Source organism: Fuscibacter oryzae (assembly GCF_016765795.1).
Classification (GTDB): Bacteria; Pseudomonadota; Alphaproteobacteria; order Rhodobacterales; family Rhodobacteraceae; genus Fuscibacter; species Fuscibacter oryzae.
Genome location: NZ_JAESVP010000007.1, coordinates 1 through 56,731, shown reverse-complemented (window position 1 = coordinate 56,731; position 56,731 = coordinate 1). Strand labels below are relative to the sequence as shown.

The 56,731-nt window shown below is 63.6% G+C and carries 53 protein-coding genes and 1 tRNA gene (1 of these 54 cut by a window edge); 42 read left to right on the top strand and 12 right to left on the bottom strand.

Features of this window, described 5'->3' with window-relative positions:
• The 3 genes in view from JI744_RS14165 to phnN are tightly spaced (each overlapping or abutting the next) and all read left to right on the top strand, a layout consistent with a single transcriptional unit that may run on beyond the window.
• A protein-coding gene (locus JI744_RS14165) for a magnesium transporter CorA family protein (RefSeq protein ID WP_202661791.1) crosses the window boundary here: on the top strand, positions 1-798 show its 3' portion. The gene continues 150 nt to the left of window position 1, outside the view; 798 of the gene's 948 nt are visible here — the last part of the coding sequence; its start codon lies off the left edge, out of view; its stop codon occupies positions 796-798.
• The gene (phnL, locus tag JI744_RS14160) at positions 795-1,478 is read left to right on the top strand and encodes a phosphonate C-P lyase system protein PhnL (protein WP_202661933.1); all 684 of its coding nucleotides are present in this window, start codon (positions 795-797) and stop codon (positions 1,476-1,478) included. The genes JI744_RS14165 and phnL overlap by 4 nt, the downstream gene beginning before the upstream one ends.
• Positions 1,475-2,014: a phosphonate metabolism protein/1,5-bisphosphokinase (PRPP-forming) PhnN gene (phnN, locus tag JI744_RS14155; protein WP_202661790.1), complete on the top strand. Its 540-nt coding sequence runs from the start codon at positions 1,475-1,477 to the stop codon at positions 2,012-2,014. Before phnL ends, phnN begins: the two co-directional genes overlap by 4 nt.
• Here the strand turns inward: phnN and JI744_RS14150 are convergent.
• A complete protein-coding gene (locus JI744_RS14150; RefSeq protein WP_202661789.1) occupies positions 1,996-2,685 on the bottom strand; it encodes a DUF1045 domain-containing protein in 690 nt (229 codons plus the stop codon). The genes phnN and JI744_RS14150 overlap by 19 nt on opposite strands.
• A 95-nt stretch (positions 2,686-2,780) precedes the next feature.
• Between JI744_RS14150 and JI744_RS14145 the strand changes: the two genes are divergently transcribed.
• Together JI744_RS14145 and JI744_RS19270 are read left to right on the top strand one after the other, a co-directional pair.
• Positions 2,781-3,920, top strand: a complete 1,140-nt coding sequence (locus JI744_RS14145; RefSeq protein ID WP_202661788.1) for an alpha-D-ribose 1-methylphosphonate 5-triphosphate diphosphatase — start codon at positions 2,781-2,783, stop codon at positions 3,918-3,920.
• Between the two features lie 102 nt (positions 3,921-4,022).
• Complete coding sequence (locus tag JI744_RS19270; RefSeq protein WP_268885804.1) at positions 4,023-4,151, top strand: hypothetical protein; 129 nt, start codon at positions 4,023-4,025, stop codon at positions 4,149-4,151.
• Here JI744_RS19270 and JI744_RS14140 read toward each other — a convergent pair.
• The gene (locus JI744_RS14140) at positions 4,133-4,828 is read right to left on the bottom strand and encodes a helix-turn-helix transcriptional regulator (protein ID WP_202661787.1); all 696 of its coding nucleotides are present in this window, start codon (positions 4,826-4,828) and stop codon (positions 4,133-4,135) included. The two genes, JI744_RS19270 and JI744_RS14140, sit on opposite strands and share 19 nt — an antisense overlap.
• A 70-nt stretch (positions 4,829-4,898) precedes the next feature.
• Between JI744_RS14140 and JI744_RS14135 the strand changes: the two genes are divergently transcribed.
• Positions 4,899-5,516: a glutathione S-transferase family protein gene (locus JI744_RS14135; protein ID WP_202661786.1), complete on the top strand. Its 618-nt coding sequence runs from the start codon at positions 4,899-4,901 to the stop codon at positions 5,514-5,516.
• Positions 5,517-5,600: 84 nt separating this feature from the next.
• Here the strand turns inward: JI744_RS14135 and JI744_RS19345 are convergent, their stop codons facing one another.
• On the bottom strand, positions 5,601-9,395 hold the full coding sequence (locus tag JI744_RS19345) for a Hint domain-containing protein (RefSeq protein WP_202661785.1): 3,795 nt from the start codon (positions 9,393-9,395) through the stop codon (positions 5,601-5,603).
• Positions 9,396-9,850: 455 nt separating this feature from the next.
• On the opposite strand from JI744_RS19345, the gene acs reads away from it, so the two are divergent.
• The 3 genes from acs to JI744_RS14115 all read left to right on the top strand — a co-directional run bounded on the left by acs (position 9,851) and on the right by JI744_RS14115 (position 14,527).
• Positions 9,851-11,812, top strand: coding sequence for an acetate--CoA ligase (gene acs, locus JI744_RS14125; protein ID WP_202661784.1), 1,962 nt, complete (start codon positions 9,851-9,853; stop codon positions 11,810-11,812).
• A gap of 3 nt (positions 11,813-11,815) precedes the next feature.
• Complete coding sequence (locus JI744_RS14120) at positions 11,816-12,487, top strand: adenylate kinase (protein ID WP_202661783.1); 672 nt, start codon at positions 11,816-11,818, stop codon at positions 12,485-12,487.
• A 168-nt stretch (positions 12,488-12,655) separates the two neighbouring features.
• A complete protein-coding gene (locus tag JI744_RS14115; RefSeq protein WP_202661782.1) occupies positions 12,656-14,527 on the top strand; it encodes an MFS transporter in 1,872 nt (623 codons plus the stop codon).
• Between the two features lie 57 nt (positions 14,528-14,584).
• On the opposite strand, the gene JI744_RS14110 is transcribed toward JI744_RS14115, so the two are convergent.
• A complete protein-coding gene (locus JI744_RS14110; protein WP_202661781.1) occupies positions 14,585-14,881 on the bottom strand; it encodes a hypothetical protein in 297 nt (98 codons plus the stop codon).
• A gap of 137 nt (positions 14,882-15,018) precedes the next feature.
• Here JI744_RS14110 and JI744_RS14105 point away from each other — a divergent pair, with 137 nt between their 5' ends.
• The gene (locus JI744_RS14105) at positions 15,019-15,510 is read left to right on the top strand and encodes a flavin reductase family protein (RefSeq protein WP_202661780.1); all 492 of its coding nucleotides are present in this window, start codon (positions 15,019-15,021) and stop codon (positions 15,508-15,510) included.
• Positions 15,511-15,523: 13 nt separating this feature from the next.
• Here JI744_RS14105 and JI744_RS14100 read toward each other — a convergent pair whose 3' ends face one another.
• On the bottom strand, positions 15,524-16,951 hold the full coding sequence (locus tag JI744_RS14100) for a mannose-1-phosphate guanylyltransferase/mannose-6-phosphate isomerase (RefSeq protein ID WP_202661779.1): 1,428 nt from the start codon (positions 16,949-16,951) through the stop codon (positions 15,524-15,526).
• Between the two features lie 61 nt (positions 16,952-17,012).
• Positions 17,013-18,401 (bottom strand): phosphohexomutase domain-containing protein, encoded by a 1,389-nt coding sequence (locus JI744_RS14095; protein WP_202661778.1) that lies wholly within the window; start codon positions 18,399-18,401, stop codon positions 17,013-17,015.
• Between the two features lie 302 nt (positions 18,402-18,703).
• Between JI744_RS14095 and ytfQ the strand changes: the two genes are divergently transcribed.
• From ytfQ to JI744_RS14070, 5 genes are all read left to right on the top strand, one after another.
• Positions 18,704-19,672: a galactofuranose ABC transporter, galactofuranose-binding protein YtfQ gene (gene ytfQ / locus JI744_RS14090; RefSeq protein WP_202661777.1), complete on the top strand. Its 969-nt coding sequence runs from the start codon at positions 18,704-18,706 to the stop codon at positions 19,670-19,672.
• A 102-nt stretch (positions 19,673-19,774) separates the two neighbouring features.
• Positions 19,775-21,319: a sugar ABC transporter ATP-binding protein gene (locus tag JI744_RS14085; protein ID WP_202661776.1), complete on the top strand. Its 1,545-nt coding sequence runs from the start codon at positions 19,775-19,777 to the stop codon at positions 21,317-21,319.
• Complete coding sequence (locus tag JI744_RS14080; RefSeq protein WP_202661775.1) at positions 21,316-22,383, top strand: ABC transporter permease; 1,068 nt, start codon at positions 21,316-21,318, stop codon at positions 22,381-22,383. The genes JI744_RS14085 and JI744_RS14080 overlap by 4 nt, the downstream gene beginning before the upstream one ends.
• Positions 22,380-23,357: a galactofuranose ABC transporter, permease protein YjfF gene (gene yjfF / locus JI744_RS14075; protein WP_202661774.1), complete on the top strand. Its 978-nt coding sequence runs from the start codon at positions 22,380-22,382 to the stop codon at positions 23,355-23,357. The genes JI744_RS14080 and yjfF overlap by 4 nt, the downstream gene beginning before the upstream one ends.
• 1 nt (position 23,358) lies before the next feature.
• Positions 23,359-24,129 (top strand): FadR/GntR family transcriptional regulator, encoded by a 771-nt coding sequence (locus tag JI744_RS14070; RefSeq protein WP_202661773.1) that lies wholly within the window; start codon positions 23,359-23,361, stop codon positions 24,127-24,129.
• Here the strand turns inward: JI744_RS14070 and JI744_RS14065 are convergent.
• A complete protein-coding gene (locus tag JI744_RS14065; RefSeq protein ID WP_202661772.1) occupies positions 24,102-24,875 on the bottom strand; it encodes a DeoR/GlpR family DNA-binding transcription regulator in 774 nt (257 codons plus the stop codon). The genes JI744_RS14070 and JI744_RS14065 overlap by 28 nt on opposite strands.
• A 273-nt stretch (positions 24,876-25,148) precedes the next feature.
• Here JI744_RS14065 and glpD point away from each other — a divergent pair, with 273 nt between their 5' ends.
• From glpD to glpK, 8 genes are all read left to right on the top strand, one after another.
• A complete protein-coding gene (gene glpD / locus JI744_RS14060) occupies positions 25,149-26,738 on the top strand; it encodes a glycerol-3-phosphate dehydrogenase (protein WP_202661771.1) in 1,590 nt (529 codons plus the stop codon).
• 13 nt (positions 26,739-26,751) lie between these two features.
• Positions 26,752-27,840 (top strand): ABC transporter ATP-binding protein, encoded by a 1,089-nt coding sequence (locus JI744_RS14055; protein ID WP_202661770.1) that lies wholly within the window; start codon positions 26,752-26,754, stop codon positions 27,838-27,840.
• Between the two features lie 9 nt (positions 27,841-27,849).
• Positions 27,850-28,926, top strand: coding sequence for an ABC transporter ATP-binding protein (locus JI744_RS14050; protein WP_202661769.1), 1,077 nt, complete (start codon positions 27,850-27,852; stop codon positions 28,924-28,926).
• Positions 28,926-29,798 (top strand): carbohydrate ABC transporter permease, encoded by an 873-nt coding sequence (locus JI744_RS14045; RefSeq protein ID WP_202661768.1) that lies wholly within the window; start codon positions 28,926-28,928, stop codon positions 29,796-29,798. The genes JI744_RS14050 and JI744_RS14045 overlap by 1 nt, the downstream gene beginning before the upstream one ends.
• The gene (locus JI744_RS14040) at positions 29,799-30,602 is read left to right on the top strand and encodes a carbohydrate ABC transporter permease (protein ID WP_202661767.1); all 804 of its coding nucleotides are present in this window, start codon (positions 29,799-29,801) and stop codon (positions 30,600-30,602) included. It abuts the gene before it with no gap.
• Positions 30,603-30,609: 7 nt separating this feature from the next.
• Positions 30,610-31,035, top strand: a complete 426-nt coding sequence (locus JI744_RS14035; RefSeq protein ID WP_202661766.1) for a DUF2160 domain-containing protein — start codon at positions 30,610-30,612, stop codon at positions 31,033-31,035.
• Positions 31,036-31,118: 83 nt separating this feature from the next.
• Complete coding sequence (locus tag JI744_RS14030; protein WP_202661765.1) at positions 31,119-32,846, top strand: ABC transporter substrate-binding protein; 1,728 nt, start codon at positions 31,119-31,121, stop codon at positions 32,844-32,846.
• A 99-nt stretch (positions 32,847-32,945) separates the two neighbouring features.
• On the top strand, positions 32,946-34,430 hold the full coding sequence (gene glpK / locus JI744_RS14025) for a glycerol kinase GlpK (RefSeq protein WP_202661764.1): 1,485 nt from the start codon (positions 32,946-32,948) through the stop codon (positions 34,428-34,430).
• Positions 34,431-34,556: 126 nt separating this feature from the next.
• On the opposite strand, the gene JI744_RS14020 is transcribed toward glpK, so the two are convergent.
• A tRNA-Tyr gene (locus tag JI744_RS14020) sits at positions 34,557-34,640 on the bottom strand.
• Positions 34,641-34,757: 117 nt separating this feature from the next.
• On the opposite strand from JI744_RS14020, the gene rlmB reads away from it, so the two are divergent.
• The 3 genes from rlmB to JI744_RS14005 all read left to right on the top strand — a co-directional run bounded on the left by rlmB (position 34,758) and on the right by JI744_RS14005 (position 36,853).
• Entirely contained in the window at positions 34,758-35,537 is a 780-nt protein-coding gene (rlmB, locus tag JI744_RS14015; RefSeq protein ID WP_202661763.1) for a 23S rRNA (guanosine(2251)-2'-O)-methyltransferase RlmB, read from the top strand.
• Positions 35,538-35,705: 168 nt separating this feature from the next.
• On the top strand, positions 35,706-36,122 hold the full coding sequence (locus tag JI744_RS14010; RefSeq protein WP_236019464.1) for a CoA-binding protein: 417 nt from the start codon (positions 35,706-35,708) through the stop codon (positions 36,120-36,122).
• Positions 36,123-36,226: 104 nt separating this feature from the next.
• Positions 36,227-36,853, top strand: a complete 627-nt coding sequence (locus tag JI744_RS14005) for a LysE family translocator (protein WP_202661762.1) — start codon at positions 36,227-36,229, stop codon at positions 36,851-36,853.
• Positions 36,854-36,920: 67 nt separating this feature from the next.
• Here the strand turns inward: JI744_RS14005 and JI744_RS14000 are convergent, their stop codons facing one another.
• The 4 genes from JI744_RS14000 to JI744_RS13985 form a co-directional block, all read right to left on the bottom strand.
• The gene (locus JI744_RS14000) at positions 36,921-37,553 is read right to left on the bottom strand and encodes a lytic transglycosylase domain-containing protein (protein WP_202661761.1); all 633 of its coding nucleotides are present in this window, start codon (positions 37,551-37,553) and stop codon (positions 36,921-36,923) included.
• A gap of 89 nt (positions 37,554-37,642) precedes the next feature.
• Complete coding sequence (locus JI744_RS13995) at positions 37,643-38,203, bottom strand: helix-turn-helix transcriptional regulator (RefSeq protein WP_236019463.1); 561 nt, start codon at positions 38,201-38,203, stop codon at positions 37,643-37,645.
• A gap of 15 nt (positions 38,204-38,218) precedes the next feature.
• Entirely contained in the window at positions 38,219-38,743 is a 525-nt protein-coding gene (locus tag JI744_RS13990; protein WP_202661760.1) for a cytochrome b/b6 domain-containing protein, read from the bottom strand.
• 88 nt (positions 38,744-38,831) lie between these two features.
• Positions 38,832-39,113, bottom strand: coding sequence for a PepSY domain-containing protein (locus JI744_RS13985; RefSeq protein WP_202661759.1), 282 nt, complete (start codon positions 39,111-39,113; stop codon positions 38,832-38,834).
• Between the two features lie 260 nt (positions 39,114-39,373).
• On the opposite strand from JI744_RS13985, the gene ssb reads away from it, so the two are divergent.
• The 16 genes from ssb to JI744_RS13905 all read left to right on the top strand — a co-directional run bounded on the left by ssb (position 39,374) and on the right by JI744_RS13905 (position 56,631).
• Complete coding sequence (gene ssb, locus JI744_RS13980) at positions 39,374-39,898, top strand: single-stranded DNA-binding protein (RefSeq protein WP_202661758.1); 525 nt, start codon at positions 39,374-39,376, stop codon at positions 39,896-39,898.
• A 49-nt stretch (positions 39,899-39,947) separates the two neighbouring features.
• On the top strand, positions 39,948-40,892 hold the full coding sequence (locus JI744_RS13975; protein ID WP_202661757.1) for an acyltransferase family protein: 945 nt from the start codon (positions 39,948-39,950) through the stop codon (positions 40,890-40,892).
• Between the two features lie 63 nt (positions 40,893-40,955).
• On the top strand, positions 40,956-41,318 hold the full coding sequence (locus JI744_RS13970) for an SUF system Fe-S cluster assembly protein (protein ID WP_202661756.1): 363 nt from the start codon (positions 40,956-40,958) through the stop codon (positions 41,316-41,318).
• Positions 41,319-41,402: 84 nt separating this feature from the next.
• Positions 41,403-42,071: a hypothetical protein gene (locus tag JI744_RS13965; RefSeq protein WP_202661755.1), complete on the top strand. Its 669-nt coding sequence runs from the start codon at positions 41,403-41,405 to the stop codon at positions 42,069-42,071.
• On the top strand, positions 42,064-42,789 hold the full coding sequence (locus JI744_RS13960; RefSeq protein ID WP_202661754.1) for a DUF3307 domain-containing protein: 726 nt from the start codon (positions 42,064-42,066) through the stop codon (positions 42,787-42,789). The genes JI744_RS13965 and JI744_RS13960 overlap by 8 nt, the downstream gene beginning before the upstream one ends.
• Before the next feature lie 22 nt (positions 42,790-42,811).
• Positions 42,812-43,180 (top strand): HesB/IscA family protein, encoded by a 369-nt coding sequence (locus JI744_RS13955; protein ID WP_202661753.1) that lies wholly within the window; start codon positions 42,812-42,814, stop codon positions 43,178-43,180.
• A 121-nt stretch (positions 43,181-43,301) separates the two neighbouring features.
• Positions 43,302-44,045 (top strand): triose-phosphate isomerase, encoded by a 744-nt coding sequence (gene tpiA, locus JI744_RS13950; protein WP_202661752.1) that lies wholly within the window; start codon positions 43,302-43,304, stop codon positions 44,043-44,045.
• 57 nt (positions 44,046-44,102) lie between these two features.
• Positions 44,103-45,026 (top strand): DMT family transporter, encoded by a 924-nt coding sequence (locus JI744_RS13945; protein ID WP_202661751.1) that lies wholly within the window; start codon positions 44,103-44,105, stop codon positions 45,024-45,026.
• Positions 45,023-46,198 carry a cytochrome P450 gene (locus tag JI744_RS13940; protein ID WP_202661750.1) on the top strand — a complete coding sequence of 392 codons (1,176 nt, stop codon included), beginning with the start codon at positions 45,023-45,025 and terminating at the stop codon, positions 46,196-46,198. Before JI744_RS13945 ends, JI744_RS13940 begins: the two co-directional genes overlap by 4 nt.
• Before the next feature lie 388 nt (positions 46,199-46,586).
• Positions 46,587-49,910: a transglutaminase family protein gene (locus tag JI744_RS13935; RefSeq protein WP_202661749.1), complete on the top strand. Its 3,324-nt coding sequence runs from the start codon at positions 46,587-46,589 to the stop codon at positions 49,908-49,910.
• Between the two features lie 6 nt (positions 49,911-49,916).
• Positions 49,917-52,313 carry a circularly permuted type 2 ATP-grasp protein gene (locus tag JI744_RS13930; RefSeq protein ID WP_236019462.1) on the top strand — a complete coding sequence of 799 codons (2,397 nt, stop codon included), beginning with the start codon at positions 49,917-49,919 and terminating at the stop codon, positions 52,311-52,313.
• On the top strand, positions 52,313-53,197 hold the full coding sequence (locus tag JI744_RS13925; protein ID WP_202661748.1) for a transglutaminase family protein: 885 nt from the start codon (positions 52,313-52,315) through the stop codon (positions 53,195-53,197). The genes JI744_RS13930 and JI744_RS13925 overlap by 1 nt, the downstream gene beginning before the upstream one ends.
• Before the next feature lie 339 nt (positions 53,198-53,536).
• Positions 53,537-54,322 (top strand): 5'/3'-nucleotidase SurE, encoded by a 786-nt coding sequence (gene surE / locus JI744_RS13920; protein WP_202661747.1) that lies wholly within the window; start codon positions 53,537-53,539, stop codon positions 54,320-54,322.
• Positions 54,319-54,984 (top strand): protein-L-isoaspartate(D-aspartate) O-methyltransferase, encoded by a 666-nt coding sequence (locus JI744_RS13915; RefSeq protein ID WP_202661746.1) that lies wholly within the window; start codon positions 54,319-54,321, stop codon positions 54,982-54,984. Before surE ends, JI744_RS13915 begins: the two co-directional genes overlap by 4 nt.
• Positions 54,985-55,025: 41 nt before the next feature.
• Positions 55,026-56,228: a LysM peptidoglycan-binding domain-containing M23 family metallopeptidase gene (locus JI744_RS13910; protein ID WP_202661745.1), complete on the top strand. Its 1,203-nt coding sequence runs from the start codon at positions 55,026-55,028 to the stop codon at positions 56,226-56,228.
• Positions 56,229-56,292: 64 nt separating this feature from the next.
• Positions 56,293-56,631 (top strand): lysoplasmalogenase family protein, encoded by a 339-nt coding sequence (locus JI744_RS13905; RefSeq protein ID WP_202661744.1) that lies wholly within the window; start codon positions 56,293-56,295, stop codon positions 56,629-56,631.
• Positions 56,632-56,731: the final 100 nt, after the last annotated feature.

The window sequence follows — 56,731 nt, the reverse complement described above, 5'->3', positions numbered from 1 at the left end:
GCGGATATGGAAGAGATTGAAATCTCGAACCGGCTTTACCGTGAGGATGGGGCCGATTACCTGACCGTCGTTTTGCCGGGCCTGTCGGAAACCAAAAGCCCGATCTCTGGCCCGGTCTGCTTTGTGCTGATGCCCAATCGGCTGGTCACGATCCGCCACCACGCGCCGCGCCCGTTCGAAACCTATCCGACCCGAGCCGACAAGGTTGGCCCCGGCTGTGGTGACCCCAAGCGGCTGTTCCTGTCGCTGCTGGAAGAGATCATCGGGCGGCTGGCCGACCTTTTGGAAGGCGCGGGCAAGTCGCTGGATGAGATCTCGAAAGAGGTGTTTCACGCCGAAGGCAATGACCGCGACCTTGCGAAATCCTTGCGTGATGTGTCGCGCGAAAGCGATCTGATCGGCAAGGTGCGGCTGTCGCTGCTGACACTGGAGCGCGCGATCAGTTATTTTGGCCAATCGTTGGGCGAAGGGTCAGATATTCTGAAGCCCGTGGTCAAAGGGCTGATGCGCGACATTCAGGCGCTCGAGGTGCACGGCGACTTTCTGACCAACCGCATCGCCATGGCCTCTGACCTGACGCTTGGCATGATTTCGGTGGCGCAGAACACCACAGTGAAAATCGTCTCGGTCGTGGCGGTAATCTTCCTGCCGCCCACGGTGATTGCCTCTGCCTACGGCATGAACTTTGCCAATATGCCCGAACTGAGCTGGGCCTGGGGTTACCCGATGGCCTTGGGCCTGATGGTCGCTTCGGCCGTGGGCACCTTTTTGTTCTTCAAATGGAAACGATGGCTATGATTGCGATCTCCGACCTGTCCAAGACCTTCACGCTGCACAATCAGGGCGGCGCGGTCATTCCGGTGATGCAGGGCGCAGCCCTGAGTGTGGACCGGGGCGAATGCGTGGGGCTGGTCGGGGCATCCGGTGCGGGGAAATCCACGCTGATGCGAATGATCTGGGGGAATTATCTGGCGGCTTCGGGCCAGATCATGGTGGCGGGGGTCGATGTCGCTCGCGCCGAACCGCGCGAGATCATCGCGCTGCGCCGGTCCACCCTTGGCTATGTCAGCCAGTTCCTGCGTGTGGTGCCGCGCGTGCCGACGGTGGAGGTGGTGGCCGAACCGCTGTTGACCCTTGGTGTTCAGGCGGATCAGGCCCGCGACCGGGCCATGGCGCTGCTCGCCCGCCTGAACATTCCCCAACGCCTGTGGTCGCTGTCGCCCACTACCTTTTCAGGGGGCGAGCAACAGCGCGTCAACATCGCACGCGGCTTTATCCATCCCTGGCCCGTGATGCTGCTGGACGAACCCACCGCCAGCCTTGATGCCGCGAACCGAGAGGTGGTGCTGACCCTGATCGAAGAGGCAAAGGCCGGAGGCGCCGCCATTCTGGGAATTTTCCACGACGAAGGCGCGCGCGACCGGGTGTGCGACCGTCTGGTCGATGTGACCGGGTTCCGCCCGGCGGTGGCGGCATGACCGGCACGCTTTATGCCGTGGTCGGGCCTTCGGGCGCGGGCAAGGATACGCTGATGGCCGCCGCCCATGCCGCCCGGCCCGACTTGGCCGTGGTGCGACGGGTGATCACCCGCCCCGAAAGCGCGGGCGGCGAAGGGTTCGAAGGGGTGACCGAGGCCGAATTTGCCCTGCGGCTGGCGGCGGGACAGTTCGCGCTGCACTGGCGCGCCCATGGGCTGAACTATGCGATCCCCGAGGCAGAGCTTGCGGGCATGGCAAAGGGTCCGCTGCTGTTCAACGGCTCTCGTGCCGCCCTGCCCGCTGCGGCGGCGCGGTTCCCTGACCTTACGGTGATCCGCGTCACCGCCCCCTCTGCCGTCCTCATCGAGCGCTTGCTGGCCCGTGGCCGCGAAACGCGCGAAGACATCGAGGCGCGGGTGCAACGTGCCAGCTACGAGGTGCCAGCTGGCCTGCGCGTGGTGGATGTGCGCAACGACGGCCCCCTTGCCGATGGCGTGGCCCGGTTTCTGGCAGCGCTTCAGCCGGTCAGCGCATGACGGCCGATCAGATTAAAGCGGCCCAGCATATCCTCGCCGAACAGGCACAGATCCTCAACCACGAAGGGCTGGGGCAGGACGGGGGCGAACCAGTCCTGCGCCACCTCTGCCACGGGCAATATCTCGTCTTCGGGCAGATCGTCGCTGAGGGTCAGGTGAAAGCGGAACAGCTCCATCACATGCGGATAGCCCCATTGGTCCAGCAACTCGCGCTGGCGCACTGTCAGGCGGTCGGGCTTGCGCCGGGCGCGTTCTTCGGGCGTCAAGGGGGCGCGCAGGCCGTCAAGGCCGCGTACAACCTCGGCGCCAAGAGCGGTCAGCCCCGCCTCGTCCCCGTCGGGGATCAGCGCCAGAAACCCGCCCAGCCAGGCCAGCCGCAGCCCCGGCATCCGCGCCGGTGCCAGCCTGCGCGCAAGGCCAGCGGTGGCGGTTTGCAGATCGCTTTCGCTTGCCCCCTCAGCCAGCCGGAAGGGGGCCTTGATCGTACCGTGAAAGCCGTATTTGCGCGGGGCTACCGTCAGGTCGGCCAAGGCACGCGGCAGGCCCGGCAGATCGGGTTGCAGCCGGGGCTTGCCCGTGGCCACATCCCAGCCCAGCCAGTCGGCTGCCGCTTCGGCAAAATCGCCCCGGCGCGGGGCATAATAAACCGCGTATCGCTTGAAATCTTTCATGCCCCTGCCCCTATATCCGCCCTGTCACACGGGTGTGACGGTTCGGGCGCATCTGACCTGTTCCGGCCCCGTGCCGCAATCCTTTGAAGGCCCAAATGACCACGATCCTTGCCAATGCCCGCCTTGTTCTGACCGATGATGTCATCACCGGAAGCCTTGTGATCCGTGACGGGCTGATCGCCGAGATTGCCCCCGGCGCCCATGTTCCGACCGGGGCCGAGGATTTGGGCGGCGACCTGCTGATGCCTGGTCTGATCGAGCTACATACCGACAACCTGGAACGCCATATCGAGCCAAGGCCCAAGGTCGGCTGGCCCCATGCCCCCGCCATCGTCGCCCATGACGCCGAGCTTGCCGGTTGCGGCATCACCACGGTGTTTGACGCGCTGCGCGTGGGCTCGGTCGTGTCGCGCACCAAATCGAACTATGGCGAATACGCGCGGGCACTGGCGGATGAGATCATCGGCCTGCGCGCAGCGGGGGCGTTGAAGATCAACCATCTGCTGCACCTGCGTGCCGAGATCTGTTCCGAAACCCTGATCGCCGAAATGGCCAAGTTCGGCCCGGCGGATGGTGTGGGCATCGTCAGCCTGATGGACCACACCCCCGGCCAGCGCCAGTTCCGCGACCTGACGCAGCTAAAGCATTACATCTGCGGCAAACACGGCTTTTCCGATGCCGAGTTTGACGATCATGTCGCCAGTCAAAAGGCCCTGTCGGCCCAGATGGGCAGCGCGCATGAAGACACCGCCGTGGCCGAGGCGCGGCGCTATGGCGCGGTGCTGGCCAGCCATGATGATACTACCGCAGGCCATGTCGGCGCTTCGGCCCGCCATGGCGCCAGCTTTGCCGAGTTTCCAACGACGGTCGAGGCGGCGCGGGCCTGCCATTCCCACGGCATTGCGGTGATGATGGGGGCGCCCAACCTGATCCGGGGCGGGTCGCATTCGGGCAATGTGGCGGCCAAGACGCTGGCGGAAGAGGGGCTTTTGGACATCGTGTCGTCGGACTATGTGCCCTCTGCCCTGTTGCTGGCGGGGTTGATGCTGGGCGATCTGTGGGGCGACGTTCCGCGCGGGGTTGCCACCGTCACCTCTGCCCCCGCCCGCGCCGCGCATCTGTACGACCGGGGTGTGATTGCGCCGGGAATGCGGGCCGACCTGTTGCGGGTGGCGCGCATCGGGGGAACCGGGCTGCCGCGCGGCACATGGGTCGCGGGCCGTCGCGTCGCGTAACCTTTTGCAATTAAAGAAACTCTTAGCCGTTTTCTGCTTGAAACACAGGCCTTTCCAGCGGGTTAATGACTTGGCAAGGTCATATGCGGAAAGGGAAAGACGATGTTGAAGACCATCAGGATCGCGGGGCGGATACTGGCGCAGGGGCTGCTGGTGCAGCGGCTTGACGATGGGCGGGTGACGATCTCGACCGGAACCCAGCACTTGACTGGCTATCCTGTCGCCGCCTGATCCTTGATCCGCGCGATGAACTCGCGCAGCAAAGGCACCCGGCGGGGGCGGAAATGCGCGCCCGTCGCCACCACACCGGCCATCTGATCCAGGTGGAACCGGCGAAAGTCCTGGCGCAGGCAGCACCAGGCCAGCACCATCAACGCCCGGTCGAACCAGACGATTGACAGGGGCCAGATCTCGCGCTGCGTTACCTCTCCGCCTTTGTCGGTATAGTGCATCTGCAAAACTTCTTCGTCCCAGCACGCCTGCCGGACCACGGCCAGATGTTCAGGCGCGGGCGGACGGCGGTTCAGCCGGTAGGTCCGGCTGACGGCATGGATGGCCTGCCGCTGCACCCGTTCGGGCAGGGTGGCGATGATCTTGGCCATGGCCGCATCGGCCGCCTTGGCCATAGCGGCATCCCCGGCCTGACGCACCTCTGCCAGCCCCAGAACCAGCGCCTCGACCTCCAGCCGTGTGAACATCTGCGGCGGCAGGGCCGGGTCTTCGGTCAGGGTATAGCCCACGCCCGCCGCGCCATCGATCAGCGCGCCCCCGGCGCGCAACGCGTCAATGTCGCGGTAAAGGGTGCGCGGGCTGACACCGGTTTCTTCGGCCAGCCTTTGCGCAGTCACCGGCTGCGGCAACATCCGCAGCGCAGTCAGCAGGCGAAACAATCGGTCGGCGCGGGCCATGGGATACTGCCGGAAACTGTCAGGAGCCATGCAGCATAGTCCCCCCATGCAGCAACGCAAGGAGAGACAGATGCTGACCCTGTTCCACGCCCCGCAAAGCCGGTCTTCGGCGATCATGCTTTTGATCGAAGAGATGGGCATCGCCGACAAGATCACCGTGCAGATCACCGATATCGTTCGTCAGGACGGTTCCGGCGCCCGCGATCCGGCCAACCCCCATCCCGAAGGCAAGGTGCCCTGCCTTGTGCATGATGGCACCGTCATTACCGAGCGCGGCGCCATCATGCTTTATCTGCTGGAGCTGTTTCCCCAGACCGGCCTTGCCCCCCGCCCCGGCGATGCACAGCGCGGCGCGTTGCTCACCTGGCTGGCCTGGTATGGCAGCGTGATGGAGCCTGTGCTGATCCTCGACTGGTCCAAGGCCGAGGTGCCTGCCGTATGGTCCAGCCTGCGCGGTGTTGCTGAAATCAATGCACGGCTGCACACCGCGCTGGCCAAGGGGCCCTGGCTTTTGGGGGAAGAGTTTTCGGCCGCCGACGTGCTGTGCCACACGCCCTATGCGTTCTTCCCGCCGTCGATGCCCGATGATCCGCTGATCCGCGACTGGGTGGCGCGGTGCCAGTCCCGCGCCTCGGTGCAGCGGGTGAAGGAACAAGACATGGCAAGCATGGCAGCCCGCGCCGCATAAGCGCTGGACCAAACGCGCCCTCCTTCCCGGTTTTGCGGGGCGGGGGGCGTTACCCGTTTTCAGCCCGCCGTTTTCAGCCGCCTGTCAGGCGGCGGCAATCCGGCCCGGCGCGACGGCAGGCACCATCAGCAGCGCCCGCGCCTCATGCGCCTTCAGGGTCAGACGGGCATCGCGGTAACGATCCAGCTTGATATCCTGTGGCATCTGGCCGAACACCGCGAACAGCTCTTCCGCCGCCTCATCCTCCAGCCCGCCGATCGCCCGCTCTCCGGGCTGGAAGCTCTCGCTCCAGGCGTTGTCGGCCAGGATCACCTCATGCCGGTCGAACATCAGGTGGATATAGGTCACATCAGCAACCATCGCGGGCAGCACGCCCGGCAGACCCGCAAGATGCAGGGCGCGGACGAAAACCTCGTCTTCTTCGAACATCAGGCCGACGCGCGGCCCCTCGATCAGCATGCGGTGTTGACGCGATACCATCATGTCGCGGTCGGGCAGGTTCGGGCCAAGCGCATTCTTGCGGATCAGCACCGGCTGAAGCGCCGGGTTGCCGCGCAACTCTGCGCCCGACAATTCCTTGCGCCCGATCCAGCGGATGGGTTGCAAACCGCCGTCGCGGGTATGCACCAGATCACCGACACGCAGCCGTTCTATGGCGCGCAAGCCATAAGCGGTGTCAATCAGCGTGCCGGGGGTAAAGCAGGTGACGATCCCCTCGATATTGCTGAAGGACAGGTTGCCGATCAGGTTGCCCAGCGTGTCGTAATAGTTGACAACACCATTCAGCGGGTTCAGCGGATCACGGACGATGTGATAATTGACCTGACCGCGCAGGTCGAGAATGTCGATACCGCCGCCGCCGTCAATCGTATCGTTGATACTGCCCGAGACAGTATCATTGCCGATGCCACCATTAATATAGTCAAACCCGTCGCCACCCGACAGGACATCGTTGCCATCGCCGCCGTAAAGCTGGTCATTGCCGGCGCCGCCAAAAAGCGAGTCATTGCCAACGCCGCCCGACAGGTTGTCATTTCCCTGCCCACCATCAAGGCTGTCGTCGCCCTCGTCGCCCGACAGACTGTCATTGCCAGCGCCACCAAACAGCGAGTCATTGCCGATCCCGCCGGTGGCCGTATCGTTGCCGTCACCGCCATAGATAAGGTCGTTGCCGTCACCACCCGAGGCGTTGTCATTGCCCGCGCCGCCAGACAGCGTGTCATCGCCGGTTCCGCCCGACAGACTGTCATTGCCGTCACCGCCTGACAGGCTGTCGTTGCCCTCGTCTCCCGACAGACTGTCGTTGCCAAGGCCACCATCCAGCGTGTCGTTGCCGATCCCGCCAGTGGCTGTGTCATCGCCGTCGCCGCCGAAAAGCTGGTCGTTGCCGTCACCGCCATAGGTCAGATCGTTGCCGGCACCACCGTAAAGGGAATCGTCCCCCGTACCGCCCAACAGGCTGTCATTGCCCTCATCGCCCGACAGGCTGTCATTGCCAAGGCCGCCATCAAGCAAGTCATTGCCGATCCCGCCGCTTGCGGTATCGTTGCCATCGCCGCCGAAAAGCTGGTCGTTGCCATCTCCACCATAGGCCAGATCGTTCCCGGTACCGCCGTAAAGGGAATCGTCCCCCGTACCGCCCGACAGGCTGTCATTCCCATCGCCACCCAACAGGCTGTCGTTGCCCTCGTCTCCCGACAGGCTGTCATTGCCAAGGCCACCATCCAACGAGTCATTGCCCGTGCCGCCGAAAAGCTGGTCGTTGCCGTCACCACCATAGGCCAGATCGTTCCCGGTACCGCCGTAAAGGGAATCGTCCCCAGTACCGCCCGACAGGCTGTCATTCCCGTCGCCACCCAACAGGCTGTCGTTGCCCTCGTCTCCCGACAGGCTGTCATTGCCAAGGCCACCATCCAGCGTGTCATTACCTGTACCGCCGCTTGCGGTATCGTTGCCGTCGCCGCCGAAAATCTGGTCGTTGCCCTGATCACCGGTCGCATAGTCATCTCCGCTTCCGGCCAGAATGGTGTCGTTGTCGGCCCCGCCATAGGCGATGTCGTTGCCACCGCCGAGATCCATCGAGTCGTTGCCAGCGCCGCCGTAGAAGATGTTGGTGTAAACGTCGCCCACCAACCCCTGATTATCAAAGCCGATCAGCGTGTCATCAAAAGCCGACCCGATGATGCCATCGACGCCCTGCAACACATCGCCCGTCGCATCGCCACCAGAGGCGGTGTTGGTCGCGAGGTTGACAGATACTGCTGCTGAAGAGGTTGAATAGTCGAGAAAATCCATCCCCTCGCCGCCGGTCAGCGTATCCGCGCCCGCGCCGCCCTGAAGCGTGTCGTCGCCCGCACCAGAGGTGATGGAATCGCGGCCCGCGCCGCCAATGATATAGTTGTTGCCCGCGTCGCCGGTCAGCGTGTCGTTGAAGGCAGAGCCTTCCAGGTTCTCGATCCCGGTCAGCGTATCGCCTGCCGCATCCCCACCCGACCCGCCCCCCCCCAGCGTGACGTTCACGCCAGCGGTCGATCCGGTGTAAAGCGCCCAGTCGGTGCCCGCGCCGCCCGACAGCAGGTCTGCCCCGCTGCCGCCGGTCAGCCGGTCATCACCGTCGCCGCCATAAAGGCTATCGGCCCCCGCGGCACCTGACAGCGTGTCATTGCCTGCACCGCCCGTCAGGGTGTTGGCGTTGGCGTCGCCGGTCAGGCTGTCGTCATAATTGGAGCCGACCAGCGCCTCGACCGCCGACAGCACATCATTGGCCGCCGCCCCGCCTGTGGTGCCTGCGGTCAGGTCAACCGTAACGGCAGCGGTCTCGGCGCTGAAATCAACCGTATCGTTGCCGGTCCCGCCATAGAAACTGTCCGCCCCACCGCCGCCCACGAACGAGTCATTGCCCGCGCCGCCATAAAGCGCGTTTGCAGCACTGTCCCCGATCAGCGTGTCTTGGCTGCCAGAGCCGATGATCCCCTCGAACCCCAGGATCGTATCGCCCGCCGCATCGCCAGAGCTGACGGTGCCTGTCGCCAGATTGACCGAAACCCCGGATGTCGAGGTGGAATAGTCAAGAATGTCGAACCCGTCACCGCCATACAGCAGGTCCGATCCGGCACCGCCCGACAGCGTGTCGTTGCCATCGCCGCCGTCCAACGTATCGGCTCCGGCCCCACCAACCAGCGAGTCGCTTCCGCCGCCGCCTGTCAGCAGGTTGGCGTTGGCATCGCCAGTCAGCGTGTCATTAAAGGCAGAGCCGGTCAGGTTCTCAATCTGGCTGAACGTGTCGCCAGAGGCATCGCCCACCGTGCCGGTGCCAGAGGTAAGGCTGGCCGCGACGCCCGATGTGGCATCGCTATAATCCGCCGTATCGGTGCCCGATCCGCCGAACAGGCTGTCTGCACCCGTGCCGCCGATCAGAACATCGTTGTCATTGCCACCATATAGCCGATCAACGCCCGCGCCGCCCCACAGGGTATCTGCCCCGGCATTGCCGGTCAGGCTGTCATTGCCGGTGCCGCCCCACAGCTCGTTATCGCCGCCGTCGCCGGTCAGCGTGTCATTGTAGATCGAGCCGAGCAGGTTCTCGATTCCGGTCAGGCTGTCACCGGTTGCATCGCCGCCAATGCCGATCACGCCATTGACAGTGACGTTTACCGCAGCCGTAGAGGTCGAATAATCGGCGGTATCGATACCCGCGCCGCCATCAAGCGTATCAATCCCCGCCCCGCCTTGCAGCAGGTCGTTGCCGTCGCCGCCATTCAGCCGGTCGGCCCCGCCGCCGCCATAAAGGCTGTCATCGCCCGCAAGGCCGTTCAGCGTATCCGCCGCACTGCCAGACGTCAGCGAGTCATTGCCGCTGGTCCCATTGATGGTCGCCACGGATCTGCCTGTCTGATGTCGGCCCTGGTCTTTGCCTGGGTCCGATCGTTTCTGCTCAATCTCAGCCTAGCGGGGGAATTGGGGCCAAAACATGGCAAAAGAGGCAAAGACGCCACAATCTGCCCGAAACTGTGCCAATCCGGCATCATCAGGCAAGAGGCGCACCTATCTGCCCCTACGGAAAGGGCATCTGGATTTACAGGTGTAAAGACCGAAAGACCTCACGCACGTCACACGGGAATGTGTTTTACACATAACATATATTTCAATATCTTAACTGAAAATCGATAATTACTTTTCAGAAAAAAATCGGTTTGTAAACGAATTGACAAAGAAACCTCTGGACAGGGCCACCCCCCCTTCGCTTACTGGCGGCAAGATCGCGGCCTTGCCTGTTTGGTGCCACGATTCCGGTTTCCGGGGGAGCGGGGGCCGAAGAATTCAGGGAGGATTGCATGTCAGACGGTTCCGTTTTCGGTGTTTACCCGCCATCACCAGAGTTTGCCGAAAACGCCCATGTTGATGGCGCGCGCTATGCGGTGATGTACAAGGACTCGGTCGAGACACCCGATGCCTTCTGGGGCCGTGAAGGCCAGCGGATCGACTGGATCAAGCCCTATACCAAAGTCAAGAACACCAATTTCAACTTTGGCGAAGTTGACATCAAATGGTTCGAGGATGGCACGCTGAACGTGTCTGCCAACTGCATCGACCGCCATATGATCACCCGCGCCGACCAGACCGCGATCATCTGGGAACCCGATGATCCCAAAACTCCGGCCCGCCACATCACCTATCGCGAATTGCTGGAGCAGACCTGCCGCATGGCCAATGTGCTGAAGGCACAGGGCGTGAAAAAGGGCGACCGGGTTGTTCTGTATCTGCCGATGATCCCGGAAGCGGCCTATGCCATGCTGGCCTGCGCCCGGATCGGGGCGATCCATTCCATCGTGTTCGGCGGCTTTTCCCCTGATGCCTTGGCCAACCGGATCAACGATTCCGAGGCGCAGGTGGTGATCACAGCCGATTTCGCCCCGCGCGGCGGCAAGAAGACGGCGCTGAAGGCCAACACCGATGCCGCCCTTCTGCACTGCAGCGACAAGGTGAAATGTCTGGTGGTCAAGCACACCGGCGATCAGACCACCTGGGTCGATGGCCGCGACATTGACCTGACCGCGGCAATGGCCGATGCCAAACCCTATTGCGCCTATACAGAAGTTGGCGCCGAAGACCCGCTGTTTATCCTTTACACCTCGGGTTCCACCGGCAAGCCGAAGGGGGTGGTGCATACCTCGGGCGGCTATCTGGTCTATGCCGCGATGACCCACCAGATCACCTTCGATTACCATGACGGCGATGTATTCTGGTGTACCGCCGATGTCGGCTGGGTCACTGGCCACAGCTATATCGTCTATGGTCCCTTGGCCAATGGCGCGACCACGATCATGTTCGAAGGCGTGCCGACCTTCCCCGATGCGGGCCGGTTCTGGGAAGTGATCGCCAAGCACAAGGTGACGCAGTTCTACACCGCCCCGACCGCCATTCGCAGCCTGATGGGGCTGGGGCCGGAATGGGTGGAAAAGCACGACCTTTCCAGCCTGAAGCTGCTGGGATCGGTCGGCGAGCCGATCAACCCCGAGGCGTGGAACTGGTACAACACCCATGTCGGCAAAGGGAAATGCCCGATCGTCGATACCTTCTGGCAGACCGAAACCGGCGGCCACATGCTGACACCCCTGCCCGGCGCGATCCCGACCAAGCCCGGTTCGGCCACCAAGCCGTTTTTTGGTGTGAAGCCCGTGGTGCTGGATGCCGCTTCAGCGGCGGTAATGGAAGAGACCGAAACCGAAGGCGTTCTGTGCATCGCCGATAGCTGGCCCGGCCAGATGCGCACCGTCTGGGGCGACCATGAGCGGTTTCAGGAAACCTATTTCCAGCAATACAAGGGTTACTATTTCACGGGCGACGGCTGCCGCCGCGATGCGGACGGCTATTACTGGATCACGGGTCGCGTTGATGACGTGATCAACGTCTCGGGCCACCGGATGGGCACGGCAGAGGTGGAATCCGCGCTGGTCGCGCATCCCAAGGTCGCCGAAAGCGCGGTGGTGGGTTATCCGCACGACATCAAGGGCCAGGGCATCTATGCCTATGTCACCCTGATGAAGGGCGAAGAGCCGACCGACGCCCTGCGCAAAGAACTGGAGGCTTGGGTCCGCACCGAAATCGGCCCCATCGCCAAGCCCGATCTGATCCAATGGGCCCCCGGCCTGCCGAAAACCCGTTCGGGCAAGATCATGCGCCGCATCCTGCGCAAGATCGCCGAGAATGACTTTGGTGCCCTGGGCGACACCTCGACGCTGGCCGATCCTTCGGTGGTCGAAGACCTGATCGCCAACCGCATGAACAGGGTCTGATCCATGGCATCCCCCGCCCCCGTCCTGATCCTTCTTGGCCCACCCGGTGCCGGCAAAGGCACGCAGGCCCGGATGCTGGAAGAGGACTTCGGTCTGATCCAGCTTTCGACCGGCGACATGCTGCGCGCGGCGGTGGCACAGGGCACCGAGGCGGGCAGTGCTGCCAAGGCTGTGATGGCGGCGGGTGGTCTGGTGTCCGATGACATCGTGCTGGCGATCCTGCGCGACCGCATGGCCCAGCCTGATACCGCCAAGGGCATCATCCTTGACGGTTTTCCTCGTACCGCAGGCCAGGCCGCCGCACTGGACAGCCTGCTGGCTGCCAAGGGTCAGAAGGTGACAGCGGCCATCAGCCTTGAGGTTGATGACGAGGCGATGGTGGGCCGGGTTTCGGGCCGCTTTACCTGCGGCACCTGTGGCGAAGGCTATCACGACCAGTTCAAGCAACCTGCCCATGCAGGCACTTGCGACAAATGCGGCGGCTCGGACTTCAAGCGCCGGGCCGACGACAATGCCGAAACGGTGCGCGAAAGGCTCAAGGCCTATCACGCCCAGACGGCACCCCTGATCGCCTATTACGACGGCAAGGGCGTGTTGGAACGGATCGACGCGATGGCAGACATCGGCGCGGTTCGCAGCACGCTTGGCCGCATCGTGATGGGCGTTTCAGCCTGAGGGACGGCTGCGTCCGGCAGGAGGGCCGGGCGTGGAGGAAGGGAGAGAGATCAGCCAGAACGGCACGCTGCCGAACCCGTCCGCTTGGCCGGGAACAGCCGAGGTTTGCCCGCACAGACGCTGATCGTGACAGTCCCGGCGACAAGCCGGAAACATGGAGGAGGCCACATGGCATATACTGCACCCGACGCCAGCACCCGCTCGCGTCCCATGACGGCGGAAGAGAGGAAGGTCATTATCGCCTCCTCTGCCGGCACCGTTTTCGAATGGTATGACTTCTACCTTTACGGCTCGCTTGCCGCGATCATCGGGGCACAGTTCTTCACCCCCTTCCCCGAAGCCACCCGCAACATCTTTGCGCTGCTGGCCTTTGCCGCGGGCTTTCTGGTGCGTCCGTTCGGCGCGCTGGTCTTTGGCTCGCTGGGGGATCTGATCGGTCGCAAGTATACCTTCCTTGCGACCATCCTGATCATGGGTCTGTCCACCTTCCTCGTGGGCCTGCTGCCCGGCTATCAAAGCTGGGGCATTGCTGCCCCGTTTATCCTGATCGGCCTGCGCATGTTGCAGGGTCTTGCCCTTGGTGGCGAATACGGCGGGGCGGCGACCTATGTGGCCGAACACGCGCCGCAAAATCAGCGCGGCTATTTCACTTCGTTCATCCAGACCACGGCGACCCTGGGTCTGCTGCTGTCGCTGGTGATCATTCTGCTGTGCCAAGGCTACATCAACGGCCATTACCCGACCGTGCCGCAATTCGGCCTGGACGGTGCGGCGCTTTTGGATGCCAAGACCGGCGAACAGGTAATGCTGGAGCCGTGGAAAGCCTGGGGCTGGCGCATCCCGTTCCTGGGGTCGATCTTCCTGCTGCTGATCTCGCTCTATATCCGCGTGACGATGAACGAATCCCCCGCCTTCAAGAAGATGAAGGAAGAGGGTGCCGCCTCGAAAGCGCCGCTGCGCGAAGCCTTCGGTCAGTGGAAAAACGCCAAATTCGCCGTCATCGCCCTGCTGGGTCTGACTGCGGGTCAAGCCGTCGTCTGGTATTCGGGCCAATTCTACGCCCTGTTCTTCCTGCAATCCGTCGTCAAGGTTGACAGCTTTTCGGCCAACGTCTTCGTGGCGTGGTCGCTGATCCTGGGCACCTATGGCTTCATCTTCTTCGGCCGCCTGTCGGACCGCATCGGCCGCAAGCCGATCATCCTGGCCGGTTGCCTGATTGCGGCAATCACCTACTTCCCGGTCTTCCACTTCCTGACCAAGACCGCGAACCCGGCCCTTTATGCCGCGCAACAGACCCAGATCGTCGTGACCGCCGATCCGGCCGACTGCTCGTTCCAGTTCAACCCGGTGGGCACCGCGAAGTTCACGCACAGCTGCGACGTGCTGAAGGCCGCGCTGAACAAGGCTTCGGCCAATTCCGAAACCGTGGCCGCCCCAGCTGGCACCATCGCCAGCGTCAAGGTCGGTGAAACGGTTGTGTCGTCTTATGACGCAGGTGCCAATGCCAAGGCGATTGCCGAAGCCAAGGCCGCGCTGGAAACCGCCAAGGCGGGCACCGATCAGGCTGCCACCGATGCGGCGCAAGCCGCGCTTGACAGCGCCAATGGCGTGAAGACCGGCTTTGAAAAAGGCTTGGCCGACGCGCTGGCCGCTGCGGGTTACCCGGTTGCAGTGGACAAGGCCGAAGGCATTGCCAAGGCTGCGAACTTCCTTGACATCTTCTCCGGCCAGAAGCTGACGATCATCGCGATCCTCACCTATCTGATCATCCTGGTGACGATGGTATACGGCCCGATTGCGGCCATGCTGGTTGAGCTGTTCCCGACCCGCATCCGCTATTCCGGCATGTCGCTGCCCTACCACATCGGCAACGGCTGGTTCGGGGGCCTGCTGCCCGCGACGGCGCTGGCGATCTCTGCCCAGACCGGCAACATCTATTCCGGTCTGTGGTATGCCATCGTCATCGCCATGATGACCGTTGTGATCGGCACGATCTTTGTGCCGGGCGACACCCACAAGAAAAACATCTTCGCCGAATAAGGCCGAAGACACGCACAGGATCGGGCCGGGGTGGCGACACCCCGGCCCGTTTCATTTTCAGCGGCGCAGGCGCTGCCACAGCGTCCAGACGCCCAGCACAACCGCCAGCAACACGATGTTGGCCAGAATGCCCACGCCGATCTCGGTCGGCATCGGGGCCTTGGGGGCGCCCGATACCCGCGTGACCGGGATGACCACGGCCACGAACACCGCCCCGATGGCCAGCGGCGTCCAGATGCCGGTGTTGGCGCGGGTGCGCAGCATGGTGATGAACAGGGCGATCAACAGGCCGATGCGAAACGGCTCGGTCAGTTGTGATTGAAACAGCGCGATCAGATCGGTTGGCTGGGGCATTGGTCCTCCGGGTTTGCCTATCTGATAGCGGTTGCCGCCATTTCGGTCCACCATCGCCACGATTTTCCGGCAAGGGGGTGGTGACGATTGCCGCCGATTGCCCTATTTGCAGGGCGATGCGACCCGATGGAGACAGCATGAAGGATCTGACCCCCGACACATTCCGCGCGGCCATGCGGGCCATTGTCGGGAATTGCGCCATTCTGACGGTAGGTCAGGGGGATGAGGCGAATGGTCTTGTGGTCACCTCTGCCGTATCGCTGTCGGCCGAACCGCCGATGGTGCTGGTCTGCATCAATCGCAGTTCCTCGGCCCATCCGTTGCTGACGCGCTATCCGTTCTTTGGCCTGTCGTCGCTGGGTGCCGCACAACAGGCGGTGGCAGAGCGGTTTTCTGGCCGCACCGGCGCGCAGGGACCGGCGCGCTATGACGGGGCCGAATGGGAAACCGCCGTTACCGGGGCGCGCCTGCTGAACGGGGCCGCCGCCGCCTTTGACTGCGAGGTGGAAGACATGATCGACAAGGCCACCCATACCATCGTTGTGGGCCATGTCCGCGCCACCCGCATCACCGCAGGCGTCGGCGCGCTGACCTATTGGCACGGCGGCTATCGGCCCGTGCAGGACTGATCCACGGCTGGGATCAGCCCTTGGCCCCCTGCCCGCGCGCATAGATGTCATCATAGCGCACGATGTCATCTTCGCCCAGGTAACTGCCGGTCTGCACCTCGATCAGAACCATCGGCACGCGGCCGGGGTTTTCCATCCGATGCTTGGCCCCCAGCGGAATATAGACCGACTGGTTTTCACCCAGCACCTGCACCGTGTCATCAATCGTCACCCGCGCAGTGCCGGATACCACGATCCAGTGTTCGGAGCGGTGGAAATGGCTTTGCAGCGACAAAGATGCGCCGGGATGCACCACGATGCGCTTGACCTGAAAGCGGTCGGCAAGGGCCAGCGTTTCAAACCAGCCCCAGGGACGGTGATCGCGCGGAAAAGCCTCGGCCTGTTTGGCACCCTTGGCGCGCAGCACCTCGACCGCACGTTTTACATCCTGCGCGCGGCTGCGGTCGGCGACCAGAACCGCGTCATTCATCGCCACGGCGACGATGTTCTTCAGCCCGATGCCAACCAGCTCTACCCCGTCGCTGTCCGACCGCAGCAGCGTATCGGCGCAATCGATCGCCGTCACCGCGCCAGAAGTGCTGACGCCATTGGCATCCGCCCCCATTTCACGCGCCACCGCATCCCAGCCGCCCAGATCATTCCAGCCCTCGGCAAAGGCCACGACCGACAGGTTCGCTGCCCGCTCCATCACCGCATAATCGACCGAGATTGACGGTGCCTTGGCCCAGGCCCCGGCGTCCAGCCGCAAAAAGCCAAGGTCGGCACGGGCCAGTTCAATCGATTGCTTAATTGGTATCAGCATCTCGGGCGCATGGGCCTGAAACGCCGCCAGCATGGTTTTCGCGCTGAACAGGAAGATCCCGGCGTTCCACAAATAGGTTCCGGCCTGCAACATGTCCTGCGCGCGCGCAGCATCGGGCTTTTCGACAAAGCGGCGCAGCGCCACCGGGTCTGCCGCCGCCGGGCTGGCCAGTTCCAGCCAGCCATAGCCGGTTTCGGCATGGGTCGGCGCGATGCCAAAGGTGACAATCTGCCCCGCCTGCGCCGCGGGCACGCCGCGCTGCACAGCGGCGCAAAAGGCATCCGGGTTGTCGATGGCATGATCCGACGGCGCAACAAGGATCAGCGCATCGGGGTCGCTTGCGGCGATGCGCAGGGTGGCGGCCAGCACGGCGGGGGCGGTGTTGCGCCCCTCCGGCTCGATCAGGATGGCACCGGGATCTACCCCGGCCTCCAGCAATTGCTCGGTCACGATAAAGCGGAAATCAGAGCCGGTGACGACGACCGGCGGCGCAAAGCCCGCGCCCGAAAGCCTGCGGGCAGAGGCGACAAACAGGCTGTCCGCGCCCGTCAGATGCACGAACTGCTTGGGATAGCTTTTCCGCGACAGAGGCCACAGCCGGGTGCCCGAACCACCACACAACAGAACCGGAGTAATCATTATTCTCATCCCAAAATGTCGGGGCCAGCTTGTGCCAGATTTGCCCGTCGGGGCAAGAGGTTCAGGCAGGGTCTGGCGGAAACTCTGCCGCCAAAAGCGCAAAGGCCCGCCCCATCAGGCCCTGCGCGGCGGCGGAGGTTTCAGCCTCGGCATAGATGCGGAACTCTGGCGCATTGCCCGACGGGCGCAGATGCAACACCCGGCCAGAGGCCAGCGTAACCCGCAAACCATCGGTCAGGTCGGTCGCCACCGCGCGTTCCTCCAGCCAGGCCAGCAGGGCGGCAAGGTCGGGCGGGCTGCCGATCAACCGCGCCAGCAGGGCCGCCGCCGCTTCGGTCGGGGTGTTTTCCAGCCGGTCGGCGGCGGTAAAACGTGCCGGTTCCTGTGCCACGCGGGCCGCAACACCGCCCGCGCGGCGCGCTTCGGTCAGGGTGGCGATCAGGGGCAGCAGGCTGTCGCGTGTGGCAAGGGGCGGCAGCAGACCGGCTGGCCCCTGCGCGGCAAAGCCCAGCAAAAAGCCGCCGTTCGCCTCGTATCCGACCACGCGCCCCCCCGCCGCCGCCATTCCGGCAATCACGAAAGGAGAGCCGATTTTCGTGCGATCAACGCGGGCAAAATGCCTCGACGCCTCGGCCCCGCTGTTCGAGCTGACCGGGGTCACCACCACCCCTGCCCCCAGCGCCGCCGCCGTGATCTGGCCCAGCACATCGCCCGGCACCACCTGCCCCGCCGCATCGGCCAGCAAAGGCCGGTCGCCATCGCCATCGGTCGAGATCAGCGCATCCAGCCGGTGTTCAGCAACCCAAGCCGCAATCGCGGTCCGCGCCTCGGGGGCGACAGCCTCGGTATCGACGGGGATGAAATGGTCCGACCTGCCCACTTCTATCGCCTTGGCCCCAAGGGCCGTCAGCACCTGACCCAGCAGATCGCGGCTGACGGCGCTATGCGCCCAGACGCCGATGCGCAACCCGCGCAGGGCATCGGGGCCAAAGGCAGTGACATAGCGCGCGACCCACACGGCCCCTGCCGTGGTGTCGGTGGCCATCCCTGCCGCTTTGCCTGCGGCGGGGCGGCCAAGGTTTGCCAGAATCGCCGCCTCATCGCTTTTGGCAATTTCGCCGCTGGGCAGGTAGAATTTCAGCCCGTTGCGATCTGCCGGAATGTGGCTGCCCGTCACCATCACCGCCGCCGCCCCCGCCTGCATGGCGGCAAGGGCCAGCGCGGGTGTGGGCACAGCACCGCAATCGGTGACCGCGACACCTTCGGCCCGCGCCGCCTTGGCCACCGCAGCCGCCAGCGCGGGGGATGAGGGGCGCAGATCGCGCCCGATCCACAGCCCCGTTCCCACCGGACATGCCGCCATAAAGGCGCGGACATGATCGGCCACCAGATCATCCGTCAGCTCCACCACCAGACCGCGCAGGCCGCTTGTTCCAAATTTCGGGGCCATGGCTTCTCCTTTGTTGTTACGGGCGACATTGCCAGCGTGCTGGACAAGAGACAACCACACCCCGACGAATCGGGCGAACCTTGACGTCCTTAGCACCCGCCTGGCGCATTCCACTGATACGGACGCTGCGCTGCGGCGGTCAGATCTGCTCACGCCTCCGACGCAACCCATTGCTTTTGCATATCTCGGCCAAGGCTTTTCTCGCCGCAGTGCGGCTGGAAAGCCATCTTGCATATAATACTACTTTTGCTAGCCTGACCTCGCCACGTTGAGGAGCGTGGCCAATTTCCACGGGAGGAAACATGGCTATCATCACGAAACTCGCGCTTGGCGCGGGGCTGGCAGCACTTTTGTCCACGGCTGCCCATGCCGACCTGACCGGCAAAGTCATCGGCTTTTCGCAGATCGGATCGGAATCGGGCTGGCGCGCGGCGGAAACCTCGGTCACGAAATCCGAGGCGGAAAAGCGCGGCATCGACCTGAAATTCGCCGATGCCCAGCAAAAACAGGAAAACCAGATCAAGGCCATTCGCGGCTTTATCGCCCAGGGCGTCGATGCCATTCTGGTCGCCCCCGTCGTTTCGACCGGCTGGGATGAGGTGCTGGGCGAGGCCAAGGAAGCCAATATCCCCGTCGTTCTGCTGGACCGGGGCGTTGATGCCAGCGCCGATCTGTACCTGACGGGCGTCGCCTCGGATCAGGTCAAGGAAGGGGCTGTTGCGGGCAAGTGGCTGATTGATACCGTGGCTGGCAAGGATTGCAGCGTGGTCGAACTGGAGGGCACTGTCGGTTCCTCTCCCGCGATCAACCGCAAGAAGGGCTTTGATGATGCGGTGGGGGCCACGGCGAATATCAAGGTCATCCGCAGCCAGACCGGCGATTTTACCCGCGCCAAGGGCAAAGAGGTGATGGAAGGCTTCCTGAAAGCTGAAGGCGGCGGCAAGGGCATTTGCGCGGTTTACGCCCATAACGACGATATGGCCGTGGGGGCCATTCAGGCCATCAAGGATGCGGGCCTGAAACCGGGCAGCGACATTCTGGTGGTATCGATCGACGGCGTGCCGGACATCTTCTCGGCCATGGTCGCGGGCGAGGCGAATGCGACGGTTGAACTGACGCCCAACATGGCAGGCCCGGCCTTTGATGCGCTGGATGCCTATCTGAACGGCGGCACCGCGCCGGAAAAGGCCATCATCACGGAATCGAAGCTGTTCACCCAGGCCGACGATCCGCAGGGCGAATATGACCGCCGCAAGGGTCTGGGCTACTGATACCCATCGCCGGGGCCGGACCACCGGCCCCGGATTGCTTTTTGAACCGCCCCGGCGTGAACTGATGGGCGGAGGAAACCGGAAGATCGGGGGGATCGGGCGATGACGGCACAAGACGCAGAGGCGCTGCTGGAGGCGCGGGGCATCGTCAAGATCTTTGGCCAGCACCGCGCGCTGGACGATGTGAGCTTTGCCCTGCGCGCGGGCGAGGTGCATGCCTTGCTGGGCGAAAACGGCGCGGGCAAATCGACCCTGATCAAGATATTGACCGGCGCCTATCGCCCGGATGGCGGCGAGGTGCGGCTGCAAGGCGCGCCGGTTTCGTTCCGCGACCCGCTGCACGCCCAAAGCCACGGCATCGGCACGGTTTACCAAGAGGTCAACCTGCTGCCAAACCGCTCGGTCGCGGAAAACCTGTTTCTGGGCCATCAGCCCACCCGCTGGGGGCTGGTGCGCCGCAAGGAAATCGAGGCGCGGGCGCGGAATATTCTGGTGACCTATGGGCTGGATATCGATGTGCGCGAGGAGCTGTCCTCGTTCTCGGTCGCGGTCCAGCAGATCGTCGCGATTGCCCGCGCGGTCGAACTGTCGGGCAAGGTGCTGGTGCTGGACGAACCCACCGCCAGCCTTGACCGCAACGAGGTGGACCGCCTGTTCGACGTGATCCGCAGCCTCAAGGCGCGGGGGCTGGGCATCATCTTCATCACCCATTTTCTGGATCAGGTCTTTGCGCTGGCCGACCGGGTGACGATCTTGCGCAATGGCCGCAAGATCGCGACCCACGCGCTGACCGAGGTCAACACCACCGATGTTGTCCGCATGATGCTGGGCAAGGATGTGGCGTTCGATCATCACCTGACCGGGCTTGCCGGGGCCACCCATGGCGCGCCTTGCGTCCGCTTTGCCGGTCTGGGCCGCAAGGGCAGCGTCGCCCCCTTTACGCTGGATGTGCATGAGGGCGAGGTGGTGGGCGTGGCCGGCTTGTTGGGGTCTGGCCGGACCGAGATGGCGCGGCTGATGTTCGGCATCGATCTCGCAGACAGCGGCCAGATCACGGTCGATGGCAAGCCCGCAACCATCCGCAACCCGGCGCAGGCCGTGGCGGCCGGTTTCGGCTTTTGCCCCGAGGACCGCAAGCTTGACGGTATTTTCGGCGAATTGTCGGTGCGCGAGAATATCATCATCGCGTTGCAGGCCAAGCTGGGCTGGTTCCGCGCCCTGAACCGCGAAGACCAGATCGACCTTGCCGGGCGCTATGCAGATGCGCTGGATATCCGTGCCGCCAACCATGACATGCCGGTGAAATTGCTGTCGGGCGGCAATCAGCAAAAGGTCATTCTGGCGCGCTGGCTGGCGATTGACCCCAGTTTTCTGATCCTCGACGAACCCACGCGCGGCATCGATGTGGGGGCCCATGCCGAAATTGTACGCACCATCAACCGTTTGCGAGAGGAGGGGCTGGGCCTGTTCGTCATCTCCTCCGAACTGGATGAGGTGGTGGCCTATTCCAACCGCGTCGTCGTCATGCGCGACCGCCAGATGGTGGCAGAACTGACCGGGGCCGATGTGGCGCCCGACCGCATCGTGCAGGCCATCGCCGGAACGCCTGTATTGCCGGTTTCCGCAGTGGCAGAGGTGGCCCCATGACCCGCCCCACCGCCCAGATCCACCCCGCCCCGCAGCCCCCTGCCCTGCGTCACCGCAGCGTGACGGCGGCGCTGTTGCGGCCACAATTCCTGGCGCTGTTGGTACTTCTGGCGATCAACTGGCTGCTGTTTCCCGGCTTTTTCACCACCACCTGGCAGGATGGCCGCCTGTTCGGCAGCCTGATCGACGTGCTGAACCGCGGCACACCTGTGGCGATTCTGGCCATCGGCATGACGGCGGTCATCGCCACCAAGGGCGTTGACCTGTCGGTTGGCGCGGTGATGGCGATTGCCGGGGCCACGGCAGCGGTGATGGTGACCGGCGGCCATTCCGCCGTGCTGGCGGTTGCCGCGGCTTTGGCCACGGGCCTTTTGTGCGGGCTGTGGAATGGCCTTTTGGTGACCACATTGTCCATTCAGCCGATCATCGCCACCCTTGTGCTGATGGTGGCGGGGCGGGGCCTTGCGCAACTGATCACCGAGGGCAGCATTGTCACCTTTACCGACCCGGTGCTGATTTTCATCGGCACGGGCGCGGTTGCAGGTCTGCCGACGCCAGTGGTGGTGTTGATCGCGCTGACGATCCTGACCACGCTGGCGGTGCGGCGCACCGCGCTGGGATTGTTGATCGAGGCGGTGGGCATCAACCGCTCTGCCGCGCGGTTCGCGGGCATCAAGGCCAGCGCGCTTTTGCTGGTGGTTTATGCCTTTGCCGGCCTGTGCGCGGCGCTGGCCGGGCTGATCGTGGCGGGTGACATTCGCGGGGCCGACGCCAACAACGCGGGCCTGTGGCTGGAGCTGGATGCGATTCTGGCGGTGGTGGTGGGGGGCACCTCGCTGTTGGGCGGGCGGTTTTCCATTCCGATGTCGGTGGTGGGGGCGATGATCATTCAGGCGATGAACACCGGCATCCTGATTTCCGGCTTTTCGCCCCAGTTCAATCTGGTGGTCAAATCTGCCGTCATCATCCTGATTCTGGTGCTGCAATCGCCCTTTGCCGCCAACCTTTTGCAGCGCCGCCACCTGAAGGCCCCACCCAAAGCCCAAGAAGGAGACCGCGCATGAACCGCTCGCTTCGTCCGCTGGTGGCAACGGCCGCGATTTTCCTGCTGGCCTATATGGTTGCGGTGGCCCAATTCCCGGCCATGGCCTCAACCCGCGTTCTGGGGAACTTTCTGACCGACAATGCCTTTTTGGGCATCGCGGCGGTGGGGATGACCTTTGTCATCCTGTCGGGCGGAATTGACCTGTCGGTCGGTGCTGTGATCGGCTTCACCACCGTGCTGATCGCGGTTCTGGTCATGTGGGCAGGGCTGCACCCCCTGCTGGCCTTTGCCATAGCCCTGATCGTGGCGGCGCTGTTCGGCGCGGGCATGGGGGCGGCGATCTATTATCTGCGGGTGCCCAGCTTTATCGTCACGCTGGCCGGGATGTTCCTTGCACGGGGTGCTGCCTCGGTGCTGTCGCCCGACAGCATTGGCATCAAGCACAGCTTTTATACTACCGTATCCAAGTCTTACCTGCTGATGCCGGGTGGGGGGCGGCTGTCTGTGGTGGGCATCATGATGCTGCTGGTCTTCCTCGCCGGGATCGTCATTGCCCACCGCACCCGGTTCGGGTCGTATGTCTATGCGCTGGGCGGGTCGGAAACCTCTGCCGCGCTGATGGGGGTGCCGGTGGCGCGGACCACGATCCTGATCTACACGCTGTCCTCAACGCTTGCGGGCCTCGCCGGGGTGGTGTTTTCGCTTTACACCTCGGCCGGGTATTCGCTGAACGCGCTGGGGGTGGAACTGGATGCGATTGCCGCCGTGGTGATCGGCGGCACGCTGCTGACGGGGGGCTACGGGCTGGTTGCGGGCACCTTCATTGGCGTGATGCTGCAAGGGCTGGTGCAGACCTACATCGTCTTTGACGGCACCTTGTCCAGTTGGTGGACCAAGATTGTCATCGGGGCGCTTTTGTTTATGTTCATTCTGCTTCAGCGGCTTTTGCACTCTGCCGCCCCCCGCCGCAGAAAGAGACTTTGGACCGCATGAGATGAGCGAACCCGGAAGCCTTATCCGAACGCTCTCCGGGCGGCAGGCGGCAAGAAACTACCATTCTTACGTCATAAACGAGGTCGGCGCGGCCATCGTCGGCGGGGCCATGGCGGTGGGGTCGATCCTGCCCGGCGATGCCGAGATGATGGAGCGGTTCGGCGTGTCGCGCACCGTGCTGCGCGAGGCGCTGAAGACGCTGGAGGCGAAGGGGCTGGTCGAGGCGCGGGCCAAGGTGGGCACCCGCGTTCTGCCGCAGGCGCGCTGGAACCTGTTTGACCGTCAGGTGCTGCTGTGGGTGCTGGAAAGTGGCCCCTCGCCCGCCTTTCTGGACAGCTTTGGCATCGTGCGCCGCAGTTTGCAGTTAGAGGCGGCAGGGCTGGCGGCCCGGCACCGAGAGGCCGAACACATCCGACTTTTGCGCTATTGGCAGACCCAGCGGCAGGTGATGAGCCACCAGCCCGAACCCTTTGCCATGGCCGAGTTCGAGCTGTTCCGCGTGATCTGCGAGGCGTCGGCCAATCCTTTCATCCGCGCCGCCTCTGGTCTGGTTGAATTTGGCGTGGCGATCGACATCGGCGCGCGGCTGACGGCGGGCCTTGCGCCGGCCCAGGGGCTCGCGCCCCGCGATGCCACCGAACATCTGGCCCTGATGACCGCATTGGAGGCGGGCGAACCGCAGGCCGCGCGCGCCGCGATGCAGGCGTTGCTGGATCGGGCGTTGCTGGATCGGGCAGCGGAAGATCAGCCCCCCGCGACCGGCGCAATCTGAACCCGCGTGCCCCATTCGGCGCATTTCAGCGCCAGTTCGGGCGGCAAGGGCAGATCGGTATAAAGCGCCGTCAGTTCGGACAGCGAGGCAAGGCGCGCGGGCGCGGGCCGGTCCAACTTGGAATGATCGCACACCAGAAAGCTTTTGCGCGCCTGCCGCAGAATGGCCTTTGACACCCGCACTTCCTGCAAATCATAGTCCAACAAATCGCCGTCCCGGTCCAAAGCAGAGGCGCCGATGATCGCGTAATCCACCTTGAACTGTTCAAAGAACTGGGTGGTCAACTCGCCCACCAACCCGCCATCAGACCGGCGCAGCGCGCCCCCGGCCACCATCACCTCGCACCCCGGATTGTCGGCCAGAATGTTCGCCACGTTCATGTTGTTGGTGATGACAGTGATGTTCCTGTGGTGCAAAAGCTCTCGGGCGACCGCCTCGGTCGTGGTGCCAAGGTTCAGAATCAACGAACAGTTTTCGGGAATATCCGCGGCACAGGCGCGGGCGATGGCGGATTTGGCATCCTCGTTCATCCGGCGGCGCTGTTCATAGCCAAGGTTCGTGGCCCCCGTGCGCGGCACCGCCCCGCCATGCACCCGGTCCACCAACCCCAGATCGGCCAATTCGGTCAGATCGCGGCGGATGGTCTGCAAGGTCACGTCAAAGCGCCCGGCCAGATCCTCGACCACAACGCGGCCTTCCTTGCGCGTGATCTCCAGAATCTCGCTTTGACGGAAGCTGAGCGCCATGCCCCGTTCCTTTCGTTTCGTATCATGTTCGTATCACTTTCGCGGATGCGCCCGCTTCGCGCAAGCGGGCTGCCTTGCAGATGCAGCACGATCACAAAGCAGCCGCAGCACATACAAGAACATATCCGCATATTGTTACCGCTATCTCTTTGACAACACAGCCAATATTTCACGCTGTAGGTGCGAAATGGAAAAACTCGCGCAAAAAGGAAAAACTATATTGCCAAAACGAACATCACGAAGCATTGTTTTGGCGTCAGGGGAGGACATCGCGTGGAAGAGAAGGCACGGCCATCAACCGTCGATCTTTTCATCATCGGCGGCGGCATCAACGGCTGTGGGATTGCCCGCGATGCCGTGGGCCGGGGGCTATCGGTCGCGTTGGCCGAACAGGGCGATCTGGCACAGGCGACCTCTTCCGCTTCGACGAAACTGTTCCACGGCGGGCTGCGCTATCTGGAATATTTCGAATTCCGTCTGGTGCGCGAGGCGCTGGAGGAACGCGAAACCCTGTTGGCCGCCATGCCGCATATCAGTTGGCCGATGCGCTTTGTGCTGCCCTATCACCCCGACATGCGGTTCGAAGGCGAAACGCCAACCGGCAAGCTGCTGGCACGAACGATGCCATGGATGAAGGGCCGCCGCCCGGCCTGGCTGATCCGGCTTGGCCTGTTCCTGTACGACACGCTGGGGGGCCGCAAGATCCTGCCTGCCACCCGGTCGCTGGACCTTGCAACCGATCCGGCGGGCAAGGCGCTGCAAAGCCGGTTCCGCAAGGCCTATGAATATTCCGACTGCTGGGTGCAGGATTCGCGGCTGGTCGCGCTGAACGCCCGCGACGCCGCCGAACGCGGCGCGCGGGTGATGACGCGCACCCGTGTCATACATGCCGAGCGGCAGGGCGATGGCTGGCTGGTGCAATGCGAAGGCCCCGATGGCCTGCGGAGCTACCACGCCCGCGCGCTGGTGAATGCAGGGGGGCCGTGGGTCGAGGATGTGATCCGCAACGTCGCCCGCATCAATTCAACCGAAGGTGTACGGCTGGTGCGTGGCAGCCATATCGTGACCCGCAAACTTTATGACCACGACCGCTGCTATTTCTTCCAAGGAGAAGATGGCCGCATCATCTTTGCCATTCCGTACGAGCAGGATTTCACCCTGATCGGCACCACCGACAAAGACCATCAGGGCGCGCCGGGCACGCCCATCTGCACTGATGAGGAACGCGATTACCTGCTGGCCTTTGCCAGCCGCTATTTCGCCAAACCCGTCACCAAGGATGATGTGGTCTGGACCTATTCGGGTGTCCGCCCGCTTTATAATGACGGGGCGAAATCGGCCACGGCGGCGACGCGCGATTATGTGCTGTCGCTGGATCAGGGCGGCGCGCCCCTGCTGAACGTGTTCGGCGGCAAGATCACCACCTATCGCCGTCTGGCCGAACATGCGCTGGAAAAACTGGCGCCCTTCTTTCCGCAGGCGCGCAAGGCCTGGACGGCGCGCGCGCCCCTGCCCGGCGGGAATTTCCCGCATGATGGCGTGGCCGCGCTGATTTCGGGGCTGCAACAGGGCCGGCCATGGCTGGATGGTTCGTGGGCGCAGCGCCTTGTGCGCACCTATGGAACCGAGGCCGAAACCATTCTGGGCGTGGCAAAATCGCCAGCCGATCTGGGTCAGGCCTTTGGCGCGACACTGACAGAGGCCGAGGTGCGCTGGTTGATGACCCATGAATTCGCGCAGACCGCGCAGGATGTGGCGTGGCGCCGCACAAAGCTGGGCCTGCGGATGACAGCAGACGAGATTGCCGCCCTTGACCGCTTCATGGCGGATCAGGGCGCAAAGGCCGCCACGGCGGCAGAGTGAAACGGGGGGAAATGTGGCACTTGAACTGAGGGGGGTCAGCCGGGTCATCAAGGGGCAGGAGCATATCCGCCCCACCGACCTGCGGCTGGAAAAGGGGACGATGAATGTCCTTCTGGGCCCCACATCGTCGGGCAAGACATCGCTGATGCGGCTGATGGCGGGGCTGGATGTGCCGACCACCGGGCGCATCTTTTGGGACGGCAAGGATGTTACCGGAATGCGGGTGCAAGACCGCAAGGTGGCGATGGTCTATCAGCAGTTCATCAACTATCCGGCGATGACGGTTTATGACAACATCGCTTCCCCTCTGCGGCTGGACGGGCGCAGCGCAGCCGAAATCGACCGCGCGGTCATGGAGACCGCCGAGATGCTGAAGCTGACGCCGATGCTAAAGCGCAAGCCGCTGGAGCTGTCGGGCGGCCAGCAACAGCGGTGCGCCCTGGCCCGCGCGCTGGTGAAGGGCGCGGGGCTGGTGTTGCTGGATGAGCCGCTGGCCAACCTTGACTATAAACTGCGCGAGGAATTGCGCGCCGAGATTCCCCGGATTTTCGAGGAATCGGGTGCGATTTTTGTCTATGCCACGACCGAGCCGGAAGAGGCGCTGCTGTTGGGCGGCAACACGGCAACCCTGTGGGAAGGCCGCGTCACCCAGTTCGGCCCGACGCCCACGGTCTATCGTCAGCCGGTCGATGCCACCACGGCGCGGGTGTTTTCCGATCCGCCGATGAATTTCATGCCTTGCGTGAAACAGGGTCACCGTCTTTCGTTTGGCCAAGGCGTCAATGCCCCCGCCGATGGGGCCTTTGCCGCCCTGCCCGACGGGCAATATCTGGCCGGGTTCCGCGCCAACCACCTGCATCTGAACACCCATTCCGGGCAGGCGGTAGAGCTGAAATGCCGCCTTGGCGTGACCGAGATCACCGGGGCGGAAACCTTCCTGCACCTGCACCACGGCGCCGACAAATGGGTGGCGCTGGTCGAAGGCATTCACGACCTGCCGCCGGGATCAGAGGTCAGCCTGTGGCTGAACCCCGCCCATGTTTACCTGTTCGATGCCGCAGGCCGTCTGGCCGCCCCGGCATCCTATGCCAACGCCGCGTAAGGGGGAGACATGGCACAGATCACCCTTAAAAACCTTGCCCACAGCTATGTGGCCAACCCCAGCGGCGACAAAGACTATGCGCTGAAAGAGCTGAACCACGTCTGGCAGGACGGCGGGGCCTATGCCCTGCTGGGGGCCTCTGGTTGCGGCAAGACCACGCTTTTGAACATCATCTCGGGTCTGTTGCGTCCCAGCCATGGCCAGGTTCTGTTCGGCGACCGTGATGTGACACAGGCCGAAACCTCGGAACGCAACATCGCGCAGGTGTTTCAGTTTCCGGTCGTCTATGACACGATGACCGTGCGCGACAATCTGGCTTTCCCGTTGCGAAACAGGGGGATGGACGCCGCCTATATCAAGGCGCGCGTGGGCCAGATCGCCGCCATGATCGGCGTTGAGGCGATGCTGGACCGCAAGGCACGCGGCCTGACCGCCGATGCCAAGCAAAAGATCAGCCTTGGCCGCGGCATGGTGCGCGAGGATGTGAACGCCATCCTGTTCGATGAACCGCTGACCGTGATCGACCCCCTGATGAAGTGGGAATTGCGAACGCAGCTCAAGCAGCTTCACCGCGAATTCCGCCATACGATGATTTACGTCACCCATGACCAGACCGAGGCGCTGACCTTTGCCGACAAGGTTGTGGTGATGCACGAAGGCCGGGTGGTGCAGATGGGCACGCCCGAGGAACTGTTCGAAACTCCCGAACACACCTTTGTCGGCTATTTCATCGGCAGCCCCGGCATGAACCTGTTGAACGCCGAGGTGCGCGGCAACAAGGCCATTGTAAACGGGGCCGAAGTAGCACTGGGGGCAGATTACGGCGCGGTATCGGGCCGGACCCAGATCGGCATTCGCCCCGATTACGCGGTGCTGACCGCAGGCGATGGCCTGCCCTTCACCGTGGCCCGAGTCGAAGATGTGGGCCGCCACCGCATCGTGCGGGGACAAGCCGCAGGGCAGCCGATGAACGTCATCCTGCCCGAAGGCACCCCGGTTTCGGCCGAGATGACCCATGTGGCCCTGACACCCGACCGTATCAACGTCTACGCCGACGACTGGCGCGTTCAGGGAGGGACCGTCTGATGGACAAGACCGTCAACAACAAGGCCTGGTTCCTAGTGCTGCCCGTGCTGGTGGTGGTGGCGTTTTCCGCCGTCATCCCCCTGATGACCGTGGTGAACTATTCGGTCAACGACACCTTCGGGAACAACGATTTCTTCTGGGCAGGCCTTGAATGGTTTGAAGAGGCCGTCACCTCTGACCGCATTCATGCAGCTCTTGGTCGGCAGATCCTGTTTTCGTCCATCATTCTGGCAATCGAGGTGCCCTTGGGTATCTACATCGCCCTGAACATGCCGAAACAGGGGGTCTGGTCCAGCCTGTGTCTGGTGCTGATGGCGCTGCCTTTGCTGATCCCGTTCAACGTGGTCGGCACGATCTGGCAGATTTTTGGCCGGGGCGATATTGGCCTGTTGGGCCATACGCTGGCGGCGGTCGGCATCGACTATAACTATACCAACGATCCGCTGGATGCCTGGGCCACCATCATTGTGATGGATGTCTGGCATTGGACCAGCCTGGTCGCGCTCTTGTGCTATGCCGGTCTGCAATCCATCCCCAACGCCTTTTATCAGGCGGCAAAGATTGATCAGGCCAGCCGGTGGAAGGTGTTTCGTTACATTGAGCTGCCAAAGATGCAGGGCGTGCTGCTGATCGCCGTGCTGCTGCGGTTCATGGACAGCTTCATGATCTATACCGAGCCTTTCGTTGTCACCGGCGGCGGACCCGGCAATTCGACCACCTTCCTGTCGATTGACCTTGTGAAACAGGCCGTCGGGCAGTTTGACCTTGGGCCAGCCGCTGCCTTCTCGATCATGTATTTCCTGGTGATCCTGCTCGTCTCTTGGGTGTTCTACACCGTGATGACCAACCTTGAAAAAGCGGAGGGCAAGTAAATGCGTCTGCGTGGCTCTGCCCTTGTGATGGTGCTTTATATCCTGTTCCTGCTGGTGCCGATCTACTGGCTTTTGAACATGAGCCTGAAGACCAACACCGAGATCACATCAACCTTCACGCTGTTCCCGGCGAACCTGACGTTCCAAAACTATGTGGTGATCCTGACCGACCCAAGCTGGTATATGGGTTACGTCAATTCCATCATCTATGTGGTTCTGAACACGGTGATTTCGATCACCGTCGCCCTGCCCGCCGCCTATGCCTTCAGCCGCTACAGCTTTATGGGCGACAAGCATCTGTTCTTCTGGCTGCTGACCAACCGCATGTCGCCGCCCGCCGTTTTCGCGCTGCCGTTCTTTCAGCTTTATTCCTCCATCGGTCTGTTCGACACGCATATCGCCGTCGCCTTGGCGCATTGCCTGTTCAACGTGCCGCTGGCGGTCTGGATTCTGGAAGGATTCATGCGCGGCGTTCCAAAAGAGATCGACGAAACCGCCTATATAGACGGCTATTCCTTCCCGCGCTTTTTCATCCGCATCTTCATGCCGCTGGTTGCATCGGGCATCGGCGTGGCCGCGTTCTTCTGCTTCATGTTTAGCTGGGTGGAATTGCTGTTGTCGCGCACCCTGACCAGCGTGAACGCCAAACCCATCGCGGCGGTGATGACACGCACCGTTTCGGCATCGGGCATGGATTGGGGCGTTCTGGCCGCTGCCGGGGTGCTGACCATCATTCCGGGGGCCTTGGTCATCTGGTTTGTCCGCAACTACATCGCCAAGGGCTTTGCCCTGGGCCGGGTATGAGGTGACCATGTCCGACGCAACATCCCCCACCCCGCGCGCGCCCTGGACTGCGATCTATCTGACCGCCGTCGTGGTTCTGCTGGCCATCCTTGCCTTCCTTGTCTGGGCAACCCCGGTTGCCGAAGACGGCGCCAAGGACTGGTTCGCCCCGATGATCACAGGCGGCTGGATGGCCTGGACCTTTCCTGTTGCCCTGTTCTTCTGGGTGATTGGCAGCCTTCTGGTCACTATGACGGTCCTCGCGATCCGGTTTCCCGAAACACCCCGGCTGGGCGTGCTGCGCATTGAAACCACGCGCGGCGACCGACTGTTCATCTCTCTTCTCGGCTCGGCCTTTCTGTGTCTGGGCTGGCTGTTCTTCTTCGGCGGCCCGTTGTTCTGGGCGCTGATGCTTTGCCTTGTCTATGCCGCTGCGGTGTTCCGCTGGGTGTGACGGGCCTCACGACCGCCATGGGCAGGAGGAGCTGCCCCGGCGCTAACAAGACCAAGACGTTTCACATTCTGGGAGGAACCATAATGAGACTGAAACTTGCAACGTCCGCGATGGCGCTTGCGCTGATCGCGGCGGGCGCTGCCCCCGCCTGGGCCGATATGGAGGCTGCCAAGGCGTTCCTTGATAGCGAAATCGGTGACATGTCGACCCTGTCGCGCGCCGATCAGGAAAAGGAAATGCAGTGGTTCGTCGACGCCGCCAAGCCCTATGCGGGCATGGACATCAAGGTTGTTTCGGAAACCATCGACACCCATTCCTATGAATCCAAGGTGCTGGCCCCGGCCTTTACCGCGATCACCGGGATCAAGATTACCCATGACCTGATCGGCGAAGGCGATGTGGTCGAAAAGCTGCAAACGCAAATGCAGACGGGCGAGAACATCTATGACGCCTACATCAACGACTCGGACCTGATCGGCACCCACTGGCGCTATCAGCAGGCCCGCAACCTGACCGACTGGATGGCTGGCGACGGTGCCACCGTGACCAGCCCGACGCTGGACCTGGCCGACTTTATCGGGACCAAGTTTACCACCGCCCCCGATGGCAAGCTGTACCAATTGCCCGACCAGCAGTTCGCCAACCTTTACTGGTTCCGCTACGACTGGTTCAACGATCAGAAAACCAAGGACGATTTCAAAGCCAAATACGGCTATGACCTTGGCGTTCCGGTCAACTGGTCGGCCTATGAGGATATTGCCGAGTTCTTCACCGGGCGCGACATGTCCTATATGGGCGGGCCGGCCACCGGGGTCTATGGCAACATGGACTACGGCAAGAAAGACCCCTCGCTTGGCTGGCGTTACACCGACGCGTGGATGTCGATGGCCGGAATGGGCGACAAGGGCGAACCGAACGGCCTGCCGGTTGACGAGTGGGGCGTTCGCGTGAACGAAAAGTCCCAGCCCGTCGGTTCCTGCGTGGCGCGTGGTGGGGCAACCAACGACGCGGCTGCCGTCTATGCCGTGACCAAGGCGATTGAATGGCTGAAGAAATACACCCCGCCAGAAGCCCAAGGCATGACCTTTGGTGAGGCTGGTCCGGTTCCGGCACAAGGCGCAATTGCCCAGCAGATGTTCTGGTACACCGCCTTTACCGCCGCTTCGGTCGTTCCCGGCACACCGGTGATGAACGAGGATGGCACGCCGAAATGGCGCATGGCCCCCTCGCCCCATGGCGCCTATTGGAGCGAAGGCACCAAGATCGGCTATCAGGACGTGGGGTCGTGGACCTTGATGAAGTCCACCCCGGTGGACCGTGCACAGGCCGCATGGCTTTATGCGCAGTTCGTCACCTCGAAAACGGTGGATGTGAAAAAGTCTGATGTCGGCCTGACCTTCATCCGTCAGTCGACCATCGATAGCCAGCACTTCACCGACCGCGCGCCCAAGCTGGGCGGGTTGATCGAGTTCTACCGCTCGCCCGCCCGCACCGCATGGTCGCCCACCGGCACCAACATTCCTGACTACCCCAAGCTGGCACAGCTGTGGTGGCAGAATATCGGTGACGCGATGACCGGCGAAAAGACCCCGCAAGAGGCGCTGGATTCTCTGTGTGCCGAGCAGGAAAAGGTGCTGGCACGGCTTGAGAAATCGGGCGTGCAGGGTGACATCGGGCCAAAGCTGAACGAAGAAAAAGACCCGCAGGTCTGGCTGGATGAACCCGGCTCGCCGGTGGCCAAGCTGGACAACGAAAAGCCCCAAGGCGAAACCATCGCCTATGACGAGCTGATCAAGTCCTGGCAGAAGTAACACCTTGGGCGCGCGGGTTTCGGCCCGCGCGCCCTTTTTCCGTCTTGCAGGGCAACCCTTATCCGGGTTTCCCTGCAAGACCGAAAACGGACCCGACCCATGACTCATATCCTTGCCATCGATCAGGGCACCACCTCGTCCCGCGCGATCGTCTTTGACCGTCACCTGAAGGTCGTGGCCAGCGCGCAGGAAGAATTTGCGCAGCACTTTCCCGCCTCTGGCTGGGTGGAGCATGATCCGATGGACCTGTGGTCCACCGTTGCGGCCACGGCGCGGGGCGCGATTGAAAAGGCCAAGGTCACGGCTGCGGACATTGCCGCCATCGGCATCACCAACCAGCGCGAAACGACGCTTTTGTGGGACCGCGCCACCGGCCACCCCCTGCACAATGCGATTGTCTGGCAAGACCGCCGCACCGCCGACCTGTGCCAGTCCCTGAAGGATCAGGGGCATGAGCCGATGATCACCGAACGGACCGGCCTGCTGCTGGACCCATATTTCTCGGGCACCAAGATCAAATGGATCCTTGATCATGTGCCCGGATCGCGCGACCGGGCGCGGCGCGGCGAGATCGCCTTTGGCACGGTGGATACCTGGCTGATCTGGCAACTGACCGGGGGCAAGGTGCATGCGACCGATGCCACGAATGCCGCGCGCACCCTGATTTATGACATCGGGCGCGGGGCATGGGATGCCAAGATTTGCGCCCTGCTGGATATTCCCATGGAAATCCTGCCCGATGTGCGCGACTGCGCCGCCGATTACGGCGTGACGCGGGTTGATCTGTTCGGGCGCGAAATTCCCATTCTGGGGGTGGCGGGCGACCAGCAGGCGGCAACGGTGGGTCAGGCCTGCTTTCAACCCGGCATGATGAAATCAACCTATGGCACCGGGTGTTTTGCCCTGCTGAACACCGGGGCCGACAGGGTGCCGTCGAAGAACCGGCTGCTGACGACCATCGCCTATCGGCTGAACGGGCAGACGACCTATGCGCTGGAAGGGTCGATCTTTATCGCCGGGGCCGTGGTGCAATGGCTGCGGGATGGCTTGAAGATCATCCGCACCGCAAGTGAGACGCAACCCCTTGCCGAGCATGCCGACCCCACGCAGGACGTGGTTCTGGTCCCGGCCTTCACCGGCCTTGGCGCGCCCTATTGGCGGCCCGATTGCCGGGGGGCGGTTTATGGGCTGACCCGCAACTCCGGCCCCGCCGAGATGGCCAAGGCCGCGCTGGAAAGCGTGGGCTTCCAGACCCGTGACCTTTTGGAGGCGATGCGCGCCGATTGGGGCGCCGCCGCCGATGGCGTGTTGCGCGTCGATGGCGGGATGACGGCCAGCGACTGGGCGATGCAGTTTCTGGCCGATATTCTGGGCGCGCCCGTCGACCGCCCCGTGGTGACCGAAACCACCGCACTGGGGGCCGCCTATCTGGCCGGTCTGCAAGCCGGGCTTTGCCCCGGCCCGGCAGAGTTTCAAAAGCATTGGGCGCTGCAACACCGCTTTACCCCCGCAATGGACCCCACCACCCGCGAGGTGCGCTATGCCCGCTGGGGCCGCGCTGTGCGGGCAACAATGTCGGTCTAAATCGGGCCAGTCAGGTGGCAAAAGCGTTGGCAGACTGCGCCAACGCACTGCCACGTCATTCCGCACGGGCAGCATGAAACGCGTGCAGGACACATGCCCGTTGATTTCATTGCATAATTCATAAAATGGTGGGCGACCCTGGAATCGAACCAGGCACGAGTCGCCTCGGCGGAGTTACAGTCCGCTGCCGCACCTTGCAGCACGTCGCCCACTTGCGGCGGATTTATCCAAGGGCCGGGGGGGCGTCAAGGGCAGAATTCATCCCGAATGCCGCTTGCCAAGCCCGGCATGACTTGCCAGAGGTGAAATGAAGGACAGGAGAGCCGGATGAGCAAGAAACCAAGCTGGGTGGTAGACAAGGAACGCGGACGCAAGGCCGAGGCCAAGGAAACCGTCTGGCTGTTCGGCCTGCATGCGGTGCGCGATGCGTTGCTGAACCCTGCCCGCGAAAAGCTGCGGTTGATCGTGACGCGCAATGCGCTGGACAAGCTGGAAGATGCGGTGGGCGTCGCGGGGATCGAGCCGGAACTGGTCGATGCCAGGAATTTCAGCGCGCCACTTGATGAAGGCAGCGTCCATCAGGGGGCCGCGATGGAAGTGCGCCCGCTGAACTGGGGCAAGCTGGCCGATGTGGCGATTTCCGGGGCGGGTGCGCCCTTGGTTGTGCTGCTGGACCGGGTGACCGACCCGCACAACGCCGGGGCCGTGCTGCGCAGCGCCGAGGTGTTCGGCGCGCGGGCCGTCATTGCGCCGCGCCACCATTCTGCCCCCGAAACCGGCGCGCTGGCCAAAACGGCCAGCGGTGCGCTGGAACGCCAGCCCTATCTGCGCGTCACCAACCTATCCGAAGCGATGACAGAGCTGAAGGACATGGGGTTCTTCCTGATCGGGCTGGACGGCGAGGCCAATGTCACGTTGGCCGAGGCGCTGGCTGGCGCGGGCACCCGCCCCATTGGCCTTGTCATGGGGGCCGAGGGGCCGGGCCTGCGTGAAAAGACCCGCGAAACCTGCGACATGATTGCCCGCATCCCCTTTACCGGGGCCTTTGGCAGCCTGAACGTCTCGAACGCGGCGGCGGTCAGTCTTTATGCGGCGTCAACCCGCTAAGGCCATCACGAATACGCGACTGCCCCTTTTTTCGCCGCAATCGGCAACCATATCACAGTGTAGAAGCCAGGCCCGGAACGCCTGCCCTTCTTTCACTGTCCCTCGTTCCGCACCTTGGCGCCCTGCCCCCTGCGGCATGGGCGCCTTTTTCTTGACCAAGAGGCCCCGATGAGCACCCCGATGACCGATGCCGAAATCGCCAGCCTGCTGACCCGTGTGAAAACCATCGCCGTCGTCGGCTGGTCGCCCAAGGCCGACCGGCCCAGCCATGGCGTGGCGGCGTTCCTGCATCGACGGGGATATCATGTGATCCCGGTCAACCCAGGTCAGGCCGGGAAACAGGCGCTGGGAGAGACGGTGCGCGCTTCTCTGGCCGATGTCGGGCCGGTCGATATGGTCGATATTTTCCGCCGGTCGGAAGAGGCGGGCGCGGTGGTGGATCAGGCGATTGCCATCGGTGCCAAGGCTGTCTGGATGCAATTGGGCGTGATCGATGAGGCAGCGGCGGAACGGGCGCGCAAGGCCGGGCTGAAGGTGGTGATGAACCGCTGCCCGGCGATCGAGATTCCGCGGCTGGGGCTGTAGCAGACCGTCCAATTTACGCAACCCAGTCGGCGTTGCCTGCTTTACCGCAAGCGGATGCGGCGATAGATTTCTTGCACTTTATGCTTGGCCAGGAGACCTGCCGTATGATCGACCAGACGACACTTATCACCTATTGTGCCGTCGTCCTGGGGTTCGTGTTCATTCCCGGCCCGGCGACGCTTTTGACAGTAGCACGGGCGACAACCTCGGGCGCGAGGGTCGGCATCGCCACCGGAGCGGGGATCACGGTCGGGGACATCATCCACACCGTCTTCGCCGTCGTCGGCATCTCCGCGATCATCGCGGCTTCGGCAACGCTGTTCAGCATTGTCAAATATGCAGGTGCGGCCTATCTGATCTGGCTTGGCGTCAAGGCAATTCGGGAAAAGGCACCAACCATTCCCGGACATGGGCAGGTGAGGCTGTCAGCCGGGCAAGCGTTCCGGCAAGCCGTGCTGGCAGAGGTGCTTAATCCCAAGACAGCGCTTTTCTTTCTGGCATTCCTGCCGCAGTTCGTACACCCAGAGAACGGTGCAATCTTCATCCAGTTGATGATCCTTGGCACCCTTTTTGCAATTATCGGGTTCGGCAGCACTATCGTCTTTGCCCTTGGCGCAGGCGGATTGGGGAACTTTCTGCGGAGGAACCCCGCAGTGCTGAAATGGCAGGGCAAAGCCGTTGGTGGCATCTATTGTGCGCTCGGCCTCAGACTCGCACTACAGCAGCGCTGAATCACGCCATTGGCGTCTTGTCGAGACAACGACCGGTGCGGCGACCAATCAGGCTGACGGCGGTAGCTCACTCCACCAGAATTGCCGCGACGTAGTTCTTGGTTTCCTCATAGGGTGGCACGCCGTTGTTCTTTTCAACGGCCAAGGGTCCGGCGTTATAGGCGGCTAGCGCCAGTTTCCAACTGCCGAAGCGGTCGTACATCATCTTCAGGTATCGCGCGCCGCCGTGCAGGTTGTCCTTGGGGTCGTTGATATCGACCCCCATCAGGCTGGCGGTATCAGGCATCAGTTGTGCAAGGCCCGTCGCGCCCTTGGGCGACACCGCGCCAGAGTTCCAGCCCGATTCCTGCTGCACCAGCCGCAGGAACAGATCTTCGGGCACGCCATGCTTGCGCGCGGCGGCACGGGCCACCTCGATATATTCGCCTTTGTACTTGCCCCTGTAGCGCACAGACGAGGCGCTGGCATTTTCGGCCCCCGCGCCCTTCTTTTCCTTTTTGGCATGCGGGGTCAGCCGGTCGGAAAAGTCGTATTGGCTGGCCAAGCGCCCATCCAGCAAGGCCGCCTGCGACTTGAACAGGGCACTGCGGTTCTTGGTGCCGCCGGTCAGCTTCAGCCCTTCGGACAGCGCAGGGCCGCAAAGCGACAGCGCAATGCCAAGGAACAGCATCGGAATCAGGACAAATCGGCTAGGCTGCATTCGGTCAAACCGGCACTGGGACAGATGGGCTTTACACGGGCCGCAGGAATTTTTCCAGTAGCCCATTCGTACCCGGTGGGGAAAGCAGCCTATTCGGCGGCGCGCGCTGCGCTGCGGGTGGTGCCGTCAAGGCCGGTTTCAACCAGAGGGGCGCGAAACAGGTCCTCGACCAGCAGGCTGACCAGTTGCGCGCGGCCCGCCACGCCCGCCTTGCGGTAAATGGCGTTGAGGTGGGTTTTCACCGTCGCCTCGGACGATCCGCGAAACCCCGCGATCTCGGCAATCGCATAGCCCTTGACGGTAAAGCCCGCCACATCCGCCTCTGATGGGGTTAGCCCCCAGCGGCCGAAATACCCCTCCATCACCTCGGCCAGGGCCCCTGCCGCTACGCCCATCGCCTGCTGTAACTGCGCCTGCTTGCGCAACATCCGCATCAGCACGGCAATTTCAAACACGATGCCCAGCACCAGCCCCGCCGTCGCCCCCAGCTCGGGCAGGATATGGGGGTCAAGGAACGAACTGAGGCCAAGATCCTTCATGTCGGTGGACACATCGGCAACAAAAAACAGCGTGCAGACCGTCTGGAACAGGATCAATGCGATCAGCAGCGCCGGGACGGTCTGACGGGATTTCAGGGCGATCATGGTCATGGCTGTGGGGCGGGCCTATTCCTGTACAAACTCCTTGTACCCCGTCACCATGGATTTCGGAAGGTTCACCCGCAACCTGCGACTTTCCAGCACAACCGCCGCCACATGCGCCAGCGCGCAAAGCTCGGCCCAGGTCACCAGCGCCTCATGCACCTGTGCCACCCATTCCACACCGAAATAGGCAACCGTGGTCTGCATCCAGCCGGTCAGCGCAATCGCCGCCATCGTCAGCAGCAGGTTATAGATCATCAGCGCGCCCAAGGGCGAATGGCCGGCATGGGCCTCGCGCCGGCCGGTGGCCATTTCACGCAACTGGGCAATGGCGCCTGACGGGCTGGGCAGGAAATCGGAAAACCGGGCATGGCGCGGTCCGATCAGGCCCCAGACCAGACGCAGGGCGATCAGCGCGGCCACGCCGTAGCCGACCCATTGATGCACCTCCTTGCCCGGTCTGGTGACAAAGGCATTGGCCAGAAAGGCCAGAACCAGAGACCAGTGGAACAGGCGAACCAGCGGGTCCCAGACGTAAAGACGTTTCATCGCGACCTCTTCGCTTTTGGAGAAATGGGGGCTTTGGGGGGAAAAGAGGGGGCGCCGGGCGGCACATATGGCCGCCCGGCTGACGGCCTCAGCCGTTCTCGCCGTTTTCACAGGTGTTGTCGGCGCAGGTCTTGACGACCTTCAGATCCTTGTCGAGGAACAGTTGTACGGTCTTGCCATCCTTGACGGCATAGACCTCCAGCGCGCCATCCTCCATTTCCATTTTGCGCACGTCATAGCCCTGCGCGGTCAGTTCGGCGGTCACCTTGTCCTTGGTGGCAGCATCCACTTCGGATTCGGCCATCGCCATCGGCGCTGCCAGCAGCGACAGGCCCAGAACTACGGCGGTCAGGCGAGGAAAACGGGTCATTGTATGCTCCTGCATCGGTTTCATGTCTGCCCGGTCGATTTCGCCGGGCTGCCGTTGATCTGGCTGGCTTTTTTGGCCCACGCCATGCGCCAACGGGTCCAAATCCGGCCTCTCAACCCCAAGGTTGAGGGCGGTTTACAGCAGCAATCCGCCGAAACCGGCAGGGTGGCGGCGGTTGCGGGCCGGTCTGGCCGCGTCTATAGACTTTTCATTAACCAAAGGGCCTGCACAGTGGCCGGCAAGAATCACAGGGGACGCATATGGCGGGATCGGTCAACAAGGTCATCATCATCGGCAATCTTGGCCGCGACCCCGAGGTGCGCAGCTTTCAGAACGGCGGCAAGGTGGTGAACCTTCGCATCGCCACCTCTGAAACCTGGCGCGACCGCAACTCTGGTGAGCGGAAAGAGCGGACGGAATGGCACTCGGTCGCGATTTTCAGCGAACCGCTGGCCAAAATTGCCGAGCAATATCTGCGCAAAGGCTCGACCGTCTATATCGAGGGCCAGTTGGAAACCCGCAAATGGCAGGATCAGTCGGGCCAGGACCGCTATAGCACCGAAATCGTGCTGCGCCCGTTCACCGGCAACCTGACGTTGCTGGGTGGCCGGGGTGATGGCGGCGGCTCGGGTGGTGGTGCTGGCGGCGGGTATGAGGATCGCGGTGGCTATGACGATTACGGCAGTCAGGGCGGCGGCTATTCGGGTGGCGGCGCGCGCAGCGGCGGCGGGGCCGCTGGCGGTGGTGCATCGCGCCCCGACCTGGACGACGAAATCCCGTTCTGAACCGGCAAAGGCTGGCCCGTCGTCTGGGAGGAGGCGGGCCTGAAGCACTATGGATCGCAGACTTTCGGTCGATCTTCTCAAGATCCTCCTTGCCGTCATGGTCGTGGGCATCCACGCCAATCCGGTCAAGCCGCTTGGACATGATGCCGTTCTGCTGACGGGTCAGGGCCTTTATCGGCTGTCGGTGCCGACCTTTTTCGTAATCAACGGCTATTTCCTGCACCCCGTCACACTGGCGGGCGGCACCGGGCGCTATGTGCGGCGGCTGTTGTGGCTGTGGGTCTTGTGGACAGCGCTGTATCTGCCGGGCTGGTGGGGGCTGTTTGACAGCCCCGTTTGGGGTCAGGCCGTGCAGACCATGCTGATCGGCTGGTGGCACCTGTGGTATCTGCCCGCGCTTGCCATGGCGGCGGCAATGGCGGCGTTGGTGCGCGGCTGGACGCTGCGGGCGCAACTGGCGCTGATGGCGGTGACTTTCGGGCTGGGGCTGGGGCTGGTTTACGGCTCTGCCCTTGGCATCGTGGTGCGCCCGGCGTGGTTTGTGGCAGATTCGGCGGCGATGTGGCGCAATGGGGTGCTGATGGGCTTTCCCTTCCTGATGGCGGGCTGGCTGATCCGGCAGACCGACTTTGGCACCGGCTGGTCCACAGGCACGGTGGCAACACTTGCCGGGGTGGGCATTCTGGGTGTGCTGATCGAGACGCTGGCGCTGGACCGCCTGTTTCCGCGTGGCGTCAGCCATGACATGATGCTGTCCCTGGCGCTGGCCTGCCCTGCCCTGTTGCTGCTGGCCCTGCGCTTTGCCCGCCAAAGCCGGAACCGCAACCTGGGCACCTATGCCAATGGCATCTATTTCCTGCATGTGGCCTTTGTCATCCTGTGCATCCGCACCACAGACCTGCCGCGCCCGCCGATCTATGCGATTGCGGTTTTTGGGTCGGTTCTGGCGATCTGGGGGCTGATCCGCACCGGCCTTGCGCGACGTCTTCTATAGGCGCACTGGACCTTGCGCTGGTGATTTCCTATATAATCACTCAACTAAGCGCGCGAGGCAAAGATGACCGAGGTTCAGCCACAGTTGGAGGGGACACCCCTCATTGCTCCCTCAACCACGGGCCACCCGCTCTATGAGCAGGTGGTCGAGGCTTGCCGCACCGTGTTCGACCCGGAAATTCCGGTGAACATCTATGATCTGGGGCTGGTTTACACCATCGCCATCGATCCCGAGAATGCGGTGAATATCCAGATGACGCTGACCGCGCCCGGCTGCCCCGTGGCCGGCGAAATGCCCGGCTGGGTGCAAGACGCTGTTGAATCGCTGCCCGGCGTGAAACAGGTTCAGGTCGCCATGGTCTTCGACCCGCCCTGGGGCATGGAGATGATGTCAGACGAGGCCCGGCTGGAACTGGGATTCATGTAAGGCAGATATCAAGCCAAATGGATTGATTCCTTAGTATTTAAGCCTTATAGCTTGATCTTAGATAGATCAAGTCAAGAGGCTTGCATGCTACGTTCGTTGGAGTTGCCCTCGGCGGTCCTGACCGGTGATCTGGTCAAATCACAGATGCACAGCCAAGAGATGATCGGCCGAGCACTTGATGTCATCAAAGGGATCGCAAATGATCACTCTGAGAGAACTGGAGACTTTGCCCCAAAATTTACCCGCTTTCGAGGTGACGGCTGGCAGTTTGCAATGGGGAACGTGCCCCAAGCTTTGCGCGTAGCAGTCCTAATCGGCGCAAGCCTAAAGGGCGCATCTGATCTACCTTCAACTCGAATTTCCATCGGCGTTGGACAGATCGACTCGATGGGTAGCCAAACTTTGGCCGATGCCTCGGGAGAAGCCTTTATCGTGTCTGGTCGCGCCCTTGACTGGCTTGAACGCAAAGCCGGAAGCCTTGCGATTTCAGGCCTAGGGATCACCTACCTGCACCAGATTGCTGTGGAGCTTCTTGAGCTTCGCATGAAGCTCTGGACTTCACATCAGGCGGAAGCAGCCGCATTATATCTGAACGGACCATATGCTACTGGTCGGGAAGTTGCGACAAGGCTGGGAATTTCTCAGCAAGCAGTGAGCTATCGTCTTGCAGGTGCTGACGCGCGGCGGATCGCGGAGCTTCTCGAAGAGTGGGAAACCGAGTTTCAACTGATACCTGGTGGACCATATGCCTGAAACTCTCGCCGCCCTGCTCTTCGCCCATACCCTCGCCGATTTCGTGTTCCAGACCCGCTGGATGGTGGTGAACAAGCGCCACATCAAGGGGCTTGCCGCCCATGGGGCCGTGGTGCTGTTTACCCTCATTGCAGCCACGGGCAGCCTTGCCCCGGCGCTGGTGTGGATGACGGCCCTGCATATGGCGACCGATGCGCTGAAGGCGCGGGTTCGGCCGGGGCTGGCGGCGTTCCTGGCCGATCAGGGGGTGCATCTGGCGGCTGTTGCAGCCCTTGCGCTGTGGCAACCCGGGCTATTCAGCAGTGGGCTTTGGGCCGGTCATACCGCCCTGCCCGGCCTGATGGCGCTGGGCGCCGGGGCCATTCTGGCCACCCGCGCGGGCGGCTTTGCAATCGGTTTTCTGATGGCTCCCTTTGCAGCGACCCTGCCCGATGGCGACAAGGCCGAAAGTCTGCCCGGCGCGGGCCGCGTCATTGGTTTGCTGGAGCGTGGGTTGATTTTCGCCCTGATCCTCTTGGGCCAACCGGGCGGCGTGGGCCTCTTGATCGCGGCCAAATCGATCCTGCGGTTTGGCGCGGTCAAGGATGACCGGGCGCTGTCGGAATATGTGATCATCGGCACATTGGCCTCTTTCGCCTGGGCGCTGCTGGTCGGCTATGCAACGCTTGCACTGCTTGGCGCGCTGCCCCCGCTTGGAATCTTGCCCAGAACACCCTAGATTGGGATCAAAGGAGCATCCCATGTTCGGAATTCCCGGAAAAGCCGCCGTCACCCTGACCACACCAGCCGCGAAACAGATCGCGCGGCTGATGGCAAAGCAGGGCAGCGCGGGCCTGCGCATCGGCGTGAAAAAGGGCGGCTGCGCGGGCATGGAATACACCATGGACTATGTGGCAGAGGCCAACCCGCTGGACGAGGTGGTCGAGCAGGATGGCGCCCGCGTGCTGATTGCGCCCATGGCGCAGATGTTCCTGATCGGCACCGAAATCGACTATGAGGTCGATCTGCTGCAAGCCGGTTTCAAATTCCGCAACCCCAATGTGGCAGAAGCCTGCGGCTGCGGCGAATCGATCAAGTTCCACGAAACGCCCGGCGCTTCCCCCAACTGAAAACGCGCGTGCGTAACGATTGTTCCCGCAAAGCCCCCCGGCTTCGCGTGTTTTTCGTCATGTCCCCTTTCCATGCCGAAACGAGAGCGCTAACCCTTTTGCAGATCAAGCGGAGGAACCGATGCGGAAACTGGCAGCAGGCAACTGGAAGATGAACGGCAATGCCGCCGCGCTGGCCGAACTGACGGCGCTGACCGAGGCGCATCCCGCCCCGGCCTGCGACATGCTGATCTGCCCGCCCGCAACCCTGATCGCGCAGGCGGCATGGGCCACCAAAGGCACGCGGCTTGCCATCGGCGGACAGGATTGCCACCCCAAGGCATCGGGCGCGCATACCGGCGACATCTCGGCCGCGATGCTGAAAGACGCTTGCGCAAGCTATGTCATCCTTGGCCATTCCGAACGCCGCGCCGATCATGGCGAAACGGATGAGCTGGTGCTGGCCAAGGCGCTGGCGGCGGTCGAGGCGGGCCTTGTGCCCGTGGTCTGTCTGGGAGAGACCGAGGCCCAGCGCGATGCCGGGCAGACGCTGGCCGTGATCGGCGAACAGCTTGCAGGCTCGGTGCCCGCAGGGTCCACTGCGGCCACGCTGGTCATCGCCTATGAGCCGGTCTGGGCCATTGGCACCGGGCGCACCCCCACGCTGGACCAGATTGCCGAGGTGCATTCTTTCCTGCGCGTCAGCCTGATGAAGCAGATCGGGGGCGAGGCGGCGGGCGTGCGGCTGCTTTATGGCGGGTCGGTCAAACCGTCGAACGCGGCCGAGATCTTTGCCGTTGGCCATGTCGATGGTGCGTTGGTGGGCGGGGCCAGCCTGAAGGCTGCCGACTTTGGCGCGATTGTCGCGGCACTCGCCGCCGCCTGACGACCCCATGTCGCGGGTGGAACAGCGCATCGCCGCGCCACCCGCTAGCGTGCCCGCATGACCCTAGCATCCGAGCCTTTGGCCCCGTCGCATAACCTGTTGGCCGCGAACCTTGTCTGCATGGCCTCCATGCTGATCTGGGCTGCGGGCCTGCCGGCTGCCGATTTCATCATTCCGCTGCTGCCCGCCGATCAGCTCAGCGCCTTGCGCATGGGGCTGGCGGCGCTGGCGCTGCTGCCCGTCTGGGCGGTGATGGAGGGGCCGGGCGCGCTGTTGCGGGTCAACTGGCTGAAAGGCATTGCCGTGGGCAGCCTGATCGGGCTGGGCGCGTGGTTTCTGGTGCAGGGTCAGGCGCGCGGCGGGGCGGTGACGGCGGCGGTGATTTCGGCCACCCTGCCCGTGGTCGGCATTGCGCTGGAGGTGGCGCTGGACGGGCGCAGGCTGAACGCGGGGCTGGTGATCGGGTTGCTGCTGTCGCTGGTCGGCGGGATGATGGCACTGGATTTCAAGGGTGGCGGCATGTCGCTGGGCTTTGGCGCGCTCTTGTGTTTTGGCTCGGTCGTGTCGTTCACGCTGGGTTCGCGCCTGACCGTCACCGCCTTTCCGGGGCTGTCGCCCATCGGGCGCACCGCGCTGACCATTTCCGGCGCAGCGATTGCGGTTTCAACGGCAGCCCTGATCGGCATTGGCACGGGCACGCCGCCGCCCGATTTCAGCGGCTGGGGCATGAAGGAAACCCTGGCCTTGCTGGCGTTTTCGGTGGGATCGCTGGGCATCAGCCAGCTTATGTGGATCATGTCGGTCGAAAAGCTGGGCATCGGGCTGTCGGCCCTGCACATCAACGCGGCGCCGTTTTACGTCATGATCATCCTGTTCCTGATGGGCGGCAAATGGGATTGGGTGCAGGCCGGGGCTGCGGGCCTGGTGGCCGTGGGCGTGCTGGTGGCGCAAGGCATCATTCCCTTGGGTCGGCGGGCATGACCCCGCTGCACCAATCCCCCACCGATCCGGGCTTTGTGCAGAACCCCTATCCGTTTTACGAAACCGCCCGCGCAGCGGGGCCGTTCTTTCACTGGGCCGACTATGGCATGACCTGCACCGGCAATGCCGCCGCGTTGAATGCCATCTTCCGCGACCGCCGCTTTGGGCGCGAGGTTCCGGCAGAGCTTGCCCCGCCGATCCCCGACCACCTGCGCCCCTTTTACGCGGTCGAGGCCCATTCGATGCTGGAGCTGGAGCCGCCCCGCCACACCCGCCTGCGCGGGTTGGTGCTGCGGGCCTTCACCTCGCGCCGGATCGCGGCCTTGCAGCCCGAAATCGCCACCCTGTCCAATCAGTTGATTGACGGCTTTCCGGCGGGCGAGTTCGACCTGCTGAAACATTTCGGCCAGAAACTGCCCGTCATTATCATCGCCCGCCTGCTGGGCGTGCCCGAGGAAATGTCGGACGACCTCTTGCGCTGGTCGAATGCCATGGTCGGCATGTATATGGCCGGCCGCACCCCCGAAACCGAAGAGCGCGCAGTGCAGGCGACCGAGGCTTTCGTGGCCTTCCTGCGTGCTTATGTCGAGCAACGCCGCGCCGATCCGCGTGATGACCTGATCACCCATCTGATCGCCGCCGAGGCGGAAGGCGAGCGGCTGACCACGGATGAACTGATCACCACCTGCATCCTGCTCTTGAATGCGGGGCATGAGGCGACGGTGCATACCATCGGCAACGGGGTGAAGACGCTGCTGCAAACCCGCCACACCATCACGCCCGAGACGGCGGAAACCACGGTTGAGGAAATCCTGCGCTTTGACCCGGCGCTGCATATGTTCACCCGCTGGGCCTATGAAGATATCGAGGTGATGGGCCACACCTTCCGGCGAGGTGATCAGGTGGCGCTGTTGTTGGCTGCGGCCAACCGCGATCCGGGCGTTTGGGAACAGCCCGCAAAATTCCACCCCACCCGGCCCATCAAGCCCAACGCCACCTTTGGCGCCGGCCTGCATTTCTGCGTCGGTGCCCCCTTGGCGCGGCTGGAACTGGTCACCGCCCTGCCGATCCTGTTTCACCGCCTGCCGGGCCTGCGGCTGACCGAGGCGCCGGAGTATGGCGATGTCTATCATTTCCACGGGCTGAAACGGCTGATGGTGTCGGCCGGATAGGGCAGATCGCCCCCCGCGTGGTCTGGCGAAGGCCATCGCCTTCGCCACGCGATACGTCAGGAACCCACACCGCCGGGCCTCAAAGGCCCAGCCAGCGCCCGCCCCGCCCCCGGCGGGCGCTGGCCTCTCGGGGTATTTGCTGCCACCGTATCTTGCGGACAGGTCGCGCACGGGCGGGGAAACGCAATGCGTTTCCTGATCCGCCCGGACATGAGGCGCAGGAATGCCAGACCAACCCACAAATCCCTTCGAAGAAAATTGTCGCCCCCAACTGCCAATCTTTTCAGCATAGCCCACAACACCGCCCGAATTCCTTGCAATTCCCGCCATGGCCGGGTTCCCCAACGCCCGCTTCCCCCCTAGTCTGGCCCAAAGAACGAGGGCGGATATGTCGATCAAGGCCAGCATCTATCACCTGACCCACTATAAATACGACGCCCCCATCGTCCTTGGCCCACAGGTCATCCGCCTGCGTCCGGCTCCACACAGCCGCACGCGGGTGATTTCGCATTCGCTCAAGGTCACGCCCGCCAATCACTTTGTGAACTATCAGCAAGACCCCTATGGCAACTGGCTGGCGCGCTTTGTCTTCCCGGAACCGGTGACGGAATTGAAGATCGAGGTCGATCTGGTCGCGGATATGACCGTCTACAACCCCTTCGACTTTTTCGTCGAGGAGGCTGCGGAGGAATGGCCCTTTGACTATCCCTTGGACCTGATCGATGACCTGTCAATCTATCGCAAGGCCGACCCGCTGGGGCCAGAGTTTGACGCCTATCTGGCCGCCATTCCGCGTGAAAAAACCCGCACCGTCGATTTCATCGTTGGCCTGAACGCCCAGCTTTCGAACGACATTACCTATCTGATCCGCATGGAGCCGGGGGTGCAGACGCCGGATGAAACCCTGGCACTGGCCGCAGGATCGTGCCGCGATTCCAGTTGGCTGCTGGTCAACCTGCTGCGTCATCTGGGCTTTGCGGCGCGGTTCGTCTCGGGTTATCTGATCCAGTTGAAACCCGACCTCAAGGCGCTGGACGGCCCTTCGGGCACCGAGGTGGATTTCACCGACCTGCACGCCTGGGTCGAGGTGTACCTGCCCGGCGCGGGCTGGATCGGGCTGGACCCGACCTCTGGCCTGTTGACGGGCGAAAGCCATATCCCGCTGTCGGCCACGCCGCATTACCGCAACGCCGCCCCGATTTCCGGCGGCTATACCGGCACCGCCAATGTCAGCTTTGATTTTGACATGCAGGTCCGGCGCGTGGCCGAACACCCCCGCATCACCAAACCCTTCAGCGATGAGGCGTGGGACGAATTGAATGCCCTTGGCCACAAGGTCGATGCCACGCTAAGGGCGGGCGATGTGCGGCTGACCATGGGGGGCGAACCCACCTTCGTTTCGATCGACGATTTTGAGGCCGAGGAATGGAACACCGCCGCCGTTGGCCCCACCAAACGCGACCGCGCCGATGTTCTTATCCGCAAATTGCGCGACCGTTTCGCGCCGGGCGGTTTCCTGCATTACGGGCAGGGCAAATGGTATCCGGGCGAAACACTGCCGCGCTGGACCTTTTCGCTTTACTGGCGGGTTGATGGCCAGCCGGTCTGGCAGAACCCCGACCTGATCGCCGCCGAAGGCACCGACCATGGCGCGACCCCGCTACAGGCGCAGGAACTGCTGCGCGAAATGGCGTTCGAGCTGGACGTGGGCGAAGAAAACATCCTGCCCGCCTATGAAGACCCCGCCGAATGGCTGGTGAAAGAGGCGAACCTGCCGCCGAACGTCACCCCCGAAAATTCGGAACTTAAAGACCCCGAGGCGCGCCACCGCATTGCCGCCGTGTTCAGCCGGGGCCTGACCGAGCCATCGGGTTTCGTGTTGCCGGTGCAGCCCTGGATGGCGCGCGACGGGCGGCGGCGCTGGACGTCGGAACGCTGGCGGTTGCGGCGCGGCAAGATGTTTCTGGTGCCGGGGGACAGCCCGGTCGGCTACCGCCTGCCCTTGGAAAGCCTGCCCTACCTGTCACCCGCGCAATACCCCTATCTGAACCCGATGGACCCCACCATCGAACGCGCGCCCCTGCCCGCGCCAGCCCCCGTCACCGCGCAGCGCAAATCGCAGGCCATGGCCAGCTTTGTCGCCTCCTCTCCGCAGCAGGGGTTTTCGCCCCAGTCGATCACCGAGGTTGAAGGCTCGGTCCGTACCGCGATTTCGGTCGAGGCGCGCGACGGGCGGCTTTGTGTCTTCATGCCGCCGGTGGCCGCGTTGGAGGATTACCTTGACCTGCTGCACGTCGCCGAAGCCGCCGCCGCGCGGCTGGGGCTAAAGCTGCATATCGAAGGATATCAGCCGCCGCACGACCCGCGCCTGAACGTGATCCGCGTCGCCCCCGACCCCGGCGTGATCGAGGTCAACATCCACCCCGCCCATGACTGGGATGACTGCGTATCGATCACGCAGACGGTTTATGAAGAGGCGCGCCAGTCGCGCCTTGGCGCCGACAAGTTCATGATCGACGGCAAGCATTGCGGCACGGGGGGCGGCAACCATGTGGTTGTGGGCGGGGCCACCACGCTTGACAGCCCCTTCCTGCGCCGCCCCGATCTTCTGAAATCGCTGATCATGCACTGGAACCGGCATCCGTCCCTGAGCTACCTGTTCTCGGGCCTGTTCATCGGCCCGACCTCTCAGGCCCCGCGCATGGACGAAGGGCGGCACGACAGCCTCTATGAGCTGGAAATCGCGTTGTCGCAGATTCCCGTGCCCGGTAACGGCATGCAGCCGATGCCCTGGCTGGTGGACCGCCTGTTGCGCAACATGCTGACCGATGTCACCGGCAACACCCACCGGGCCGAGATTTGCATCGACAAACTCTATTCCCCCGATGGCCCCACCGGGCGGCTGGGGCTGGTGGAGTTCCGGGGTTTCGAGATGCCGCCCGATGCGCGCATGTCGCTGGCCCAGCAACTGCTGCTGCGTGCTTTGATCGCCCGGTTCTGGGCGGCGCCTGCGACGGGCGACCTGACCCGCTGGGGCACGGCGCTGCATGACCGCTTCATGTTGCAGCATTTCGTCTGGGAGGATTTCCGCGATGTTCTTGCCGACCTGCGCCAGCATGGCTTTGATCTGAAAGAGGAATGGTTCACCGCCCAAGGAGAGTTCCGTTTTCCCTTCTGCGGCGAGGTGGAATATGAGGGCACCCGTCTGGAGCTGCGCCAGGCCCTGGAGCCGTGGCATGTCTTGGGTGAAACCGGTGCGATTGGCGGCACGGTACGCTATACCGACAGCTCGACCGAGCGGTTGCAGGTCAAGCTGACCACCGCTCAGCCAGACCGCTATAGAGTCACCTGCAACGGGCGCGAGGTGCCCTTGACCCGCGTGGCCAATGGCGTGGCTGTGGCAGGCGTGCGCTACAAGGCGTGGCAACCAGCGGCCGCGATGCAGCCGACGGTGCCGGTTCATGCGCCGCTGACCTTTGACATCCATGACACATGGTCGGGCCGCGCACTGGGGGGCTGCGTCTATCACGTCGCCCACCCCGGCGGGCGCAGCTATGACACCTTCCCCGTGAACGGGAACGAGGCCGAGGCGCGGCGGCTCGCGCGTTTCGAACCCCATGGCCATCAGGCGGGTTGGCTGCGGCCGGGGGCCGAACGGCGACACCCCGAATTTCCCTTCACCCTTGACCTGCGGCGCCCGGTCGGCATCTGATGCCGCATGCAGACCGCAAGTTCCGACCCGACCCTGACCTTTGCCACAGGCATGACGCGCGACTATCGCCCCCCCGCCGCGACCCAGGATGAACTGGTTGACGCGAGGGGAGAGCTGCGCCCCGTCTGGCGCGGCTTCATGCGCCATCTGCTGGCCCTGAGCGAAGACGAGCGGACCAAACGCCTTGCCCGCGCCGACCAGTATCTGATGGATTCGGGCGTGTTCTATCGCCAGTATGGCACCGGGCAATCGGTGGAACGGCCCTGGCCGCTGTCGCATATTCCCGTGCTGATTGCCGAGGGGGAATGGCAAGGCCTGTCCGCCGCCCTGATCCAGCGCGCCGATCTGCTGGAAGGGCTGATGGCCGACCTTTACGGCGAAAACCGTCTGGTGGCCGAGGGCAAGCTGCCTGCGGGCCTGATCGCCGCCAACCCCGAATGGCTGCGCCCCATGGTTGGGGTGCGCCCGCGCGACGGGCATTACCTGCACTTTCTGGCCTTTGAGATCGGGCGCGGCCCCGATGGCAACTGGTGGGTGCTGGCCGACCGGGCGCAGGCCCCTTCGGGCGCGGGCTATGCCTTGGAAAACCGTGTCGCCACCAGCCGCGCCTTTTCCGAGGTTTATGCCGGCATGAACGTGCCCCGCCTTGCCGGGTTCTTCCGCGACTTTCGCGACCAGTTGCAGGCGCTGCGCCATGACCCACAGGCGCGGGTGGCGATTCTGACCCCCGGCACGATGAATGAAACCTATTACGAACACGCCTATATCGCGCGGTATCTGGGCTTTACGCTGGTCGAGGGCGAGGATCTGACCGTCGCGGGCGACCGCCTGCTGGTGCGCACCGTGTCGGGCCTCAGGCCCGTGGATGTGCTGTGGCGGCGGATGGACAGCGGCTTTGCCGACCCGGTAGAGCTGAATCAGATGAGCCGCATCGGCACGCCGGGCATGGTTTCGGCGCTGCGGGCGCAGGGGCTGACCATGGTGAATGCGCTGGGGTCGGGCGTGCTGGAAACCCGCGCGCTGATGGCATTTTTGCCAAAACTGGCGCAGGATCTGCTGGGGGCCGATCTGATGATGCCCAACATCGCCACATGGTGGTGCGGCGGGGCGGGCGAACGTCAGGCGGTGCTGGCCGATCCGGGGCGCATGGTGATTTCGGACGCCTTTGCCACCGGCCTGCCTTATGACGGGCCGTTGCAGGGGCTTGCGGCCTCTGGCCTGTCGCATGCCGATCTGGCGGCGAAGCTGGCCACCGAAGGCCCGCAACTGGTGGCGCAAGAGGCTGTCACCCTGTCCACCACCCCCGCGCTGGTGGAGGGGCGGTTGCAGCCCCGGCCTCTGTCCCTACGGGTGTTTCTGGCGCGAACGGCGCAGGGCTGGCAGGTGATGCCGGGCGGGTTTGGCCGCATCGGCGCCTCGCCCGAACCCAATGCCATTGCCATGCAGAACGGCGGGAACGCCGCCGATGTCTGGATTGTTGCCGACAAGCCGCAGCCCGTGGTCAGCATGGTCGCCCCCCCCACCGCCGCCTATCGCCGCGCGACGCCCGGGTCGCTGCCATCGCGGGCCGCCGACAACCTGTTCTGGCTGGGCCGCTATGTCGAGCGGGCCGAAGGGATCATGCGCCTTTTGCGCGCCCGCAACATCCGTCTGGCCGAGGCGGGCGAGGCCGCCACCCCCCTGCTGGCCGCGATGGACCCTTTGTTCGACGCCCTTGACACCAAGCCGGAAACCGGTGTGCCTGCGGGCCTGCTGTCTGCCCTTGGGCTGGCGATCAGCAGCGCGGGCCATGTGCGCGACCGCTTTTCCCCCGATGCCTGGCAGGCGCTGATCGATCTGAACAAGACCGCCGCCCGCATGGCCACCAAGGTTTCGCCCGGTGACGATGCCGCGCGCGCGCTGTCGGCGCTGTTGCGCAAGCTGACCGGGTTTTCCGGGTTGGTGCATGAAAACATGTACCGCTTTCTCGGCTGGCGTTTCCTGACCATCGGGCGCCACCATGAGCGTGCGATGGGCATGGCGGCCAATCTGGCGGTGCTGGCCGACGCCAAGGCCCCCGAAGGTGCGTTGGACCTGATGATCGAGGTGGGCGACAGCGTGATGACCCACCGCCGCCGGTTTTCTCTGCAAACCAGCCGGGTGACGGTGATCGACCTTCTGGCGCTGGATGAGATGAACCCGCGGTCCATGCGCTATCAGTTGGACGGCATGGCCGAGCAGTTGCGCCTGCTGCCCGAGGCAGATGAATACGGGATGCCGTCGGACCTGACCCGCGCGATGTTGCGGCTGCATACCGATCTGGCCACCACCCGGCCCGAAGACCTGACGACCCAAGCCATCTGGGCGCTGCGGGGCCGCATCGCGGGCTTGTCAGACCTGCTGACCGGGGCCTATCTGCGCTGATGCTGTATCAGATCCGCCTTGTCATCGACTATGTCTTCGCCCGCCCCACCGGCGCGGGCCGCCAGCAGTTCCGCATCCTGCCCGCCAGCCTGCCGGGTTGCCAGACGGTTGCTTCGGAAACCGTCACCTTCTCGCCCCAGCCGCTTGAACGGCAGGTGTTTGACGATTTCTATGGCACGCGGGTGGTGCAGGCGGTCATGCCCCCCGGCCTGACCAAGCTGACCGTCACGATGAAGGCCAGCGTCATCCGCCGCGCCGCGCCGCCCGAATTTGACATGAGCGCACGGCTGCCCGATCTGCCCGACCAGATCGCGCTGATCCGTGATCTGGGGCCAGAGGCGCCGCATCACTTCCTGCCGCCCTCGCCCCGGCTGCTGCCCAGCGCGGCGATTGCCGCCTTTGCCCGCAGCGCCACCGCCACCGCCACCACCGCCCGCGCGGCAACAGAGGCCCTTGGCCGGGCGCTGCACGCCGAAATGACCTTTGACGCCACCGCGACCGAGGTGGATACCCCGCCCGAGGCCGCCTTTGTCGGGCGCCACGGCGTCTGTCAGGATTTCGCGCAGATCATGATCGCGGGCCTGCGCAGCCTTGGCATTCCGGCGGCCTATGTCGCGGGCTATCTGCGCACCCTGCCCCCGCCCGGCAAGCCCCGGCTGGAAGGGGCTGATGCCATGCACGCCTGGGTCCGCGCCTGGACGGGGGCCGAAAGCGGCTGGGTGGAATATGACCCGACCAACGCCTGCTGGGTGGCCGAGGATCACATCGTCGTCGGCTATGGCCGCGATTACGGTGACGTGGCCCCGGTGATCGGCATGCTGCGCCTGGATGGCAACCAGAAGGGCAGCCACAAGGTGGACATCCGACCGGAAACCGAGGGTTAGGCAGGGGGGGCCGGCCATTCATCCTCGCCCAATCTGGCAAAGGCCATCGCCTTTGCCACGCGGTGAAGGATCAAGTTGCACCGCCGGGCCCCTAAGGCCCGGCCAGCGCCCGCCCCGCCATCGGCGGGCGCTGGCCTCTCGGGTTTCTCGTGGGCCTGTCTCTTGCTGAACCCGCCCGCACGGACGGGGAAACGCGGTGCGTTTCCTGATCCGCCCGAACAAAGGGCGTGCAGTCATAGGAGAGGCACACCCAACCCCGCAACTGTTTCCAACCCGGCAATCCACCGCTTGCGGCACCCCTTGGCCTCGTCTAATCAGAAGGTCACGAAAGGCCTTTTCATGCGCATCCTGATCACCAATGACGACGGCATCAACGCTCCGGGGCTGGAGGTTCTGGCCGAGATTGCCGCCGAAATCGCCGGGCCCGATGGCGAGGTCTGGACCGTGGCCCCCGCCTTTGAACAATCGGGCGTCGGCCATTGCATCAGCTATACCCACCCGATGATGATCGCCAAGCTGGCCCCGCGCCGCTATGCCGCCGAGGGCAGCCCGGCCGATTGCGTTCTGGCCGGCATCTATGACGTGCTGCAAGGGGCCAAGCCCGATCTGGTGCTGTCGGGCGTGAACCGCGGCAACAACTCGGGCGAGAACGTGCTTTACTCCGGCACGATCGGCGGCGCGATGGAGGCGGCACTGCAAGGCATTCCGGCCATCGCCCTGTCGCAGTTCATGGGCCGCGAGACGGACGAGCTGGACGATCCGTTCGAAGCCGCCCGCATCCACGGCCCGGCGCTGGTGCGCAAGCTTTTGGACCGGGGCCTGTGGGACGGCGAAGACTATCGTCTGTTTTACAACATCAACTTTCCCCCCTGCGCCACCAAGGCGGTCAAGGGCACCAAGGTCGCGGCCCAGGGCTTCCGCCGCTACAGCGCCTTTTCGCTGGAGCCCCACATCTCGCCCTCGGGGCGCAAGTTCCTGTGGATCAAGGGCGGCCCGCAGCATGGGCCCACCCTGCCCGGCACAGATGTGACGGTGAATGTCGAAGGCTACATCTCTGTCACCCCCCTGCGCGCGGACCTGACCGCGCATGATGTTCTGGCCGAGCTGGAGGCGCGGCTGGCATGACAGAGGACGGCCAGCCCGACGATGAGACGGCGGCCGAACGCAAGATGCGCTTTCTGTTTTCCCTACGCTCTCGCGGTGTCACCGACAGCCGGGTTCTGTCCGCGATGGAGCGGGTGGATCGTGGCCGCTTTGTCAAAGGCCTGTTCGCCGAACGCGCCTATGAAGACATGCCGCTGCCCATCGCCTGCGGGCAGACCATCAGCCAGCCTTCGGTCGTGGGCCTGATGACGCAGGCCCTGCAAGTGCAGCCGCGCGATACCGTGCTGGAGGTGGGGACCGGATCGGGCTATCAGGCGGCCATCCTCAGCCTTCTGGCGCGGCGGGTCTATACCGTTGACCGCCATCGCAGGCTGGTCAAGGAAGCGTCTGACCTGTTCCGCGATCTGGGTCTGGTCAACATTGTCACCATGACCGGCGATGGCAGCTTTGGCCTGCCCGATCAGGCGCCATTTGACCGCATTCTTGTCACCGCCGCCGCCGAAGACCCCCCCGGCCCCCTATTGGCGCAGTTGAAGATCGGCGGTATCATGGTACTGCCTGTCGGGCAGTCGGATACCGTGCAAAGTCTGATCAAGGTAACCCGTCAGGCCGATGGATATGAGTATGAAGAGCTTCGCCCGGTGCGCTTTGTGCCGCTGGTCGAGGGCTTGGGCAACGAGTGAACAACACCCGGAACAAACCGGGCGGAATGAGGAAGTCGAGCATGATCCTGTCCCGCGGACCCACTTTTGGCCTGATGGCTGTGCTGTTGCTGTCGGCCTGTGCCAACAACAATCTGGATTGGGATTTGCGGCGCGGCGGTGCGTTTGACACCAGCAATGCCGCGCGCGGGGCCACCGATGCCCGCCCGCAGGCCGATGCCAATGGCGTGATCTCTTACCCCGGCTATCAGGTGGTTGTCGCCCGCCGGGGCGATACGGTTGCCGGCATCGCCCAGCGTCTGGGCACCGATACCGGGGCCTTGGCCAGCTATAACGCGCTGCGCCCCTCTGACACCCTGCGCGAGGGCGAGGTTCTGGCCCTGCCCAATCGCGTCGCCTCCTCTGCGCCCGCCTATGGCGCACCCACGCCGGGCGGCCCGGTTACCGGCGGGATCATCGGTTCTACCGCGCCTGCCAGCAGCGGCGGCCAGATCGATGTCACCACCATCGCGGGCAGCGCGATTGACCGCGCGGCCCCGCCCCCGGCGGCAGGCACCAAGCCCGCCACGGCCCCAAAGGGCGGCGATCCGCTGCGCCACAAGGTTGAGCGTGGCGAGACCGCTTATACCATCGCGAGGGCCTATAATGTCTCGGCCAAGTCGATTGCCGACTGGAACGGCCTTGGCGCCGATCTTGCGGTGCGCGAAGGCCAGATCCTGACCATCCCCACCAGTTCCGGCGCGGCCCCCGCCCCTGCCCCCTTGGTGGTGGAAACACCCCCCGGCCAGGGCAGCCCGACGCCCACCCCGCCCTCGGCCAAAAAGCCGCTGCCCAAGGATGAGGCCCCTGCCAAGGAACAGGCCAAGGAAACCCCGAAATCCCCCGATCTGGGCAATCAGCGCACCGGGGCCAGTGCCACCAAGCTGGTGATGCCGGTTTCAGGCAAGATCATCCGCAGCTATCAAAAGAAAAAGAATGAGGGCATCGACATTTCGGCTGCCGCAGGCACCGCCGTTAAGGCCGCCGATGCGGGCACCGTGGCTGCGGTGACCAAAGACACCAACGGCACACCGATTGTGGTCATCCGCCATGCGAACAACCTGCTGACGGTCTATGCCGGAGTGGATTCGCTCAAGGTGCAAAAGGGTGCCACCGTCGCACGCGGACAGGCGATTGCCGTGGTGCGCGGCGGCAGCCCGGCCTTCCTGCATTTCGAGGTCAGGAAAGGCGTCGAAAGCGTCGATCCGGTTCCCTACCTTCAGTAACCGACGCCACGTCGCGCATGACCTGCCCCCTGCCGCAAGTCAGATGTGCGGAAATGGTTGACGCATGACCACGCTGCTTTGCGGCCTTTCGGCTGTTCTGTCGTTGCTCTATTTCCTGCGCTATTGCGGACAAGAGGCAAGGCCGCTGGCCGGGGCCATAGTCAAAGCGGCACCCGTGGCGCTTTTTGCACTGGCGGGGACATTGGCGGGCGTGCCCAGCCTGATATGGCTGGGCCTTGCGCTTGGGGCCGTGGGCGATTTTCTACTGGCCCGTGACGGTGAGCACAGCTTTCTGGCCGGAATGGCGGTCTTTGCTGCGGGGCATCTTTGCTATGCTGCCGCCTTTTTCCCTTCGGTCGCAACATTTTGGGTGCTTGGCGTGTTGTTTTTCACTCAGAACTGAGCCGGTTTTTTCACCGCGAAGTGAGCCACCTCTGATTATGGATTTCGGTTCATGCTGGGGTCAAGGTCGGGCTTGTCTCCTTCTTTTTCCGGGCTGCAGC

Excerpts from the sequence above, each read along its gene's own strand:
- JI744_RS14120 (WP_202661783.1), top strand. The coding sequence starts at position 11,816 with ATGGCATCCCCCGCCCCCGTCCTGATCCTTCTTGGCCCACCCGGTGCC.
- JI744_RS14105 (WP_202661780.1), top strand. The coding sequence starts at position 15,019 with ATGAAGGATCTGACCCCCGACACATTCCGCGCGGCCATGCGGGCCATT.
- JI744_RS13930 (WP_236019462.1), top strand. The coding sequence starts at position 49,917 with ATGCAGACCGCAAGTTCCGACCCGACCCTGACCTTTGCCACAGGCATG.
- acs (WP_202661784.1), top strand. The coding sequence starts at position 9,851 with ATGTCAGACGGTTCCGTTTTCGGTGTTTACCCGCCATCACCAGAGTTT.
- JI744_RS13905 (WP_202661744.1), top strand. The coding sequence starts at position 56,293 with ATGACCACGCTGCTTTGCGGCCTTTCGGCTGTTCTGTCGTTGCTCTAT.
- rlmB (WP_202661763.1), top strand. The coding sequence starts at position 34,758 with ATGAGCAAGAAACCAAGCTGGGTGGTAGACAAGGAACGCGGACGCAAG.
- surE (WP_202661747.1), top strand. The coding sequence starts at position 53,537 with ATGCGCATCCTGATCACCAATGACGACGGCATCAACGCTCCGGGGCTG.
- JI744_RS13960 (WP_202661754.1), top strand. The coding sequence starts at position 42,064 with ATGCCTGAAACTCTCGCCGCCCTGCTCTTCGCCCATACCCTCGCCGAT.
- phnL (WP_202661933.1), top strand. The coding sequence starts at position 795 with ATGATTGCGATCTCCGACCTGTCCAAGACCTTCACGCTGCACAATCAG.
- glpK (WP_202661764.1), top strand. The coding sequence starts at position 32,946 with ATGACTCATATCCTTGCCATCGATCAGGGCACCACCTCGTCCCGCGCG.
- JI744_RS14005 (WP_202661762.1), top strand. The coding sequence starts at position 36,227 with ATGATCGACCAGACGACACTTATCACCTATTGTGCCGTCGTCCTGGGG.
- JI744_RS14010 (WP_236019464.1), top strand. The coding sequence starts at position 35,706 with ATGAGCACCCCGATGACCGATGCCGAAATCGCCAGCCTGCTGACCCGT.
- JI744_RS19270 (WP_268885804.1), top strand. The coding sequence starts at position 4,023 with ATGTTGAAGACCATCAGGATCGCGGGGCGGATACTGGCGCAGGGGCTG.
- JI744_RS14100 (WP_202661779.1), bottom strand. The coding sequence starts at position 16,951 with ATGATTACTCCGGTTCTGTTGTGTGGTGGTTCGGGCACCCGGCTGTGG.
- JI744_RS14115 (WP_202661782.1), top strand. The coding sequence starts at position 12,656 with ATGGCATATACTGCACCCGACGCCAGCACCCGCTCGCGTCCCATGACG.
- JI744_RS14110 (WP_202661781.1), bottom strand. The coding sequence starts at position 14,881 with ATGCCCCAGCCAACCGATCTGATCGCGCTGTTTCAATCACAACTGACC.
- JI744_RS13955 (WP_202661753.1), top strand. The coding sequence starts at position 42,812 with ATGTTCGGAATTCCCGGAAAAGCCGCCGTCACCCTGACCACACCAGCC.
- JI744_RS14035 (WP_202661766.1), top strand. The coding sequence starts at position 30,610 with ATGTCCGACGCAACATCCCCCACCCCGCGCGCGCCCTGGACTGCGATC.
- yjfF (WP_202661774.1), top strand. The coding sequence starts at position 22,380 with ATGAACCGCTCGCTTCGTCCGCTGGTGGCAACGGCCGCGATTTTCCTG.
- JI744_RS13965 (WP_202661755.1), top strand. The coding sequence starts at position 41,403 with ATGCTACGTTCGTTGGAGTTGCCCTCGGCGGTCCTGACCGGTGATCTG.
- JI744_RS13975 (WP_202661757.1), top strand. The coding sequence starts at position 39,948 with ATGGATCGCAGACTTTCGGTCGATCTTCTCAAGATCCTCCTTGCCGTC.
- JI744_RS13935 (WP_202661749.1), top strand. The coding sequence starts at position 46,587 with ATGTCGATCAAGGCCAGCATCTATCACCTGACCCACTATAAATACGAC.
- ssb (WP_202661758.1), top strand. The coding sequence starts at position 39,374 with ATGGCGGGATCGGTCAACAAGGTCATCATCATCGGCAATCTTGGCCGC.
- JI744_RS14050 (WP_202661769.1), top strand. The coding sequence starts at position 27,850 with ATGGCACAGATCACCCTTAAAAACCTTGCCCACAGCTATGTGGCCAAC.
- JI744_RS14080 (WP_202661775.1), top strand. The coding sequence starts at position 21,316 with ATGACCCGCCCCACCGCCCAGATCCACCCCGCCCCGCAGCCCCCTGCC.
- JI744_RS14040 (WP_202661767.1), top strand. The coding sequence starts at position 29,799 with ATGCGTCTGCGTGGCTCTGCCCTTGTGATGGTGCTTTATATCCTGTTC.
- JI744_RS14145 (WP_202661788.1), top strand. The coding sequence starts at position 2,781 with ATGACCACGATCCTTGCCAATGCCCGCCTTGTTCTGACCGATGATGTC.
- JI744_RS13945 (WP_202661751.1), top strand. The coding sequence starts at position 44,103 with ATGACCCTAGCATCCGAGCCTTTGGCCCCGTCGCATAACCTGTTGGCC.
- JI744_RS13925 (WP_202661748.1), top strand. The coding sequence starts at position 52,313 with ATGCTGTATCAGATCCGCCTTGTCATCGACTATGTCTTCGCCCGCCCC.
- JI744_RS14140 (WP_202661787.1), bottom strand. The coding sequence starts at position 4,828 with ATGGCCCGCGCCGACCGATTGTTTCGCCTGCTGACTGCGCTGCGGATG.
- JI744_RS14095 (WP_202661778.1), bottom strand. The coding sequence starts at position 18,401 with ATGGCCCCGAAATTTGGAACAAGCGGCCTGCGCGGTCTGGTGGTGGAG.
- JI744_RS14135 (WP_202661786.1), top strand. The coding sequence starts at position 4,899 with ATGCTGACCCTGTTCCACGCCCCGCAAAGCCGGTCTTCGGCGATCATG.
- JI744_RS13970 (WP_202661756.1), top strand. The coding sequence starts at position 40,956 with ATGACCGAGGTTCAGCCACAGTTGGAGGGGACACCCCTCATTGCTCCC.
- JI744_RS14150 (WP_202661789.1), bottom strand. The coding sequence starts at position 2,685 with ATGAAAGATTTCAAGCGATACGCGGTTTATTATGCCCCGCGCCGGGGC.
- ytfQ (WP_202661777.1), top strand. The coding sequence starts at position 18,704 with ATGGCTATCATCACGAAACTCGCGCTTGGCGCGGGGCTGGCAGCACTT.
- JI744_RS14065 (WP_202661772.1), bottom strand. The coding sequence starts at position 24,875 with ATGGCGCTCAGCTTCCGTCAAAGCGAGATTCTGGAGATCACGCGCAAG.
- phnN (WP_202661790.1), top strand. The coding sequence starts at position 1,475 with ATGACCGGCACGCTTTATGCCGTGGTCGGGCCTTCGGGCGCGGGCAAG.
- JI744_RS14000 (WP_202661761.1), bottom strand. The coding sequence starts at position 37,553 with ATGCAGCCTAGCCGATTTGTCCTGATTCCGATGCTGTTCCTTGGCATT.
- JI744_RS13995 (WP_236019463.1), bottom strand. The coding sequence starts at position 38,203 with ATGACCATGATCGCCCTGAAATCCCGTCAGACCGTCCCGGCGCTGCTG.
- JI744_RS13985 (WP_202661759.1), bottom strand. The coding sequence starts at position 39,113 with ATGACCCGTTTTCCTCGCCTGACCGCCGTAGTTCTGGGCCTGTCGCTG.
- JI744_RS13940 (WP_202661750.1), top strand. The coding sequence starts at position 45,023 with ATGACCCCGCTGCACCAATCCCCCACCGATCCGGGCTTTGTGCAGAAC.
- JI744_RS13990 (WP_202661760.1), bottom strand. The coding sequence starts at position 38,743 with ATGAAACGTCTTTACGTCTGGGACCCGCTGGTTCGCCTGTTCCACTGG.
- JI744_RS13915 (WP_202661746.1), top strand. The coding sequence starts at position 54,319 with ATGACAGAGGACGGCCAGCCCGACGATGAGACGGCGGCCGAACGCAAG.
- JI744_RS13910 (WP_202661745.1), top strand. The coding sequence starts at position 55,026 with ATGATCCTGTCCCGCGGACCCACTTTTGGCCTGATGGCTGTGCTGTTG.
- JI744_RS14085 (WP_202661776.1), top strand. The coding sequence starts at position 19,775 with ATGACGGCACAAGACGCAGAGGCGCTGCTGGAGGCGCGGGGCATCGTC.
- JI744_RS14070 (WP_202661773.1), top strand. The coding sequence starts at position 23,359 with ATGAGCGAACCCGGAAGCCTTATCCGAACGCTCTCCGGGCGGCAGGCG.
- JI744_RS14045 (WP_202661768.1), top strand. The coding sequence starts at position 28,926 with ATGGACAAGACCGTCAACAACAAGGCCTGGTTCCTAGTGCTGCCCGTG.
- JI744_RS14030 (WP_202661765.1), top strand. The coding sequence starts at position 31,119 with ATGAGACTGAAACTTGCAACGTCCGCGATGGCGCTTGCGCTGATCGCG.
- tpiA (WP_202661752.1), top strand. The coding sequence starts at position 43,302 with ATGCGGAAACTGGCAGCAGGCAACTGGAAGATGAACGGCAATGCCGCC.